Source organism: Halodesulfovibrio sp., from assembly GCF_015482765.1.
Taxonomy (GTDB): Bacteria; Desulfobacterota; Desulfovibrionia; order Desulfovibrionales; family Desulfovibrionaceae; genus Halodesulfovibrio.
In genome coordinates this window covers 115,343-156,399 of sequence record NZ_JADMLB010000050.1, presented here as the reverse complement: position 1 = coordinate 156,399, position 41,057 = coordinate 115,343, and the positions used below count along the sequence as shown (strand labels likewise).

At 44.4% G+C, this 41,057-nt stretch carries 34 protein-coding genes (1 of these 34 cut by a window edge); 27 read left to right on the top strand and 7 right to left on the bottom strand.

Annotated elements, in window-relative coordinates; translation table 11 throughout:
- Positions 1-651 (top strand): hypothetical protein (locus tag QZY95_RS08240; RefSeq protein ID WP_290921960.1); only part of this gene is annotated, 651 nt, incomplete at its 5' end.
- Between the two features lie 567 nt (positions 652-1,218).
- Here the strand turns inward: QZY95_RS08240 and QZY95_RS08235 are convergent.
- Both QZY95_RS08235 and QZY95_RS08230 read right to left on the bottom strand, forming a co-directional pair.
- On the bottom strand, positions 1,219-2,118 hold the full coding sequence (locus tag QZY95_RS08235; protein ID WP_290921957.1) for a hypothetical protein: 900 nt from the start codon (positions 2,116-2,118) through the stop codon (positions 1,219-1,221).
- Positions 2,119-2,186: 68 nt separating this feature from the next.
- A complete protein-coding gene (locus tag QZY95_RS08230) occupies positions 2,187-2,954 on the bottom strand; it encodes a hypothetical protein (RefSeq protein WP_290921954.1) in 768 nt (255 codons plus the stop codon).
- 2,553 nt (positions 2,955-5,507) lie between these two features.
- On the opposite strand from QZY95_RS08230, the gene fdhF reads away from it, so the two are divergent.
- The 8 genes from fdhF to QZY95_RS08185 all read left to right on the top strand — a co-directional run bounded on the left by fdhF (position 5,508) and on the right by QZY95_RS08185 (position 16,325).
- A complete protein-coding gene (gene fdhF, locus QZY95_RS08225) occupies positions 5,508-7,607 on the top strand; it encodes a formate dehydrogenase subunit alpha (protein ID WP_290921952.1) in 2,100 nt (699 codons plus the stop codon).
- On the top strand, positions 7,592-8,182 hold the full coding sequence (locus QZY95_RS08220) for a 4Fe-4S dicluster domain-containing protein (RefSeq protein WP_290921949.1): 591 nt from the start codon (positions 7,592-7,594) through the stop codon (positions 8,180-8,182). Before fdhF ends, QZY95_RS08220 begins: the two co-directional genes overlap by 16 nt.
- Positions 8,182-9,573 (top strand): [Fe-Fe] hydrogenase large subunit C-terminal domain-containing protein, encoded by a 1,392-nt coding sequence (locus QZY95_RS08215; RefSeq protein WP_365971096.1) that lies wholly within the window; start codon positions 8,182-8,184, stop codon positions 9,571-9,573. The genes QZY95_RS08220 and QZY95_RS08215 overlap by 1 nt, the downstream gene beginning before the upstream one ends.
- A complete protein-coding gene (locus QZY95_RS08205; RefSeq protein WP_290921946.1) occupies positions 9,573-10,085 on the top strand; it encodes a 4Fe-4S dicluster domain-containing protein in 513 nt (170 codons plus the stop codon). The genes QZY95_RS08215 and QZY95_RS08205 overlap by 1 nt, the downstream gene beginning before the upstream one ends.
- A 13-nt stretch (positions 10,086-10,098) precedes the next feature.
- Positions 10,099-11,205, top strand: a complete 1,107-nt coding sequence (locus QZY95_RS08200; protein WP_290921943.1) for an ATP-binding protein — start codon at positions 10,099-10,101, stop codon at positions 11,203-11,205.
- A 16-nt stretch (positions 11,206-11,221) separates the two neighbouring features.
- Positions 11,222-12,682: a sigma-54 dependent transcriptional regulator gene (locus QZY95_RS08195; RefSeq protein ID WP_290921940.1), complete on the top strand. Its 1,461-nt coding sequence runs from the start codon at positions 11,222-11,224 to the stop codon at positions 12,680-12,682.
- A 138-nt stretch (positions 12,683-12,820) separates the two neighbouring features.
- Entirely contained in the window at positions 12,821-14,230 is a 1,410-nt protein-coding gene (gene hydG / locus QZY95_RS08190; RefSeq protein ID WP_290921937.1) for a [FeFe] hydrogenase H-cluster radical SAM maturase HydG, read from the top strand.
- A gap of 460 nt (positions 14,231-14,690) precedes the next feature.
- Complete coding sequence (locus tag QZY95_RS08185) at positions 14,691-16,325, top strand: L-serine ammonia-lyase, iron-sulfur-dependent, subunit alpha (RefSeq protein ID WP_290921934.1); 1,635 nt, start codon at positions 14,691-14,693, stop codon at positions 16,323-16,325.
- A gap of 182 nt (positions 16,326-16,507) precedes the next feature.
- Here the strand turns inward: QZY95_RS08185 and QZY95_RS08180 are convergent, their stop codons facing one another.
- Complete coding sequence (locus QZY95_RS08180) at positions 16,508-16,894, bottom strand: DUF4345 domain-containing protein (protein ID WP_290921931.1); 387 nt, start codon at positions 16,892-16,894, stop codon at positions 16,508-16,510.
- 216 nt (positions 16,895-17,110) lie between these two features.
- Here QZY95_RS08180 and QZY95_RS08175 point away from each other — a divergent pair, with 216 nt between their 5' ends.
- The 9 genes from QZY95_RS08175 (at position 17,111) to QZY95_RS08135 (ending at position 23,763) form a co-directional block, all read left to right on the top strand.
- On the top strand, positions 17,111-18,232 hold the full coding sequence (locus QZY95_RS08175) for a sensor domain-containing diguanylate cyclase (protein ID WP_290921928.1): 1,122 nt from the start codon (positions 17,111-17,113) through the stop codon (positions 18,230-18,232).
- Positions 18,232-18,615 (top strand): DUF1987 domain-containing protein, encoded by a 384-nt coding sequence (locus QZY95_RS08170; RefSeq protein WP_290921926.1) that lies wholly within the window; start codon positions 18,232-18,234, stop codon positions 18,613-18,615. The genes QZY95_RS08175 and QZY95_RS08170 overlap by 1 nt, the downstream gene beginning before the upstream one ends.
- A 50-nt stretch (positions 18,616-18,665) precedes the next feature.
- Complete coding sequence (locus QZY95_RS08165) at positions 18,666-19,352, top strand: HD-GYP domain-containing protein (RefSeq protein ID WP_290921923.1); 687 nt, start codon at positions 18,666-18,668, stop codon at positions 19,350-19,352.
- A 185-nt stretch (positions 19,353-19,537) separates the two neighbouring features.
- Positions 19,538-20,116, top strand: a complete 579-nt coding sequence (locus tag QZY95_RS08160; RefSeq protein ID WP_290921920.1) for a hypothetical protein — start codon at positions 19,538-19,540, stop codon at positions 20,114-20,116.
- Positions 20,117-20,172: 56 nt separating this feature from the next.
- Positions 20,173-20,484: an HMA2 domain-containing protein gene (locus tag QZY95_RS08155; protein ID WP_290921917.1), complete on the top strand. Its 312-nt coding sequence runs from the start codon at positions 20,173-20,175 to the stop codon at positions 20,482-20,484.
- 119 nt (positions 20,485-20,603) lie between these two features.
- Entirely contained in the window at positions 20,604-20,879 is a 276-nt protein-coding gene (locus tag QZY95_RS08150; protein WP_290921913.1) for a hypothetical protein, read from the top strand.
- Between the two features lie 111 nt (positions 20,880-20,990).
- Positions 20,991-21,197, top strand: a complete 207-nt coding sequence (locus tag QZY95_RS08145) for a hypothetical protein (protein WP_290921911.1) — start codon at positions 20,991-20,993, stop codon at positions 21,195-21,197.
- Positions 21,197-21,547, top strand: a complete 351-nt coding sequence (locus tag QZY95_RS08140; RefSeq protein WP_290921908.1) for a hypothetical protein — start codon at positions 21,197-21,199, stop codon at positions 21,545-21,547. The genes QZY95_RS08145 and QZY95_RS08140 overlap by 1 nt, the downstream gene beginning before the upstream one ends.
- Positions 21,548-21,609: 62 nt before the next feature.
- Complete coding sequence (locus QZY95_RS08135) at positions 21,610-23,763, top strand: heavy metal translocating P-type ATPase (protein ID WP_290921905.1); 2,154 nt, start codon at positions 21,610-21,612, stop codon at positions 23,761-23,763.
- A gap of 57 nt (positions 23,764-23,820) precedes the next feature.
- On the opposite strand, the gene QZY95_RS08130 is transcribed toward QZY95_RS08135, so the two are convergent.
- Positions 23,821-24,255 (bottom strand): HMA2 domain-containing protein, encoded by a 435-nt coding sequence (locus QZY95_RS08130; RefSeq protein WP_290921902.1) that lies wholly within the window; start codon positions 24,253-24,255, stop codon positions 23,821-23,823.
- 205 nt (positions 24,256-24,460) lie between these two features.
- Positions 24,461-26,263 (bottom strand): SulP family inorganic anion transporter, encoded by a 1,803-nt coding sequence (locus QZY95_RS08125; protein ID WP_290921899.1) that lies wholly within the window; start codon positions 26,261-26,263, stop codon positions 24,461-24,463.
- A 412-nt stretch (positions 26,264-26,675) separates the two neighbouring features.
- Here QZY95_RS08125 and QZY95_RS08120 point away from each other — a divergent pair, with 412 nt between their 5' ends.
- Positions 26,676-27,758, top strand: a complete 1,083-nt coding sequence (locus QZY95_RS08120) for a class I SAM-dependent methyltransferase (RefSeq protein WP_290921896.1) — start codon at positions 26,676-26,678, stop codon at positions 27,756-27,758.
- Between the two features lie 264 nt (positions 27,759-28,022).
- On the opposite strand, the gene QZY95_RS08115 is transcribed toward QZY95_RS08120, so the two are convergent.
- A complete protein-coding gene (locus QZY95_RS08115) occupies positions 28,023-28,781 on the bottom strand; it encodes an A24 family peptidase (protein WP_290921893.1) in 759 nt (252 codons plus the stop codon).
- Between the two features lie 267 nt (positions 28,782-29,048).
- On the opposite strand from QZY95_RS08115, the gene QZY95_RS08110 reads away from it, so the two are divergent.
- The 8 genes from QZY95_RS08110 to adiA all read left to right on the top strand — a co-directional run bounded on the left by QZY95_RS08110 (position 29,049) and on the right by adiA (position 40,765).
- The gene (locus QZY95_RS08110) at positions 29,049-29,795 is read left to right on the top strand and encodes a sulfite exporter TauE/SafE family protein (protein WP_290921890.1); all 747 of its coding nucleotides are present in this window, start codon (positions 29,049-29,051) and stop codon (positions 29,793-29,795) included.
- A 334-nt stretch (positions 29,796-30,129) separates the two neighbouring features.
- On the top strand, positions 30,130-31,242 hold the full coding sequence (locus QZY95_RS08105) for an acyltransferase family protein (RefSeq protein ID WP_290921887.1): 1,113 nt from the start codon (positions 30,130-30,132) through the stop codon (positions 31,240-31,242).
- Positions 31,243-31,288: 46 nt separating this feature from the next.
- Positions 31,289-32,146, top strand: a complete 858-nt coding sequence (locus QZY95_RS08100) for a DMT family transporter (protein WP_365971088.1) — start codon at positions 31,289-31,291, stop codon at positions 32,144-32,146.
- 159 nt (positions 32,147-32,305) lie between these two features.
- On the top strand, positions 32,306-33,412 hold the full coding sequence (dhaK, locus tag QZY95_RS08095) for a dihydroxyacetone kinase subunit DhaK (RefSeq protein ID WP_290921878.1): 1,107 nt from the start codon (positions 32,306-32,308) through the stop codon (positions 33,410-33,412).
- Positions 33,402-34,031, top strand: coding sequence for a dihydroxyacetone kinase subunit DhaL (gene dhaL / locus QZY95_RS08090; protein ID WP_290921873.1), 630 nt, complete (start codon positions 33,402-33,404; stop codon positions 34,029-34,031). Before dhaK ends, dhaL begins: the two co-directional genes overlap by 11 nt.
- Before the next feature lie 4 nt (positions 34,032-34,035).
- Positions 34,036-36,519, top strand: coding sequence for a phosphoenolpyruvate--protein phosphotransferase (gene ptsP / locus QZY95_RS08085; RefSeq protein ID WP_290921867.1), 2,484 nt, complete (start codon positions 34,036-34,038; stop codon positions 36,517-36,519).
- Between the two features lie 475 nt (positions 36,520-36,994).
- Positions 36,995-38,413 (top strand): basic amino acid/polyamine antiporter, encoded by a 1,419-nt coding sequence (locus QZY95_RS08080; protein ID WP_290921860.1) that lies wholly within the window; start codon positions 36,995-36,997, stop codon positions 38,411-38,413.
- 27 nt (positions 38,414-38,440) lie between these two features.
- Positions 38,441-40,765 carry an arginine decarboxylase gene (gene adiA, locus QZY95_RS08075; protein ID WP_290921855.1) on the top strand — a complete coding sequence of 775 codons (2,325 nt, stop codon included), beginning with the start codon at positions 38,441-38,443 and terminating at the stop codon, positions 40,763-40,765.
- Between the two features lie 54 nt (positions 40,766-40,819).
- Here the strand turns inward: adiA and QZY95_RS08070 are convergent, their stop codons facing one another.
- On the bottom strand, positions 40,820-41,057 hold the end of the coding sequence (locus QZY95_RS08070) for an acetate--CoA ligase family protein (protein WP_290921850.1). Its footprint extends 2,165 nt past the window's final position; 238 of the gene's 2,403 nt are visible here — the last part of the coding sequence; the start codon falls outside the window, past its right edge — the gene reads right to left on this strand; its stop codon occupies positions 40,820-40,822.

Sequence of the window (41,057 nt, the reverse complement as noted above, 5' to 3'; positions counted from 1 at the left end):
CCGAAGCCTCGTACCGAAGCTAGTGCTTTAAGATCCAACTTGGAAGGATTGAAGGGAACTGCGCAGAGTAATTCGCATACCTCAGTTCAAGAAAGCAGTATTTCCAAAGTGTCAACAGGAAAAACATCGCCAAAGACTCAAGCGGCTAATACGAACGGCAAAAGTACTCCAGAAGTAGCGTCGAAAGATGGCGCCCACCAGAAAGCGCCTGTAAAGAATAGTGCAGCCCCGCAACAGAAATCAGGCAACTCAGACTCTCCGAAGATTCGTATCGAAGCTAGTGCTTCAAAAGCAAATTTGGACGGTTTGAAGGCTGGCGCTAGAAAAGGTGATTCACAAATAGGTCATCAAGCTGAGGGCAAGGGAAAGAAACATGCTGTGACTGCAAATGATTCACCAAAAAAAACAGATGGTAAAGTCCATGACAACAATCATCCTCAATCTGGCCTTGCTGGTTTAAAAAAATATGCTTCTAAAGATAATAAAGCATCCCATACTAGTAAGGGGCATGAGGCAAATGTAAGCGCTAGCGCGGAAGGAATCTCTAAATTAAAAGGTTCGAGTAAAATAACTGGTCATCAAGCGAATTCTTCAGGGAAAAGCAAGAGTTCTGGGATTAGTAAGAAGGTAGATGGTGGGATGTCGATGTAACATTTTGAATAGTTGTGGTTGATTTTGTGATTAGTGCCAAGTTTCGAAAAATGTTGTGTTGTTCTGTTATTTGCCATTAGTGGAGTAACTATCGCTGCAGCAGGAATTACCCAGCATACTTATTCAAGTTTGTTATGAAGCGGTGGGCAATAAGTTTGGTGAGTTAGATCTTTATTTTCAAAATAACTTTTTCTTTTTTGTCAGTAACTCGCAAGATCTGGTTGCGCGGTTGAAAAGTTGGCTAGAAAATGATGTACAATTTCTTTTTGAAGTAGATCGTTTTTTAGACGGTGAGGTATGACTTAAAAAAGGAACTGGATGAAAAACCATGTCCATTAACGTGTAAGCTTCCTGCGAACAGAATTTATGGCAGTACTGCCAGGGCATGGACTTATTTCCCCAGGTAAACATCTGCTCCAGCCAAAGGTGTCATTAACGGTTTGCGAACTTACGGAAGCGGGGTGCATAATAGTAGGCCGTTTATTAGCAGCTTATAGCACTACAGGAAATGCGTTTAGCGCCATCTGCATTATTTTGCAGGGGGCACTGCACTGATCTCACCATTTATTACCTATTCATAATATCGGTTAATTGTGTTTCTATCTTGAACTGAATGTTGTCATCTAACGTATTACCACCGTCATCGGTAAAAATGTAAGTGTATATAAAGCTATATTCCATTTTAGATACGGTTTTATATGGATAAATTGTAAAAGAGGCTTCTAGCCCGTTGATTTGCACCGTACCGCTTTTTTCTATCTCATTTTTATTGTTTGTTGAAACACAAGCATCTTTTAAGATCCTTTTAACATTAGCAAATGCAGTCTCGTCATCATTTGTTAATGTTACCTCACCACAATACAGAATTGTTCTTGGTACTGAGATTCTAATGTCCTGAATTCGTTCTTGTAGATCGTGTTCAACTGCCAGTATTGGATAGCTCGGTACACTTTCTATAACCCATATCTCATCCTTCCATGTCACTTCAGGTAAGGTTGTAATCGTATAAACGACACTGCAATCGGTTGGAAAGATCGTAATGGTAAGATGGGCTTTGTTGTATGCAAAAAGTTCCCAATCAGAGTATAAAGCTGGATACTCTGAGCTTCTAGGGTCAACAACTTTGTATCCTCGCTTGTATTTTAGCGTTACATCATATTCTGCGTTGCTATTACCTGTAACAAACCTGCTTACGTAAACGCCCTGGGTGTGAAAAGAAGGCTGATAAGAAGAGTTCTCTCCGTAGTAGATCTCGTGATAGCCAGGAATAACTGATGTGTCCCGCTCCAATTGCTCTTTTATTTTTTCTAACACAACTTGTTTGCTTACAGACGAGTCAATAATGATTGTCTTTGTGTATACTTGGCTAAAACATGAATGTTGAACTATTGGATCCTTAAATAACGTCGCACAACCACTTAAGAAGCACAGGGTTAACACTAGAAGACTTATGTTAGCCTTTTTCATTCATCCTCTCCTTTGAGCAACTTTGCAAAAGGGTCGTACGCATATTGTGTCAGCAGGGCTAAAAGAAGCTAAATTGGCAACCAAATTTTCAACCGATCTTTAACATATTGCGCTGCTGTTGCTTCGTTTGGTTGTCTTGAAATCTTTTTCCATGAAGGCAGTACCAGCCAGTAAAACGGTCGTGTGGAATTCGCACGTTCTTCACTCCGCAGTCCTTTGTCTATTGAATAGAAGTCAACGGTTACAGAAAGAACCAATGCGGTACTTGTGATACCTACGCTTCCAGTTCCGGCTTGATGGATAGGATAGTAAGGGGCATTTGTGGGAAACTCATCACCAGCAAGAAGGAACATCCAATAAAAACTTTTTCCGGGGTAACGTCCATTTGGTCGGGCATTTGGCCAATGCGTGTTAAAGCGTCGCGTATAATATTTATCGGTCTCACCAAAAGGCACTTGCTCGTGTTGTGTTGAGCTATATTTTATTCCGTTAATATCTTTTATCCGTTTGTTATGTCGAAATCGCCATTCTTTCTTTGCATATTCCCCTGCAATGTTTTGTAAGGCGTGCACAAATTGGCGATCAACTAAAAATCTATCAATTTCAAAATGTAACTGTTCATCATTTTCAAGCCAGCTTTTTAAACGAGCAACTAAATCTGGTGAATAGCGCACATCAAACAAAAAATTATTTCGGAAGTACTTATTTAGTGATCCAAACTTACTACCGACCGCCCTATAAAAACTTCTATACGAGTGTTGGCTTGTATATGCGTATCCACAATTGGGGAGGGCCAACAGGGCTATCATGCATACCGTAATGATTCGTTTTTTCATACTTCCTCTTTGTTCTTGCTCTGCAATACTGTCTAATTGCTTTTTCCTTATCGCTAATAACTGGTTATAACAATTAGTTAAAGGTGTGCAGGGGGGGCGTATGGATCTGGGAAATTCATGGCTATCTAAAAAAAGCAAATTGATTACTACTTGCGCGTTATTCATAGCTGCAGGTGTATCGTACTATGCATCACCACTAATTTTTCCTGCTGATGCTACTTCAGCGAACACTTACTTAACGGCTTACTTGGAAGAGTAACAACTTTAAGCAGCAGGGGCTTTTGTCATAGCTAAAGGATTAAATGCTGCTATTTCTTTATTGTAGAGCATTGATGTTGGTTTCTCATTAGGGGCATCGTTTTCCATTTCACCTGCTGAAGTTCTTGATCCTGCAAATACGTTATAGAGAAAATATCCGACTGGTTGTTGATTGCTTCAGGTGCAATTCTTCTCGAAAGGCTGCTTCTTTCCATTAATGGGGCTATCACGCTAAAATTCTTGCTACCTGTTTCATGTTTAGCATTAGCATGTTCAGTCTGGCTCCCTGCCAACTTGCAACATCGCATAGGGGCTGCCGGCAGACAGGGAGTCGCATTAAGTATAATCATCTTGCTTCTCGTTCCAGCCTCGATTCAGTTTTCAATATTTCTAGAAAATAATATTCTTGAGCACATCATTATATATACACAGGACTCACTGCAAAAAAATAGTAAAGCAATTGATGCCATCAGTAGTGAGCTACTCTTTCTGACAGATTGATCCTAACCAAGAATCAATAGGTGTAGTTCCCCCAAATGCTGCTCCTAAGGTGAAACCCGAAAAGTCGTCTTCGTTACCTCCTTCTGTGGGAGTGTTGCAACGAGCAGTTGGTAGCGCGAAAAACTACTTAGCAAAATTTACCCAGCTACCACACTTGCAAGCAAGTTCGGCTGAAGAATCATTTTTAGGCAAAGCAAAACGTAAGTGGAGTGAAGCGACGAGTAGCTATTCTTACTCTGAGCTAAAAAAGAAAGTTCGTAACCTGACAACGCAATTAAAAGAAAAGACAGTCGTTATGACAAAAAGTTTTTTAACGCTTCTCACAATCATTTTGCTGAATACTGTGATCTTGCCAATTATGACTCTTGTAATTCTGTGGCTAGTTATCCGATCACTTTTTAAATCTAATGAAGTGACTAGCTACATGGGGCGAAGTCTACCTGAGTCGCATTAACAATGAATGAAGATGACTCAATACGAATTATTCCAAAAGGCTCAAACATTAAGTATGTATTTTTAATGAGAGAGATGCCTCTTTCTTCTAAAAAGATATGCAATACTCCCAAGTACCGAGGGCGAAACTGAAAAAATGAACTAGTGGGAGAAGTTGAAGAGTTGTTGGATACAGGCCTACAATACCCTGTTCAATATACTGACAGAAAAAAGTTAATTGGGAAGATCTTCAAAAATAGAACAATTAGATTTAGCAAGTAATATTGTTGAACAAGTATTTGAGAATAAAAACAAAAAATGAAACGTCGTTAGTTTGTAGGCTCTTTTGAGCAACATGGCTTAGCTGGATGTTTATAAAATTTTAGCATGATCATAGATTGGTTGAAGATAAAAATGAATGGCTTTTAGAATTAACATGAAGGTGTAAGTTAGGTGTAAATTTTCCTGCTTTTCTTGTCGCTAATGTCGTTAGTATTTCTTTCTACCCTTTGCAAATAAAGGAATAAGCAGTTTTCGTTAGATATGACACCTGCCTTTCACGCAGGCGACGGGGGTTCAAATCCCCCTGGGGACGCCAAGCAATTTAAGCTCTTACACGAAAGTGTAAGAGCTTTTTTTGTATTTTGTTTTTTTAAGTAAAAAGAGTGTTTTACGCGACAAGAACCTTTTGGATCAACAGACAGGGCAGCACGCTGATGTATTTGGGGTAAAGGAACAATATGTGTTCTTACTACACTGAGGTTCCATAAAAATGCTCCCTGTTCCGTATCGCATTCGGAACAGGGAGCATTTTTATTTTATGAGCTTTAGGGGGTATATAGTTTGGTTGTTGTATAACGTGTTTAAAAAGAAGAATATTCAAAGAGGACTGCTTAAGGTTACAGTGAGTTATAATCTCTTCATGATCTTAGCGCATTCAGTAGGTATTTCATGCCATTTAATTTGCTTTTCCCAATCTAATTGCTTTTATTTGGACTTTTGTAGTGTGGAAGGACTGGTTGTAAACTTTATCTGCTCATTGTTATCAATGTTAGATAGTCAGAGTGTTTATCTCGCACAGATTTTTGAGATTCGTCTTATTAAAAAAACGAGAAACCGGCTTGGGCATGTTTTGATGAGCTTCCGTGTCGTATGAGGTTGGCAGCAACTCACGACTAATATCTTTTTCCTGTCTTTAAATCTTCTTGACATTATTGCATGCAATTTGTTCCTTTGCAGAGCATTTTTTGCATGCAATTTTAATATAAGCTGCATGTGTGCATCTTTTTTTTATTTATCTAGCTGATATTACAACGTTAAAAAAACATTACTCTGTGGCATGAATAATGCTCACTACTGAATATGCAACATACTACTACCACCTGTCCTTATTGCGGCGTTGGCTGCTCATTGTCTCTTGCAGTAGACAATGATCGGATTGTTAGTGTTTCTCCAGGACCGGAACCTTCTGTAAATAAAGGTGCTCTTTGTTCAAAAGGGCGCTTTGGTTTTGATTTTGTTCATCACAAAGATCGGTTAACAACACCGCTTATACGTAAGGACGGTGTCCTTGTGCCTGCATCTTGGGATGAAGCCCTTGGGCTTATTGCCAGCAAGTTTTCGGAAATTGCTTCTTTGTACGGTGCTGATGCGTTAGGTGGCTTCAGCAGCGCCCGTTGCTCCAATGAAGAAAACTATCTTTTCCAAAAGTTGTTTCGTGCCGGAATAGGGACGAATAATGTCGATCACTGTGCGCGACTCTGACACGCCCCGACTGTAGCCGGTCTGGCTACATCACTTGGCAGCGGCTCCATGACCAACTCCATTCGTGAGTTATGGGATATGGGGGCAGGAGATTGTGTTTGTATTATCGGTACAAATACTACGGCCTGTCATCCCGTTATCGGGCTTGGAATGATGCAGGCAAAGCGCAATGGCGCTCAGCTTATTGTTATTGATCCCCGTGAAATAGATTTAGCACGTGAGGCTGATGTTTGGCTCCGGTTAAGACCGGGGACTGATACTCCTCTTCTTTCTGCAATCGCAGGGGAAATTTACAATGCCGGTATGGTGGATGTTGAGTCTGTTGCAGCATCAACAGAAGGGTTTAAAGAATTTTGTGAAGGGCTTGCAAAGTTTGATGCTGAATCTGTTGCAGCTCTTTCAGAAGTGGCCGCGGATGATATCCGCAGAGCAGCCCGCTGTATCGGGCGGGCTAGAAACACAGCTTTCTATTATACAATGGGGGTTACTCAGCACACTACAGGAACTAACAACGTGCTGGCTGTATCTAACCTTGCATTGCTTACGGGTAACATCGGACGTCCAAAAACCGGCGTAAATCCACTTCGTGGACAGAATAATGTTCAAGGCTCTTGCGACATGGGGGCGCTGCCGAATGTTCTTACCGGTTATCGTTCTGTAACAAACGATGATGTTCGGGGCAGCTTCGAGGAAGCATGGAACGTTACCATTCCGGCTGAAAAAGGGCGAACTATTCCTGAGATGCTCAACGCAATTGAAGAAGACAAAATGAAAGGGCTGTTTGTTTTTGGGGAAAACCCGATGCGAAGCGATCCTGACATTAATCACGTAGAGCACTGCCTGCATCATGTTGAATTTCTGGTTGTACAGGATCTGTTTTTGACCGAAACCGCTGAGCTTGCTGATGTAGTTCTTCCGGGAGCAAGCTTTGCAGAAAAAGACGGAACATTTACCAGCACTGAACGTAGAGTTCAGCGAATCCGCGCAGCTGTTTCTCCTGTTGGAGATAGCAAACCGGACTGGAAGATTCTTGCAGAGTTGCTTGAGCGTTTAGGCCGGCCTGAAAGGTATGCTGATGTGAAGGATGTTTTTGATGAAATGCGCATGCTTACCCCGACACACACAGGTATTACCTATGAACGGCTCGAAGCAGGGGGTATCCAGTGGCCTTGCCCTGATGAATCTCATGCAGGGACTCCGATTTTGCATGTTGGAAACTGTATGCGAGGGGCAGGCAAGTTTGTTCCGCTGGAGCATAGAGAACCTGCGGAATTGCCGGATGCAGAGTATCCTCTCACTCTTACAACAGGACGTGTCGTTGCGCATTATCATACAGCGACTATGACACGGCGCTGTTTTGGGCTTGCGGGAACATGGCCAGAAGAACTGGTAGAAGTGCATCCTGCCGATGCTGCTGAGTATGGTATTGCTGACGGCGACTTAATTGAACTGCGTTCCCGTCGAGGCGTTGCAACAGGACGGGCATGGGTAACTCGAAGAGTTCCTCGCGGTTTGGTGTTCATGACATTCCACTTTTCTGAAAGTCCGGCAAATATTTTAACAACCTCTGCGGCAGATCCGGTAACGGGTACTCCTCAATTAAAAGTCTGTGCTGTCGCAATTCGTAAACTTACTGAAGAGTCCACCTCTGTGGAATCTTTATCTATAGAGGAACATGCATCATGCCACATCGCTTAAATCCTTTTATTCTTGCTACTGCTTCAAAATGTATCGGTTGCAGGGCATGTGAACTTGCCTGTGCAGCTGCACATATTGAAGGCGGTGTTTCCGTAGGAAGTCTTCAAGCGCCGCTTTCCCCACGTTTATATTTGACTTGTGTTGGCGAAATGCGTGTTCCGGTAGGGTGTAGGCACTGTGAAGATGCTCCATGTGCAGCAGTATGTCCGAATGCGGCAATTTATAGAACAGACCGTGGTGTTCAGGTGGATGAAAGCCGTTGTGTAGGCTGTAAAACCTGTATTGTGACTTGTCCTGTCGGAGCAATGGAAATGGGGCAGATCTGGGAAAACGGGAAACCAGTGATGCGTCGTGTGGCTAATGATAATTCACCTGAAGGTTCTGAAATGGAACCAGCACTGTTAGCGAGCAAATGCGATCTTTGTAAAGATCGTGCAGGCGGACCGGCCTGTGTTGAAGCGTGCCCTGAACAGGCACTTGCCTTGATTTATCCTGATGCAATTAAACGACGCCGTAATATTCAAGCTGCACTTGCCTTAAAAGGCACCGGAGCAAGAGCCGGAGAGGTTTTGTAATGTCTGTTTCATCCCCCATTGTTTCTATTGACCCTCTGTTATGCACGGGCTGTCGTCGTTGTGCTGAAGTTTGCCCTGTAGATGCTATTGTCGGTACGTTGCATCAGCCGCAATCTATTGACACAGAACGATGTGTCATGTGTGGGCAGTGCGTATTACGGTGTTCTGCATTTGCTTCTCCTTTTGATGAAACAATTTCCGATATTCCGGCAATTCGTAAAGAACGCGGACTGCCTGAAGATGACTCCTCAACCTTATTTGCAGCGCACTTTAGAGTGGATAAAGGCTCTGTTTCAAGCATGCTTGAGGATACAGATAAAATTTCAATGGTTCAGTGTGCACCTGCGGTTCGGTCTTCTATTGCAGAAGAATTCGGCTTGGCACCTGGTACACTTACTCCGGGACAGCTTGCAGCTGCATTACGAAGATTGGGATTTGATTTAGTATACGACACAATTTTTGCTGCAGACGTAACAATTATGGAAGAGGCTTCTGAGCTTTTAGAACGTCTGGAATCTGGAGAAAATCTTCCAATGTTTACCTCCTGTTGTCCGGGGTGGGTGAGATATATGGAAACAGCATGGGATGATCAGTTATCCCATCTTTCCAGCTGTAAATCACCGCAGCAGATGGCTGGTGCACTTTTTAAAAGTTACGGTGCTGAGATTGCAGGAAAGCAGCCGGAACAGATTGCAAGCGTTGCAGTGATGCCGTGCACCGCTAAGAAATTTGAAGCAGGACGCCCCGAAATGCAGGCGGACAGTGTGCCGGATGTTGATGCGGTATTAACTGTTACCGAACTTGCTGATATGCTGAAGCGTAAAGGCATTCAGCTGACAAGCCTTCAGGAAGAAGAGTTTGATGCTCCGCTTGGATTATACTCCGGTGCCGGAACTATCTTTGGTGCATCCGGCGGTGTTATGGAAGCTGCATTACGTACAGCTATTGCCGTTACAACAGGCAAAGAAGTAGACGAAAGCGGCGTAACATTTACGAAGACTGAAGAAGGCATTTCCCGGGCAACAATTAACGTTGCAGGAAAGACCGTACGTGCTGTGATTGTTTCCGGTTTAGCCCATGCGGCAAAACTGCTGGAAGATGTGCGTGCAGGCAAAGCTGACTTTGATTTTATGGAAGTGATGTGCTGTACCGGAGGCTGTGTTGCAGGTGGCGGACAGCCAAAATTGTTGCCGCATGTAGATTTGCAGGATGCCATTCAACGCCGTCGTGAGAGTCTGCATGTGCATGATAAAGCATTACCTGTGCGTGCTTCGCATAGAAACCCTTCAGTTACAGCGTTGTATGAAAATTATCTGGAGAAACCGTTGGGGCACCGCTCTCACACGTTACTCCACACCACGTATGGTGAAGCCGCAGGGGGACACGAGTAATGCATCCGTTTGTATTATCTGATCCGTCCCGTTGCATTGGATGTCGGGCTTGCGAAATCGCTTGTGTGGACGCTCATATGGATGAAGATATGGTTGAAGCTGGGAACAAAGAGCTTCCCTTTTCTCCACGAATCAGCATTGTCCATGAAGCAGAAGTGACTGCTCCGGTTCAATGCCGTCAGTGTGAAGAAGCGCCGTGTGTGGCGGCGTGTCCTGCTGGAGCAGTAGTTTCAGAAGGCGATACTGTGCGGGTCGAAACAGAGCGTTGTTGTGGTTGCAAGGCGTGCATGGCTGCTTGTCCGGTGGGGGCAATGCAGGTTGCGGTAATCCCCGGAAAAATAAAAACGCCTGTCGCTCATAAATGTGATCTTTGCACAGGGCGTGAAAAAGGGCCGGCGTGTGTTGAAGTGTGTCCAGCTGGGGCATTAAGAGTCTTCGGTAGAGAAGACCTTCAGCGTATTCCGGTTTCGAAAAGGCGACAGAGCGCTTCTCAATTGGCTGGATATAACTAAAGGAGTCTACGACATGACCTCTTCAAACTCAATTTATCAGGCTGTTGTTGAGGAGCAGACTGAGTTCATAAGACGTTTTCGACCGGACGGGCGATTGACGTTTGTAAACAGCGCATTGTGCCGTTTTTATGGAAAAACTGCTGAAGAGCTGCTTCAATATAATTTTGTGGATTTATTGAGTGAAGAGGAACGGGACTCCATTGTTGAGCAGGTGTATTCAATATCACCTGATAATCCTGAAATAATAACAGAGCCGAGTTATCGTGGCGCTGACGGGCGCATGCATTTTGTTCAGTACGTAACAAAAGGCATCTTTGATGAACACGGCAACGTAATAGAGTATCAGTCTGTCGGGCGGGATATGACAGCGCAGCGGCAGGCTGAGGCAACGCTTGCTGAAGCGAGAATAGCAATGGAAAAAGCCAGCAGAGTGACAACTCTTGCTGTGATCGGTGGTGGCATTGCACATGAGATTAATCAGCCGTTAAATGCGATCCGAATCCTTACAGCTTCTGCTCAGTTGCTGGCAGAGCGATCCAAAACTGTGGATGCTGATTTGAATAGGGTATTGAAGGATATTGCAGCGCAGGTAGATCGGATTGATTCAATCGTGAACCATCTCCGGGAGCATTTGCGCCAAAATCAAAGCACCGCGTCGGGGCGGTGCGATTTAGGGAGTGCTGTGCAATCTGCACTTTCTTTGATTAACGCGCAAATTGCAGCAAAAGGAATCCGGCTTGAGGTAAAGATTGCTTCGGAGCTTCCAAAAGTCAGCGGTACTGCTATTCGTTTTGAAGAACTTGTAGCGAACCTTGTAGCAAATGCTATGCAGGCGTTGGAAGGCTCCGGCAGAGAGCAAAAAACAATTTGGATTGATGTGACCGCAAGCGGTAATGATGAGGTTACGCTTACTGTTTTAGATAATGGAACAGGGTTTAAGCAGGAACTTGCAGAGAAAGTTTTTGAACCGTTCTTCTCCACCAAACCTTCAGGCAGTTCAATGGGATTGGGCTTATCCATTGTACAGACAATTGTGCAGGCTGCCGGAGGATCAATAACTGCATCAAATCATGAGCAGGGTGGAGCGTTGATAACGGTAACCTTGCCTGCGGCGGGATAAAAATAAGGATGAGGACATGCGTATTCTTCTTGTAGACGATGATACGGCTACCAGACATTCTCTTGCTGAGTATCTGACTCTGCTTGGGAATGCTGTTACCTCGTGTCCAGATGCAGAAAGCGCACTTGAAGTATTCCGCACCCATGAGTTTGAGATGGTGCTTTCGGATATTCAAATGCCGGGTAAAACGGGCATTGAATTGGTTCGGGATATAAAAAAGCTGTCCGGTTCAGTCCGTTCTGATGTTGTTTTGTACACAGGACATTCTGATTTGGAACTAGCAATTGGTGCGCTACGTGCTGGCGCGTATGACTACATGACCAAGCCGATAAATTTGGAAGAGCTAAGAGCTATTTTGAATAGAGTCGCAGAGCATCAGTCTTTATTGATTGAAAATGATCGACTGACAAGAAAGTTCGACGAGGTTGTTGCAGAGGCAACCAGTGATTTCAGAGCTGAGCTTTCCCGTTTGCAGGAACAGTTGGCAAAGCAGGCTGGGCTGGATGATATAGGTATTTTTTCAGAGCCTATGTGGCAGGTGGTTTCACAGGCAAAACGCTACCATGAGGACAGGGAGCTTCCTGTTCTTATTCAGGGTGAAACCGGCGTCGGTAAAGATATTGTCGCAAAGATTATTCATTATGGAGCGGAGAAATCTCCTCTTCCATTTGTAGCAATTAACTGCGCTGCACTGCCTCCTTCTTTGTTCGAAAGTGAATTGTTCGGATACACGGCAGGCGCTTTTACCGGAGGTTCTTCACGCGGAGCTAAAGGGAAAATCGATCTTGCTAAGGGTGGAACACTGTTTTTGGACGAAATTGGGGAAATTCCCGTTGAGCTTCAGGCTAAGCTTTTGAGAGTTATCGAAGATAACAGTTTTTACAGAGTCGGTGGACTTGAGAAAATAGAGACCGATATTAGAATAATTGCTGCCACGAACCTTGATCTAGGTGAACGCATGAAGCAGGGGCTTTTTAGAAAGGACCTGTATTACAGATTGCGGGTTGGTTCTATTGTTGTTCCACCGTTGCGGGAACGTCCTGAAGATATAGTTCCGATGGCAAAGCTGTTCATTACTAAGTTTGCTAAAAAACGCGGAAAGCAGTTTGCAGGCATTTCCGCGGATGCTGCCCGTCTGTTGCTGGCACATACTTGGCCGGGTAATGTTCGTGAATTGAAAAATACCTTGGAATGGGTGTCAGTTATGCATGATGCTCCGGAACTTGCTGTCGAACATCTGGAAGCTATATTGGCAGACTCCGCGGAAACAGCTTCTTCTGTCCAGCCTGTTCCTGTTTCCGTACAGAAAGCGGCAGCAGTGAAGAAAAAGCGTAACCGTCCGACGGATGAAGATATTACCAATGCGCTACTGACAACATCCGGTAACAAAACAAAGGCTGCCGCTATGCTCGGTATATCAATTCGTATGCTGTATTACAGATTGGCAGAACATAAAAAAACTTCATCTGAGCAATAAAGTGTCTGTCGAATTCAAGACCCTTTGATTGAAGTCTATCGCTAGTAACAGACTCTAGCAGCTCAGAAATTAGATTATATAAGAAGAGTTAACGACTTTTGTTTCAGCAAAGCCGTGGCGTTTTCTTTTGGAGAAAAAATGAAAACCGACATAAACGGACTTGAGAATTTTATTGAGACTCAGAAAGTGTGGGATATCGTTCACCGTAACGCCCATGCAGATTCTGCACGCGTTTGCGATATCCTCGCTAAAGCTGAGGAAGCAAAAGGGCTGACGCTTGATGAAACCGCGTGTCTCTTGCAGGTAGATGATCCTGAGCTTAATGAAAAAATCTTTGAAACAGCCGCAAAGGTGAAGCAGGCCATTTACGGAAACCGTGTGGTCTTGTTTGCACCGCTTTATATTACGAACGAGTGTAGTAACCGATGCGCATATTGCGGATTTAAAGATACGAATACTGATCTTGTTCGCAGAACTCTGTCTCCCGAAGAAATTCGTCAGGAAGTAAGCATTCTGGAAGGTATCGGACATAAACGTCTTCTTCTGGTGTATGGCGAGCATCCTAAATTCGGCGCGGATTGGATCGCAGAGACAGTTAAAACAGTCTATGAAACTGTTACAGAAAAAAGTGGCGAGATAAGACGGGTAAATATTAACTGCGCCCCCTTGGATGTCGAAGGCTTTCGTACGCTCCATGATGTTGGTATCGGCACATACCAATGTTTTCAGGAGACGTATCATCCCCAGACATATACAAAGCTCCATCCAAGGGGGCACAAAAAACATTTTCTGTGGCGCCTTCATGCAATGCACCGGGCCATGGAAGCAGGTATCGATGACGTAGGAATGGGCACATTGCTCGGGCTGTATGATTATCGTTTTGATACTATTGCGTTATTGACTCATGCGCAAGAGTTGGAAAAACGCTTCGGTGTCGGTCCCCATACGTTGTCTTTCCCAAGACTTGAGCCGGCCTTGAATTCTGATATTGCCTTCAACCCTCCATACCCGATTTCTGACAGTCAGTTTAAGCGGCTTGTGGCTGTATTGCGTTTGGCAGTTCCTTTTACGGGGTTGATTTTGAGCACCCGTGAGAATGAAGAAATGCGCCGTCAGCTTCTTGATGTGGGAGTTTCACAGTTAAGTGCCGGTTCCCGAACCTATCCGGGAGCGTATTCTGATCCGAATTTTGATCGACCTGAAGTGCAGCAGTTTTGCGTAGGCGATAACCGCAGCTTGGATGAAGTTATCCAAGAGATAGTAGGTCATGGGTATGTACCGTCATGGTGTACGGCGTGTTACCGTGAGGGGCGGACAGGTGAAGAATTTATGAAGCTTGCAAAAAATGGATTTATACAAAAATTCTGTAGTCCTAATGCGCTACTTACTTTCAGTGAGTACCTTCAGGATTACGCAAGTGAAAAGACTTGCGTAGCAGGACATGCCTTTATCCAAAAAGAGATAGGGAAAGGTTCTGATGCCAATCGTAAATTGCTTGTAGAGCGCTTAACGCGAATCGAACAAGGAGAGCGAGATTTGTATCTCTAACTAAAGTAATGAGAAGGGAGCTGATAAACAGCTCCCTTTTTTTATGTGCTATCAGTAAGAGTAAGGATGGCAAAGATAGGACGCCTCGTTTACCCTATGTTAGAAAAAGTACACCTTCTCTTATAATTATTCATGTATTCAGCATGGTTGTTGTTGTGGTAAACGGGTGCGAATCAGGTCTTATACTGTTGATATTTCCTACGGTCATGCAAATAAGCCTGATAATTTCAGTGCAATTTTGCTACTCTCCTGCGTTTCTAGAGCGTGTAGACAAGTCTTCCGTATGTATTTGGGTTCGTTAGCGAAGTAAAACGGGACCTGATAGTGCGGAAACAGTTTATGTAGTCTCCTTTTCTACTCGAAGATCGAATAATATATTTTCCATATATTGCACTGTATGTACGATCTTGTTTTTCTCGAAATCACATATCAGTATGACAACGCAACATAAGGAACTTGTATGAGTAAACTCCCATCCAGTATCTTCAATGAGGTTATTGGACCGGTAATGACCGGTCCGTCCAGCTCACATACTGCTGCTCCATGCCGTATCGGAAATCTTTCAGGTCAGCTTGCAGGCGGAAAGTTGTCGAAGGTTACAATTACTTTTGAAACAATGGGGTCTTTTGCAACCACGTACAGAGGACAAAAGTCCGATCAAGGACTTGCAGCCGGTCTTCTGGGGATGTTTCCTCCAGATCCTCGTTTGTCAGATGCCTTAGAGCTGGTGAAGCGTGAAGGTATTGATCTGAAGTTTGTGGTGGAAGATTTTAACGTTGATCATCCAAACGTTGTTCTTCTGGATATTACAAACGAACATGAAGAGCGCGTTTTAGTCAAAGCGCTGTCTACAGGTGGCGGAAGAATTGAGTTGGCGGAGATCAATGGCTGTCCGGTCTACATGGCCGGCGATTACCACGAACTGGTGATTATGCTCTCTGAACAACCAGCCATCGGAATTGAACAGCTTTGCAGTAAAATAAAAACGATGTTGAGTAGCAATGGTGTTTATGTTCATGGCACGATTGTTAGTGATAATGGACAAACAGATCGTTCGTGGCGCGGTGTGATTGTTCTTCACACTCGTGATACCTTGTCTGAAAAATTTTTACAGACCATCCAGTCGCAATGCGGTGATGCGTTACTCCGTGAAGTCGCTCCTGTGATGCCTGTTCTGGCTTCTGATTCATGTTCTGTTCCCTTTACTCGTGCTGAAGGTATGCTGAAATGGTGCGCTGAACATGATAATGCTCCGTTGTGGAAAGCCGCTGTTGCGTATGAAGCAGCGCGTGGCAACGTCGATGAAGATGCCGTTCTGGAAATGATGAAAGATATTGCTGCACGTATGCAGAATGCTATTGAGGTCGGTATGACCGGCAAGTTTATGATGCGTGGATTTTTGACTCCGACTGCTGAAAAATTGCAGCATGCTGTTGATACACACAAATTTATTCCTACAGGTATGCTTGATTTGGCGACAGTAATGGCCGTTGCCGTCATGGAGCTGAATTCTTCCATGGGGTGTGTTGTAGCTGCGCCTACTGCCGGATCGTGTGGAGTACTTCCTGCGGCAGTGTTCAGTGCTCTTCTTTCATTAAATATTCCGGAAGAATCTCGAATGGAAGTCGCCGCAAAGGGGTTAATGGCAGCGGGACTTATTGGCGTCTTTATTAGTGAGCAATCCACATTTGCAACTGAGGTATGCGGGTGTCAGGCTGAGTGTGGTTCGGCTTCAAGTATGGCTGCTGGAGCTCTGGTTGATATGGCAGGAGGTACGGCGCAGGCTGCAAGTGATGCGGCGGCTCTGGCAATGCAGAACTCATTGGGGCTGACTTGCGATCCGGTTGCCGAACAGGTTGAAGTTCCCTGCATAGGAAGAAATGTTGGAGCGGTAAGTAATGCTGTTACGTCAGCTAATTTGTCCATGCATGGATTTAAAGGAAATTTACCGCTGGATGATGTTATCTGCGCAATGTGGGAAGTTGGGAATACTATGCCCGATACATTACGCTGCACAGGTAAGGGTGGTTTGTGTACTACTCCATCGGGTATGCGTATTAAAGAGGAAGTAGATCGAATTCGGTTTGCTTCCTGATAGCAAGATTGCGTCTGTGGCTGACGATTGTTTGTCTGCCCGGTAAGATAATGAGATACGTAATAAGAAAGGCTCTCGCATGGTATGCTGAGCCTTTTTTGTTTTTTATCAAAGAAACAAGATGAGTACGATTGGAATTCACATAAACACAATATAGTTTTTAACGTCTCCGTACTGTATGACTATGCCGTGGTAAGGGTAAGGAAAAGTCCCGTGCATCCAAGAAAGATTTCTAGAAAAAGGTACAGAACGAGCAACGCGTTAGCTTTTCCGTCCACACACCAGCTGACAGTTCGCCCAACTGCAAGTCCGAGCATAAATACTGTGAGGGAGCCGAGTGCGGCTTTAGTGTCGACAAAACCCCAGAAGGCAAGCATCCAGTACACAATAAATGCAAGGTAAAGACACATGACCGCACGAAAAATATTCAGCATATTTATGGTGCGAACTTCGAGCTTGTAGAGCCGTTTTAAGGTTGTTCTTGGGTATAATCCATAGCAGAGCGCAATCGGGAACAGCCCGATTGAACTTATAAGCAAGAGCATTTCAGCAGAAGACAAGTCGGACATCACTACCTCCCGACAAAGCAAGTTGAGATTGTTATTCATTGTCTGCCATTATTGTCGGCAGGGAACAGAAGATACTTTTTTACGTTTTCATTCTGTCAGGGCATTGCTGTTCCCGCATTTATTACCGCAATCTAATAATCAGAAACGATTAACAACTTGACTCTGATAATGGATTTCAATATCAAAAAAGGCGATATAAAAAGGTAGGAACGGTCTGTGAAAGAAAATGTTTTTAACCGTGAAGCCAAAGTAATTCGCAAAGCGCGTTCAGCGTTGTCGGACGGGACAATGCAGGGGGAAGGCGCGGAGCAGGCATACAGTGACCTGCTGAGTGAATACGAAAAGGTGGTTCGGCAGAGTAAGCGGTTATTGAAAATGGGGGATCGGATGCAAAACGCACTTTCTTCTCTTAACGAGGAGTTATTACTGCGTGAGCAGACGTTCAGGGGAATTTTTGAAAATGCTACAGAAGGAATTTATCGCACTGACGGCGAGGGACTTATTCTCGAGGCGAACTCGGCCTTAGCCCAGATGCTGGGATATTCATGCACAGACACGTTGCTGTGTCGTATTCCGGAGATTGCATCCATTTTTAGTAATCCGCATATGTTGGCACAATACCGAACGTCATTAATGAATAAGCGTGTTGTGCGGGGGATGCAGGCAAAGCTCCGTTGTGCAGATGGTGAAACCGTCTGGGCAGAAATCAATGCAGGAGCAATTGAAACACAATCCGCGGAAGAAAAACAGGCTCCGGGCGTTGTAGGCGTTATCGCAGATATTACTGAACGCAAAAGAATGATGCGCGAAATGTGCCGACTGGCGAGAACAGATTGCCTTACCGGTTTATGGAACAGGGGATACTTTGTTGAGCTCGCTGCACAGGAAATAGTTCGTTGCAGGCGGTTCGGGAGCAAGCTTTCGTTATTGCTGGTCGATGTCGACTACTTTAAGCGTGTGAATGACCAGTTTGGACATGATATCGGTGACAAGGTGCTTATTGGCGTAGCGGAAACACTCCGGAGTACATTGCGTGAAGTAGATGTTGTGGCTCGATTTGGTGGTGAAGAATTTGTTGTTATGTTGCCGGACACAGAGCTTAAAGCAGCGTGTAAAGCTGCCGAACGAGTTTGTCAGGTCATGCGTGAGCAGGATTTTGCAGATAAAGGGGATACCCCTTTACCTGTGACAGTCAGCATTGGCGTTACAGCCTATCAAGGTTCTGAAACCACATTGGACATTTTATTAAAACAAGCTGACCTTGCTATGTATTCTGCAAAGCACAAAGGGCGCGATAGGGTAGAATGTTGTTCTTTGGAGCAGGCAGGTAATTTTTGATGGAAGAGTTCATAGTCACGCAAACAAAGTCTTCACCACGGATTCATTTTAATCCGATTACGCATCGACATGTGATTACCGGAGAATCTTATCCGGAAAATTGTATTGAGTTTTATAAGCCTATGTTTGCGTGGCTGGCAGTATACCTTGGAAGTGTCTATAGCGTCACGGTCGAGGTGTCTTTTGACGTTTTGTATATCAACAGCTCAAGTTCCAGAGTGTTCGTAGAATTATTTGATCTTTTAGAAGATGCAGCATCACTGACAACTGAAGTTGTTGTTAACTGGCATTATCATGAAGATAACGAATTGGCGTTGGAGTGCGGTGAAGATTTTATGGAAGATGTTCAGAACATCCAATTTAATCTGGTAAGTTACCAGTAGGCGGGGGATCTTTTGTTTCTGCTCTCTAACCACACGTTTTGTGGTGATCTATGACAATCATGGATGTTTCTCCAGTACCTTCGGGGAGTGCAATGCAAACGGACAGCCGTGTGCAGCGCGAAGTATTGCGTTCACTTCATTTGTTTGCAGAATCGTTGGGTAATGCCATTGATGCTAAGGATCACTGCACATGTATGCATTCAGAGGAAGTTGCCATTATTGCTCAGGCAATCGGAATGCAACTTGAATTGTCGCAAATGGAAACGCGTTTGCTTCATATTGCAGGGCATCTGCATGATATTGGGAAGATCGGAATTCCAGATTCTATTTTGAAAAAAGATAGCGCACTTACAGATGAAGAATATGAGGAAATAAAAAAGCATCCGGAGTTAGGTGCTGAAATCGTAACGCCTGTGATGGGGGCTGTCGGGAATGGTGAAATAGTTAAAATTATTCTTCACCATCATGAGCGTTTTGATGGAAAAGGATATCCTGAGGGAATAAGTGGATACGATATTCCATTAGGTGCAAGAATAATAGCTGTTGCAGACAGTTTGTCTGCGATGTTGCAGGATCGGCCATACAGAGATGCTATGGCTTACAGCGATGCGGTGGCGGAGATTGTTCGCTGCTCTGGGACGCAATTTGATCCTGAAATTGTTGCTGCCTTTGTAGAAATAAAAGAGAGTGTGAATGAGCTTATTCAGTCGATTCGTGGTGTTGATTTGGCAGTATAGTTTACTATTTTAGTATATTACGTATTGATTTGTATGCTGTGCCTATGTACGGATGGTTGAACAGTTTGTTTATATGGTTGCTTTTGTAATTTCTTTTGCGCTGTAGTGTGCGTAGATAGAAGTAGTCTTATTGAGAGTGTAACGGGAACAGATGTTCGCGTATTTTTATTTAGGGGTAGTTTAGTATGGTTAAAAATCTTCTTCCAAAGTCTCCTGTTGCAGCTGCGGGGCTGGGACTTCTTCTTGGTGCAGGTATTGGCGGTGTAAAAGGTTGGTTGAGCGTTAAACGCGGTGAAACAACACAGAAAGAAGCAGTTGCGGGTGCAATTAAGCAAGGTATCATGTTTGGCGGTGTTGCAGCAGTCTCAACCATGGCTTCAGGAAGCAAAGGCGGCGGTGCAGGCTTGGCAACTATGGCTGTAATGGGACTCAGCGGTGGCAGCGATGCTCTTCCTTCTATGCTGATGGGACTTTCCGGTGGAGGAGGTCGCGGCGGCGGTGGAGGTATGGGTAAAGGTGGCGGTCGTGGTGGCCAAGGTCAGCAAGGTGGCATGAAAGGCGGCTCCAACCAGTCTTCCGAATCTGTTCTGGATTCATTATCCAATGCCGTAGCAGATATGATTCTTCCTCAGAAGGCAAAAACGTTGCCTGTAGCAGAGCAAGGTGTCTTGACTCAAAATTCTGTTGAGCAGCCTGCCGTAGCGGTTGAAAGCGTTGATGAGGATACAACTCGTTCTGCGTCTTCATTGCCTGACGTACAATAATACAAAGTAGTTTTCAGCTACCATGTTTTGGCGGCGCACAAAGACTGGGGGAAAGTATGGATTTTAAGACAGTTGCTGCATTACGAAAATATCTTTCTGTAAAACATCATATTCCGGGTAGAATTCGTATAGTCTTCGACAGGTCAATCATGACAGATCCAAAGGCATTGGCGTTGGTAAAATCAGCTCCGGAAATGCCTGACGCTGTAAAGAAAACAAGCGTGAATATTTTTTCTAAGTCAGTCGTTATTGAGTATGATGCAAATCGAATTCCGCCTTCGTTACTTGAAGACCTGGTGAACGCACCAACTGATGATGCTGCCACTGAAATTGTAGAAAAATTGTATGCTCTTCTCTATGACGAATAAGCGTAGCGAAAAGTTTTTAGCCCCTGTTTTTGACAGGGGTTTTTTTATAGGAAAATATTATGTTGACGATGATAATCGTTTTCACTAAAAGGAGGGTACGAATAAACAGGAGGCACATCATGGATAGACATATTCAAGAAAAAGCAAAACGGTTTGCTGCACAGTGTGACAAAATGAATTTTGACCCTGCTGCACCTGCTTGTTCCGTTTGCGATGTGAAAAAACGCTCTCGATGTCGGGATTATGGACTGCTGCTGTCTCTTTGTGGGGTGATGGTTTGTAATCAGTTTAATCTAGGGGTCGGTCAGGCAATCTGTCATGGTGTGCTGAATGTGTTTATGAAAAATATGAATGCTAACACGTATGGAAAGAAACCTATATCGTATAGTTGTTAGTAGTAGAGTATAATGATAGAGTTTTTTTATTGATAAGCTTTTGACTGAAAGGTCTTTGCGGTAACATGTACTGCAAAGACTCTTTTTTTACCGTTGTTGGAGGTACACAGCATGAAAGAACTTTCAGAAAAATTGTTGCTGGTAGCCGCAGGCGCCGCAGTTGGCGCTGTTGGGTATCTGGCTTGGAAAAACAGGGATGAACTTCATGAACTACTCGATCTTGCTCTTGATAAGGGAAAAGAGCTTATTGAGCAGCAGGTCGAAGATTTAGGAGATCTTGTCCCCGCTGCAAATACTCCAGAGGAGGATGTTAAGTAATGGCTGTGAATAGATTGGCTTACTTTTTTGCAGGTGCAGTGCTAGGTGCTGCCGGTCTTGCAATGGTTAAGAGTGGAAAAGGACAACAGCTTGTTTCCGGCGTGATCAACGGTGGGTGTGGCTTGGCTGAAAATGTTCTTGCCCGTGTTGAGACCGTAAAGGAAGACATCGAAGATTACATGGCAGAAGTTAAGTATAAAGCAGAGCAGGCAAAAGAAAATGCGCCTGAAGCCGAAGACATAGCGGAAGAAGCAGTAATCGAAGCTCAGGAAACTGAGGAAGAAGTGGAAGTCACTCCGGAAGCTGAAGAAGAAAGCACAACTGATTCTTCAGAAAAGAAAGGTGAGTAGGGTTACTCAGTTAGACCATTGTGCGGGCTTGGTGCACAAGCACAACGAGTGGCGGAGAATACATGACGGTTATACGAAGTTTTCCGGGGCGCATCCGGTTTTCAGCGCGAACTCCTGCGGCTGTCCAGCTTTTACAACAGCAGGCAGAGTTAGCGCTTGATCAGATAGATACACAAGTCGCGGTTGAGTACAACCCTCGCACAAAACGCGGGCTGCTTACATTTGAGAAAAATAACGATCTGACACAACTTCTTATCGATGTTGTTGAAGGAATGGCGCAAACGCTGGCTGCATCCAGAATTGCAACTCAGGTGAATGATGAGACCGGAGCGTTGGTTCCTGTGGTTGTACAGGAAGACGAACCGGAAGATGAAATAGAAAATCCGGTTTGGATCATTTCTAAAAAAGTCATGAACCATTACATGACGCGTATGTTTATGCCTTTGACACTGCGTCCGTACTGGACAGCATTTAATGTTGCTCCATTGCTGTGGGAAGGTGTGAAATCGTTGCGTCAGCGTAAGCTTGACGTCAACGTGCTTGATGCTGCTGCAATTGGTGCAGCTCTTGCCATGCGCGATTTTAATACTGCTGGAACCATCAATTTGTTACTCGACATCAGTGAAACGCTGGAAGAGTGGACAAAGGAAAAATCACGTAGTGATATCGCTGCATTGTTCAGTGGTGATAAGAAACCGGTATGGGTTATGCGTGATGATGAGCCGGTAGCTATTTCATCGGATGAACTTGTTACCGGCGATCTGGTTGTTGTCCGATCAGGTTCAAGGATTCCTGTTGATGGCATTGTTGCGGACGGGACAGCATTAGTGAACCAGTCTTCAATGACTGGGGAACCGCTTGCCGTTGAGAAGAGTGTTGAAGCGGAAGTCTATGCGGGAACAGTTGTCGAGGAAGGGCGTATTATTGTGTACGCACAGTCTGTCGGCAATGATACTCGCTTTGCTAAGATTGCCCGTATCTTGACGGAATCAGACGAACGCAAAGCGGATATCCACAGTCAGGCCGTGCAGATGGCTGATAAGATTGTGCCGTTCTCCTTCATCCTCTCAGGGATAGTGTATGCCGTTACCCGAAATGTAACGCAGGCTGCGGCCGTTCTGCTTGCAGATTACTCATGCGCAATTAAGCTTGCTACTCCGTTGGCAGTCCGTTCTGCCATGCTTGAGGCAGCACATAATGGTGCTGTTATCAAGGGCGGAAAGTATCTTGAGCAGCTTGCAGGGTTAGACGCTATTGTTCTTGATAAAACAGGCACGTTAACGGAAGCGCGGCCAGAAGTTGTTCGTATCTGTGCTTTGAATGGGTACTCAGAAGAGTTTGTATTGCAACAGGCGGCATGCATGGAAGAACATTTTCCGCATCCGGTTGCAGATGCAATTGTTCGAAAAGCGGACGAAGCAGGGCTTGTACATTCTGAAGATCACGCTGAAGTAGAATACATCCTTGCACACGGTATTGCTACAACACTGGATGGGCATCGAACCATTCTTGGCAGTAAGCATTTTGTGAATGAGGATGAAGGCATTTCGTTTGAAAATGCTGAAGATGTGATTGCAGAGTGTTCAGGTGCCGGACTTTCTTTGTTGTATTTTGCATGCGGGAATGAGCTTGCCGGTGTTATTGCAATCAAAGACCCTGTACGAGACGATGCCGCTGAGTTTATCCGTAAACTGGAAGACATGGACGTAGAACGCATTATCATGCTTACAGGTGACGGAGAAGAAACAGCTGCTTCAGTTGCGGCGGATCTTGATATCCAAGAGTACTATGCACAGGCTCTTCCGGATGAAAAAACGTCTTTAATAAACAACTTGCGTGAGCAGGGGTACACTGTCGCGATGGTTGGCGACGGAATTAATGATTCTGCTGCATTAACTACAGCGGATGTCGGTGTTTCCATGAAGCACGGTGCAGATATTGCCCGTGAAGCGTGTGATGTAATGTTGACAGGTGAAAGGCTCGATAGTCTGACTGATGCAATGGACATATCAAAGCGTACCATGCGCCGCATTAAACGGAACTTTATGTTTATTGTGGCAAGTAACACGTTGTTTATCGGACTTGGTGTTACCGGCATTATCACTCCGGCGTTAATGGCGCTGCTGCATAACTCAGGTACTGTTTTAACATGTGTTCATTCAATGCGGCCAATGTTACCGGAGCGTCGTGCTCCTCAGTTGGCTATATCTGAATAGATGCAACTACGAAGTTAAAAAGAAAGAGCCATGCGTTTTCGCATGGCTCTTTTGTTATTATGAAAAGAGTGTTCGCTTGTTCTGGTACAAATGAGCTGCAAGTAAGGTTAGCCAAACGCCACCCGCTATTGCATGTCCCTTTTCTGAAATGGTCAGCATACCTAACGTTACCAGTCCTGCTCCCATAAGACCGCGTTTGATGATGCGTCGTCCCTTTCGTCCGGAAACTGCACGATTTAGTTCGCGAAGTTTCTCTTTCACCTCTTCAGGATCAAGTCCTAATGACGTGACAATAGTAGAGAAGAGTTGTTCTGCCTGAACTTTTGCACGGTCAAACAGTACAAGAACGCTCCCGACGCGCTTGTTAATAGCTACTTTTGCAACCCCTTTTGTTTTTGCTAATGCGCTTTTTACTGCGTCTGCACGCTCATCAAGCTTAAGGGATTCGCATCGAAATCGGAATCGTGCGTGGTGTACGGCTGTTGTGCTCATAGTAGTAACTCCTTGTGCTACCGATACAGTACGTGAAATTTATTTGTCACAAAGTATTATATACTAACTCGGTTCTCTCTTTGCATGCATATAGCATTTTTTGCTTTCATTGCAAGACGATAAGATAATAGCAGTGCGAACGATATTTGTTTTCAGTTTCAAGGGTACTTGCTGATTCATGTACGTACTTTATTCTGTACAGTGGTTAATTGAATTCAGAGCACGGAGTAAATTTGTGTAATTGTGGCGATACCTTTGTCATACGAGTAGGGCATTCATCAAAGATGCGTGCAGTACAATTAACACACTTACTGGTGTCCACAGCTGCGGCAAGTTTTTTGATGGCTACACGCTTATTAGGGAAGAGATGATCCGGCCCGAACTGCTTGAGCACTCCGGCACGTTTAAGCATTCCGCGTACTTCTTTATTAAGCGAGCAGAGGTACATTTCACATCCTTTTTCACGAAAAGCATCCCGTTCTGCTGCAAACATTTCACACCCTGCAATGTCGATGAAGGTTACAGCCTTGAGTACGACCAACAGTTTGGTTTGAGTCGGGCATTCATCAATTTCTTTGTGAAGGCTCTCAACAATGTTGTTTGTTGCGCCAAAGAAAATTTCTCCGCGTAATCGAACAATTTTAATTTGTGGGCATTCTCGAATTTTTTCACTTGTCACTTCAACAAAAGAGGAAATTCCTGCTTCATCACGTTGAAGAGTAATTGATGCCAGCTCTGGATGTGATGTCTTGTTGATATAGAGTAACAAGGAAAGAACAACACCGACGTAAATTGCAAATTCAAGGTGCAGAAAAAGCGTCGCTAAAAGCGTTACGATCATAACGCCGAATTCTTGGCGGCTTGTCTTCATGATGCTTTTAATGTGGTGGAAATCGATTAGCTTGAAAGCAACAACCATCAGTACTCCAGCCATTGCAGGAATCGGAAGGTAGGCTGTTACAGGAGCGATAAGCAGCAATATGCCTGTAAGGAAGCACGCTGCAAATACCGCTGCAGCGGGGGTACGAGCACCGGCTGTATAGTTTACACCGGTTCGGGTGAAGGAACCGGAAGCAGCATAGCAAGAGAAAAAGCTGCCGATAATATTTGAGAGTCCCTGTCCGATGAATTCCTGATTTGTATCGATATGTTGTTTGGACTGCATTGCAACTGATCGGGCAATGGAAACAGCTTCTGTTAATCCTAAGATGGCAATGGCAAGAGCGCTGGAGCCAAGAAGGTGTACAGTATCCATGGAAAGGTGAGGAACCACAAATTGTGGAAGCTGAGACGGGAGTGCGCCGACAAGTTTGATGCCTGCATCAGCTCCACCAAAAACAAGCGCCGCAATACTGCCGGAGATAAGAGCAATAAGCATACCGGGGAGCTTAGGTGCAACTTTTTGTAGGAGAACAGAAACAAGCAGTGCGATAAGAGCAATAGCAAGGGCTGGGGTGCTTATTTCACCCAAGTTGTTAAGAAGATACGGAACCTTTTCGTAAAATGCTGAGCCTGAAGGAAATGTGACGCCGGTTAAGTTACCAAGTTGGCTGAAGCCGATAAGTACGGCGGCTCCTGCTGTGAAGCCGACCACAACGGAATGCGAGACAAAATTGACCAGTGTTCCCAATTTCACCAGACCAAACAGGAACTGGATAATCCCTGTCAGAAGAGTAAGAGAAAAGGCAGCCCCGATATATTCTTCGGAAAACGGAGAATAAAACTGGCTCAAATTTTCATAGATAACAAGAGAGATAGCCGTCGTCGGGCCGGAAATAAGGTGGCGCGATGAGCCATACAAAGCGGCAACAATAGCTGGAACAATGGCAGAGTATAGCCCGAATTCCGGTGGCAGCCCTGCAATAGCTGCAAAGGCGACACCTTGAGGGAGTACGATAATAGCCCCACTCAGCCCTGCGTTTAAGTCCAGTTTAAGCGTTTCTTTGGTAAACGTTTGTATCCAGCTGAGAAATGGAAATAATTTTGTGTAGATTGAAGCTGTAACCACCGGAGTATCCTTCTTAACGCTTAAGTTACTTTAACAGAGGGTGACTAAGACAAAAATTCGTATCAACGATCTGTCAAAACAGTGTAATAAAAGACGGTTGCTAGGGCAGAGTTTCAACATACTGTGTGTTCAAATGAAAATCAGAAGAGAAAGTTTTCATTTTGTAATCAGTTCAAACAGGAAAGCCGTTGAGTTGTATGCGGTACAAGTGTCGCCCTTCTTCATGAATATATAGTTAATAAGCGATTCAAACTATTTCAAAATTCTTATCGTATTCATGAGAAAAATTGAGGAGTAGGCTGCTCTGTTTTTTTGCTTGTAACTATAGTGTGTTGAGTCATTGTAAGAGAGGTGGTACTTCCATTGTTCCGAATATTTTTACGTACTTTCTGCAATGTTGAGGAGAGGACTAATGGAAGCTTCTGCAAAGAAAACCGAACAGTTTAGTCAAAAACTGAGTGATATCCTGAATTACGGAGCATTAAACACAGCAATGGGCATCGGTTATGCCTGTGGTGCATTTGAAGCTCTTTCAAAATTTGATGAACCTGCCCCGTGTGAATCAATTGCCATGCAAGGCGGTTTAGACGAGCGTTATCTCAAAGAATGGCTGGGAGTCATGGTCACAGGAGGAATAGTCGAAGTTTTTGAAGAAGATGATGACGAGTTCTACATGTTGCCAAAGGAATATGTACCGCTTCTAACCCGGGGCGGAGGCAATTCCAATATGGGCGTATATACTCAGGAGATTCCTCTTCTCACTCATTGTGCTTTTAATGAAATTCAGTCTGGAATGCGTACTGGTGATGGGGTTGGATATGAACAGTATCAGCCCTTTTATGCCTTTATGGAAGAGCTAGCGAATGCAAAACATGAGCAGGTGTTGATTGATACCTTTCTGCCGTCTGTTCAGGGTGGAGCTATCGTAGAGCGACTGCATCAGGGGATTACTGTTTGTGATATAGGTTGTGCTGACGGATTGGTTTTGAACCTGATGGCTCAGGCATTTCCTCATTCAAAATTTGTCGGATTTGATATTGATGAGAAAAGTATTCGCAAAGCTGAACAACGCGCTGCTGCTTCAGGTCTCACCAATGTGATATTTACGCTTCAGGATGCCGGTGCAGAAGTGGTTGAGGCGGAACAGTTTGACTATATTATGGCTTTTGATGCAATCCATGATCAAACAAGACCTTTTGAAGCATTGAAAAATATTCAATTAATGCTCAAGTCTGGAGGTGTGTTTTCTATGGTAGACATCAAAGCAAGTTCATCTGTCATGCAGAATAAGAATCATCCTATGGGCGCCTTTTTGTATACCGTGAGTTTAATGCATTGCATGCCAGTTGGCTTGGTGAATGATGGGATGGGGCTGGGAATGATGTGGGGAAAAGAACAGGCATTGGCATTATGTGAGGCCGCTGGGTTTAGTTCTGTCGAGGTTACTGATATTCCAGAAGATGGCTTTAATAGTCACTACTTATGCCATAAATAAACAGACCGCAGGCATAACGGGAAGGTATGCCCACGGCCTTTGAATCCCCCAATGGGAATTCAAAAACAACGGAAAAGACAGAGGTGCAGATAATCTATTCCGTTGTTGTCAATCTGGTTGGATTACTTGATGAAAATTTGTGAAGTGAACATAATCCGTATCATAGAGTCGAAACGGAATATAGACCATGTTCCTCGATAATATGTTTAATTCTAATAAAAAATGTAAGGAAACGCTGACGGACTGAAGGTTCATCAGCGTTTTTTAATGGCGTAGAAAGAACGTTATCTGTTCTCCGTACAAGTACGTAATACCGGCTCCTACGGCGAGGAATGGGCCAAATGGTATGTATCGTGTAGAAATATTGGAAGATCCTTTCGTCGTGATGAGTGTGAAGAGAAGGGCGCAGATACTGGCGATGAGGATGAATGTTGAAAGTTGATGTATCCCTGTCATTGCTCCGAGCATTAACATAAATTTTACATCGCCAAGTCCCAGCCCGTCACGTTTGCGTATTAATTTGTAGAGTGCGGCTATTGCCCACATGGAAAAGGCTCCAATAGAGCCGCCTAGAAGTGCTTGTCGAAAATCGACATGAAGGATGCCGGTGTAGCTTGCAGCAAGAACGATAATAGCACCGGAATAGGTTAGTACATCTGGAAGAATAAATGTCCGTAAGTCAATAGCAGAAGCAACGATACAGATGCCCCCGATAAGTAGCAAAAGAAGCCATTCAGCATAGCTGGAAGCACCTGATATTGCCAGAATACTCCATACCATAGATATGAGTTCCAGTGACGGATAGAACAGTGAAATTTTAGTGTGGCAATGTTTGCAGTGCCCTTTTTGTATCAGAAAACTAACGAGGGGAATATTTTCAGAAATACCTAACGGTACCTTGCAGTTTGGACATTGAGATCGGACGGGATAAAAAATGGAAGCTTCTGTCCCGTAACGACTTACGCAAACAGAGTAAAAACTTCCTAAAATGAGACCAGTGATTGCTGCAAATAATACGTACATTGTTTAATGCCTTTATTTTTATGAAATAGTATGTGTGCTTTGGCATGATGAAGGGGCGTTGTCCACCCTTGCAGGGCATCTCTTTATAGCATCTTGGCAGCATTAGATAAAAATCTGAGCTCTTGTTTTGTTACGTTCAGATGATACGTATCCATAGTTTTAAGCTATGACAAATCTCATAAATTAGTATTTAACATTTTACCTTTTTTATCCCAAAGTGCTCGCAGTTATTAACGGCCTGATGAAGTTCAGGCGACGGAGTATATAATGGAACATTTGCTTTTTGTAGCACTGTGCTGGGGCATCGGTGGTTTTATTAATGGTATCGCCGGATTTGGTGCTGCACTTATTGCTATGCCGCTTGTAACCTCAATGGTTCCTTTGCGACTTGCTGTGCCGAGTTGTACTATTTTAGGTGTGGCTTTATGTATTCAAATGGTGTGGACGTACCGTAAGCATATTGATTTTGACCGTCTCAAGCCGATTTATGTGGGAACTGTACCCGGAGCATTCGTAGGGATTTCCATGATGCAGGAGTTGCCTGCTCATTATCTTAAGCTTGGAATGGGAGTCTTTTTGCTTATCTATGCCTTGTGGGGACTTTTCTTTGAAGGAAAGCAGCAGAAGGTTATTCATAAAGGGTGGGGCGTTGTTGCTGGGTTTTGTTCCACAGCAATCAGTTCTTCAATTGGTATGGGCGGGCCGCCGACCATCGTCTATACGTCACTTGCAGGCTGGGCAAAAGACACTGTAAAAGCAGGAATTGCCAGTTATTTCATTGTGTCCGGTATTCTCGTAATTTCTTTACAAACATATGCTGGAATTCAGACTAAAGAAACTGTCCTGATGTTTGCTGCTGCGGCTCCTTCGGTTTTGATAGGAGTGCGACTTGGCGTGCTCTTTTCTAGGAGAATAGGTGAATTTACATACAGAAAGGTGCTTTTCGGTATGCTTGCGTTTATGGCCTGCATTATTTTGAAGAGTGCTGTTACACAATTTGCTGCGCTTGCGTAACATCTTAAAATTAATAAAATTTACGTCGTATATGTTGATGAATAAAAGTAATTATCCGTCTAGCTACGGTGATTGCTGCTGATCGTAGTTTTTTTCGTCCGCGATATGAGCTTTATTCTTAGCGTGCTTTGTTTCCTAGCAAACAAAGCACGCTTTTTTGTTTTTGTGTAACGACACGTTATTTTTGTAACAAACTGAAAAAACAGTGAAAAATAAAAAATAACTTGCTCGTGAGTCTTTTATTCTTTTATAGCAAGTAGGTGTGTAAGGAGGGGCACTTTCTCTTTTGTGGTGGAAGAGGTGCAAAAATAGATGTGAGACAAGGAGGTGTTTTATGAAGAGCAGTCGTTTATATTTTTTAGATAATTTTCGTGCGACTGTTATTTTTATCGTTGTTTTGATGCATGTATCACTGTCCTATATGATGTATGCTCCTTCATGGTGGTACGTGGTAGATCCAGAGCGCAGTATCTTTTTTACCATGATTGTTGCATTGTCTGACGTGCCGATTATGCACGTGATGTTCTTCATTGCAGGGTATTTTGCGCTGCCGTCGCTTAACAGGCACGGTCTGAATGTTTTTCTGGAACAAAAAATATGGCGTATTTTCCTACCATGGTTAATTGCCATTGTCTTTATTGTCCCACATACAGCATTTATGATTCCGTTTACGAGGAATGTTCCGGTAGATTTCTTTACCTTCTACACAAAAACTTTTTGGACAGAAGCGTTTCAGCACTCAGTTTACTGGTTCCTTTCAACGTTGTTCTGGATGTTTGTCGGTCTGGCTCTCGTTTGGAAATGTGTGCCGGCATTGCGCAACAGCAAGCGGGTAACCAAAAAGGTGCCGTTATGGCTCTTCCCGATGTTTATCGTTGTGACAGGAACAACGTTTTTTATTGCGTTACAGTTTTATCCTCTTGATGGCTGGTTTTTTACCTACCTCATTTCGTTCCAACAGGAACGTATTGTCATGCAGATACTGTACTTCAGCTTAGGAATCTGGGCGTGGAAGTCTAATTGGTTTATTGAGGGCGGATATTCTCCCCGTAAACGTTTCTGGGTTCCTCTTCTGCTCGTAGCAATGGTTATCTACATCAATGTGAAATTAGCTTTTGCAACTTCACAAGTGCCGCTGATGGAACGTCAGTTCTATTTGGCGTGTATCTTTTCGGTGTACTGCTTTGCTTTCCTTATGGCAGGGTTGGCTGTCTTTAAAACATGGATTAACGGAAACGGACGGTTCTGGAGCTCAGCAGCAAGGAATTCCTACGGGATTTATTACCTGCACGGACTGATAGCGTATTGGTCTGTTTACGCGCTTATTCCGGTTGGATGGTCAATTTATACAAAGGCTGCTTTGATCTTTACTGTAACCATGGCTGGTTGCTGGTTCCTTACTGCAAATGTTTTGCGTAAGGCTCCGGGGTTAAAGCGCATGTTTTAACATTTGAGGGAGAGAAACAGAAATGATGGTGTATGGAAAGTTAATCATGACCGCGTTTTTTTGGGGAGGCACATTCGTAGCAGGTCGTATGCTTGCAGGTGGAATGGGGGCATTCTCCGCTGCGTTCTTGCGCTTTTTAACAGCATCAATCTGTCTTGTTTGGTTTATGTACTCACGAGCCGGTGGATTGCCTGTTCTGGATAAAAAAGGATGGGTCGGCGTCTGCCTTTTAGGGGCAACCGGCGTCTTCGCCTATAACGCATTCTTTTTTACTGGATTGCAGACAGTACCTGCCGGCAGGGCTGCAGTTATTGTTTCAACAAATCCGATCTTCATAACCTTGCTTGCAGCGCTCTTTTTTGGAGAAAAGTTGACGCCGCGTAAGGGGGTGGGGATATGCCTTTCTGTAACTGGAGCTACTATTGCAATTTCTCGTGGAGATCCGGTTTCATTATTTTCCGGAGGGCTCAGCAGCGGGGATTTAGCGATTTTTGGTGGTGTAGCCAGTTGGATTGCCTATTCTTTGTTAGGAAAACGTATGATGGGCTTTTTAACACCGCATGCTGCAATTACCTATTCTTGCATTACAGGGACAATCATGTTGTTTCCCTTTGCCTTATATGAAGGCTTGGTAGGAGACTTTGCCAGTTATACAGTTTCTCATTTTATGTGCATTCTTTATCTGGGTGTGTTGGGAACTGTGGTTGGTTTTACATGGTTTTATGAGGCAATTAACGAGATAGGTGCATCTAGAGCTTCTGTTTTCATTAACTTTGTTCCGGTTGCAGCTATTCTTTCGGGATGGTTCTTTCTTGGAGAACCGTTGTCGATATCCTTGCTTGCAGGGGTATCGCTGGTTGTTACAGGTGTATATTTAACCAACTCAGCCAACAACAAAGCATAGTGTGCTTTAGAAACAATTGGGCTGTCCGTTCCGCGGGCAGCCCTTTTTTGTGGATTATTTCTAGAAAAGGAGCAGATAATCCACGATTTCGTGTGAACATCCATGGTAGTATAGCTGTCTCTTGTAAAGATGCACCTTCAGTTAACTCCGGAGATTCTCATGAAAAAGCTTATTAATAATCCCTCTGATGTGGTGAATGAACAATTGCTTGGGCTGGCAGCAGCACATCCGGAGCTTCATTTAAGCTTGGCGCCACGGTATGTATGTCGAAAGGATATTCCTCAAGGCAAGGTTGCGGTGGTCTCAGGTGGAGGAAGTGGACATGATCCGCTTCATTGCGGGTACGTCGGGTTCGGTATGTTGGATGGTGCCTGCCCTGGAGAAATTTTCACATCGCCCACCCCAGATCAGATGTATGAGTGTGCAAAGCATGTTGATAGAGGTGCCGGCGTGTTGTTTATTGTTAAGAATTATACAGGAGATGTGCTTAATTTTGAAACATCTGCCGAGCTGTGCAAAATGGACGGTATTCAGGTTCAATGCATTTTGATTGATGATGATGTGGCCGTGAAAGGCGGTGGGCACACCTCAGGGAGACGTGGGGTAGGTCTTACAGTACTTGCGGAAAAAATTGTAGGCGCAGCGGCTCAGGCAGGGTATTCTTTAGGAGCATGCGCTGATCTTTGCAGGCGGATAAATCAAAATGGTCGTTCCATGGGGGTCGCACTGAGTTCATGCATTATACCAGAAGCAGGTGAGACAACGTTTTTGCTGGATAATGATGAGATCGAACTGGGTATTGGGATTCATGGTGAGCAGGGCGTAGAGCGTAGGTGCATGGCGTCAGTAGATATCCTTGTCGAGTTGATGGTTGAACATATTTTTTCAGATCCAGAATATGTACGTGTTGCTCGTGAAATGAATTCAGCTTCCGGTGAATGGGAGGACGTACAGTTGGTAAGCACACCGTTTTCCCGTGGTGAGTCGTTTATTGTGCTTGTAAATGGAATGGGCGGTACACCGCCTGGCGAACTGTATGGTGTATACCGAAAATTCGCAGAGCTGTGTGATGAAAAAGGTGTGAGTATTAAACGGAATCTGGTTGGGACGTACATATCATCATTGGAGATGCAGGGGTGCTCAATAACTATGCTGCGTGCTGATGATGAGATGGTAAGATTATGGGATGCCCGTGCGGTTACACCGGGACTGTGTTTTCCTTCTTGTGATGATGTAACATCATGTGGAACGAGCAATGCTGACTAAAAAGAATGTGTTGATCTGGTTTGAAAAATCCGCAGATGCCATGGCGGAACATAAGCAGGAGCTGCATCTTTTAGATGCAGCAATTGGTGATGGGGATCATGGTATTAATATGAACAGAGGGTTTGGAAAATTAGCTCTTGAATTACCGGTGATGGGTGCCATGACCTTGCAGGAAATATTTAAACATGCGGGCATGGTGCTGCTTTCGACTGTAGGGGGAGCGAGCGGGCCCTTATACGGAACGCTTTTTTTGAAAGGCGCAGCAACCGTTGGAACCTCAGAAGCTCTTGATGCTTCGGCTGTTCTGACTTTTTTTGATGCAGGAGTGGAAGGGCTTGTTGCCCGAGGAAGAACAGAAGAAAATGATAAGACTATGTATGATGTTTGGGCGCCCGTTTTGCGGGAGTACGAATTGTGTCTGGAAGCTGAAATGGAATTTGTTGAGATTTTGGCTGCCTGCGTCTGTGCTGCGGAGGTAGGTATGAAAGCAACAATTCCTATGCTGGCTCGAAAAGGTCGTGCCAGCTATCTTGGCGAACGAAGTATCGGGCATCAGGACCCCGGCGCGACATCATCCTATTATCTGATTAATGCGTTGTATGAGAGTATAAGAGAGTAATACTATGGTTGGTTTAGTCTTAGTTTCCCATAGCAAGCGCCTTGTCTCCGGTATTCTTGATGTTGTTGAACAAATGACACAGGGCACTGTTCCGGTTGTTGTGGCTGCAGGTTCGGGCGATGACGATAACCCAATTGGAACGAATCCGCTTGTCGTGTTGAGTGCGATAGAAACAGCACAGCAGGGTGATGGCGTGATCGTTCTTATGGATTTCGGCAGCGCTGTGATCACTGCGGAGACTGCCGTTGATTTACTTCCCGATGATGAGCAAAAAAATGTATTTTTAAGTCCTGCACCATTCGTGGAGGGCTCTCTTGCTGCAGCCGTTCAAATTTCTTTGGGGGAAAATATAGAAACAATTTTAAAAGAAATTGCTTCAATTATTCCTACAAAAGCCAAGCGGCTAGGCATAGATTCTGATGGTTTGTATGCTGCAACAAAAAACAAAGAAATGCCGCCTCCACGGGATAAAAGCGAAGAAATTTCTATTGTTATTCCTAATCAGCTGGGGCTTCATGCTCGTCCCGCAGCACGTATAGCCGGAACATTGGGCGGGTATGTTGCAGATGTTTGGCTTATTCGTGGATCGGAAAGCGCGAATGCTCGCTCGTTGAACCAAGTCACCATGCTTACGGTACAACAGGGGGAGACAGTTCAATTCAGGGCGCAAGGGGCTGATTCTAAAGATGCCCTTTCTGCTTTGCTGGCATTGGCAAGTGAGAACTTTGGTGATGTAGATAAACCGGACTTTCGACTGCGTGGTGCAAGTATGTCTCAAGGTGGCATTGCGGCCGCTCCCGGGAGCGCATTGGGGCCTATTGTCTGGTACAGACCAACGCTACCGGAAATTGAACGGACAACTGTTGCGGATTCTGAAGGCGAAATGGTGCGCTTAGCTGAAGCAATTGCTATGGCACGGATTGAATTGGCAGAGCTTGAACATAAAGCTTCTGGCAGTGCAGATTCCGCAGAGGAGGCAGAGTTTTTTGCGTTACACAGTATGTTGCTTGATGACCCGTATATCACGTGCTCAGCTCACGATTTGATGACCAAGTCTAAATACAATGCAGAGTCTGCATGGGCAGAGACCATTGAAAAGACAATGGAACGATATCGTACTCTTCAGAATGAGTATGTACGTGGAAGAGCAGCAGATGTTCTGGATGTAGGCGCTCGGGTGTTACGCGCTCTTACAGGAGAAGAATTTCATGGGCCGGAGATAACAGAGCCATCTATTCTTGTTGCGAGCGACCTTGGTCCATCCGACATGGTTGATCTTGATAAAGAGAAGGTGCTTGGCATTGTGACGCAGGAAGGCGGCGCAACATCTCATGTTGCCGTGTTTGCGCGTGCTCTTAAGATTCCGGCAGTAGCCGGTGTAAAAGCATTGGTGGAATCATTGTTAAACGGAGATATTGTCGGATTGAATGGCTCGACCGGCGAGGTGTGGATTTCTCCGGATTCAAGACAGCGAGAGAAAATTGCACAGTTGCGTGCTCAATGGGACGAGCATTTACAGGAAATTCGTTCAAAGGCCGTTGAGCCTGCTGTTACTCGTGACGGAAAGAGTGTGCGCGTTGAGGTTAACGTTAACTCTGCTGATACCATACAGGATTCTCTAATAGCCGGTGCGGATGGTATTGGCATTTTGCGTACTGAATATTTGTATTTGAACAGAGACAGTGCACCCTCAGAAGAAGAACAGTACCGTGTTTATTCTACAGCGGCTGGGCTGCTGGAAGGAGAGCCGCTTGTTATTGCAACGGCAGACTTAGGTGGAGAAAATGCGTTGCCGTATCTGGAGAGTGATTCGACAGAGCGTAACATTTGTTTTGATAAACGAGGCGTACGATACAGTCTTGCCCATAAGAGTATGTTCTTAGAACAGGTTAAGGCTCTTTTGCGTACAGCTGCCGCGTACCCCATCAAAATGCTGATCCCCATGGTTTCTCAATTGACAGAGTTACGCGAAGTTTATGGAATCATAAATGAAGCGCGGGCGATGCTGAAAAAGGAAGGCGTACCTTGTGCTGCTAATGTGGAGGTCGGTGTTGTTATTGAAGTGCCGTCATCAGTATTTTTGGCTGATCAATTAGCGCGTGAAGCAGATTTCTTTGTTTTAGGCGGAGATGATCTCGCTCGGTATGTCATGGTGTATGACGCAAAAAATTCTGTTCTTGGTACTGAGTATACAGAATTACATCCCGCGATACTTAGAATTGTTCGTGACATAATCCGCATTGCTCATGATGCAGAAATTCCGGTGAGCGTTGGTGGTGAGATTACAAGTAATTTGCAAGCTGTGTTTGTGCTTGTAGGCTTGGGAGTGGATTCGCTTGCGGTATCGGCGACCTCATTGGAGCAGACAAAGGATTTGATTCGGACAATTGTGACTGCTGATGCCAGAGAGGTTGCATTGGAAGCGATGGAGCTACCGGATGCTAATAGCGTAAAGACTTTGATATCAATGCATTGCTGCATGTTGTGATGGATGCATATTTTATGAGTGTGCGGCTCTATGGGGCGTATGCTTGTGTCGTGTATTTACCAATAGAAAAAACCCACTTGCTGCCAGGTGGGTTTTTCTGTCTTGGTTGTCTCTAAAATGCGTGGGGTAAGTTCCGGAATTTTTTTAGGGATGAATTACACTTAATCTAAAAGAATCCATCTCTGGGAGGTACCATCGCCGGGTTAGTGCGACTGTGACCGGAACAACGCTAAGACATTCATTGCGAATATCTTTCACAGGTTATGACTTATCTCCAGAAAAAAAAACTCCACCACTGTTTGACACTAAATTGTTGCAATAAAGACACACAGTTATTGGTTGGTCGTTCAAATTATATTCAAGGAATAGAAATATTTTTCGATGGTTGCGATAAATCATTTCTTTGTAACGGACTGTGTTGCTGAATAGTAATGTTATGCGTTGAATAATCTTCACAGCTTAGCGGAGAAAGTGGATGCCTGAGCGACAAAAAAAACTTGGATTAATAGGCCTTACAGCCATTGTGGTAAGTGCCATGATCGGAGGCGGCATCTATAATTTGCCGTCGAATATGTCGGAAGGCGCAGCCGCTGGTGCCGTGCTGCTCGCATGGGTACTCACCGGACTTGGAATGTACTTTCTCGCGACATCTTTCAGGGCACTGTCGGATGCACGTCCAGACCTTGATTCTGGAATATATGCCTATGCACGTGAAGGGTTTGGAGACTTTGTAGGTTTTGAAATGGCTTGGGGATATTGGTTGAGCGCTGTTTTTGGCAATGTAGGTTATGCAGTGCTGACAATGGACGCGGCAGCGTATTTTTTCCCTCCTGAAATTATGAGCGCCCAGCTCCAAGCCTTTATCGGGGGCTCATTTCTTATCTGGAGTATGTGCATCATTTGTTTGTTCGGTGTGTCCGCAGCAAATATTCTGAATATTATAACAACGGTGGCTAAGTTGCTGCCGTTGTTTTTATTTGTAGGCATAGTTGCATTGTTTTTTTCCGCAGAGCATTTTTCTATGAACTTTTGGGGAGAGGCATCTGCTGGGCTTGGCGGGTTAGGAAAGCAGTTAAAAAGTACGATGCTTGTCACGCTGTGGGCATTTATCGGCATAGAAGGGGCTGTTGTTGTTTCAGGCAGGGCTCGAAATGCAGATGATGTAGGCAGGGCAACCATTTTAAGTCTTATTTTATGTCTTATTTTGTATACGCTTATTTCCCTCCTTCCTTACGGTTTTTTGACTCAGGCTGAGCTTGCTAAGCTCCCAAATCCTTCCGCGGCATATGTGCTGGAGCACTTGGTGGGAAAATGGGGGGCATCACTTATTAATGCAGGAGTCATTATAGCTCTGTTGGGCAGTTGGCTTTCATGGACAATAATGGTTGCAGAAGTTCCGCATGTGGCGGCTAAAGATGGTGTTTTTCCGAAAGTTTTTGCTAAAGAAAATAGGCACGAATCACCGTATGTCTCCTTGATTGTAACAAGTCTTTGTATGCAGCTGACAATGCTTGTCGTGTTGTTTGCAAATGATGCGTGGCTGTTCTTGTTGGATATTACGGGCGTTATGATTTTGTATCCGTATTTTGTGAGTACAATCTATTTGAGTAAGTTATGTATTCAGGGGCGTTATCCCTTGGATCAGCCCGTTTCTAGAAATATGGCTCTTTTTGCAGGTGGGTTTGCTGCTGTGTATGCGGTTTGGTTGTTGTATGCGGCTACTCCAAAATTCCTTCTTCTTTCCAGTATCTTTTTTGCTTTGGGCATTAGTGTGTTTTGGAAAGCAAAAAGAGAAGAGGGAAAGCAGCTTTTTATTGGTTGGGAAAAAGCAGGCGCAATTGTGCTTGTAGGTATAGCCGTTGCGGCGGCAATCTTTTTTGGTCTCGGTAAGTAATGATGTAACAGCAGTAAGGAGTATTGCATGTCTGTAACAGACTTCCATGTGTTAGTGGCAGAGGATGAAACAACACAAGCTGAGACCTATGTGAGTAATGCTGTGCAACGGCTTATGCATGAACTAGAGGCGCAGAATGTGCGTATTACCAGATCATATAGTTTTTGTGATGCACGAATTATTTTACAGGCCAATACTCCGGTTGATTGTTTGTTGTTAAGTGCCAATATGCATAATGAAAATGATGAGGAGTATCGTCAGGCAGAGCGCTTAATCCGAAAACTCCATACAAGGCAAGCCGGAGTTCCGGTGTTTCTGATTGCTGAGCGGGAGAAGACAACCCGTGCAATGTCGAGTCATTTAATGGAGATGGTAGATGAGTTTGTATGGATTGTAGAAGATACAGCTGACTTTATTGCGGGTCGAATTGAAGCTGCTATACGTCGGTATCGTAAACAGATGCTTCCTCCATTAATGGATGCATTGATGCGGTATAGTGCTGTTAAAGAGTATTCATGGGCTGCACCGGGACATCAGGGTGGTATTGGGTTCACTAAATCTGCGGTGGGACGTGTTTTTTTTGATTACTACGGAGAAAATCTTTTTCGGACAGATATGGGAATTGAGAGAGCGTCACTCGGGTCTCTTTTGGATCATACTGGTGCATTTGGTGACAGCGAAAAATATGCGGCGGGAGTTTTCGGGGCACATCAAACATACAATGTTGTAGTAGGAAGTTCAGGATCAAACAGAACCATTATGCAATCCTGTATTGCGCATGATGACATCGTGTTGATTGATCGTAATTGTCATAAGTCTATTGAGCAGGGTTTGATTCTGACGGGTGCCGTTCCTGTGTATATGGTTCCGACGAGAAATAGATACGGCATCATTGGGCCTATTCATGCTTCTTCAATGAAGCCTGAAGCATTAGCCGCAGCGGTGGAGGAGTCTTCCCTTGTGAAGCAGATGCACGCAAGGTGTCATAAATGTGAGCCGGTATACGCCGTTGTAACAAACTGTACGTATGATGGATTGTGTTACAATGCCAAGAAAGCCAAAGAGTTGTTGGAAGAGTCAACAGACATCGTTCATTTTGATGAGGCTTGGTACGGGTATGCCCGATTTAATGGTATGTACGAAGAGCATTTTGCCATGCATGGCGATCCGGCAGAACATGAAGGTGCTACCGTTTTTGCGACCCATTCAACGCATAAGCTTTTGAACGGACTTTCACAGTCCTCTTATATTCATGTGCGGGAAGGGCGTAAGAATGTTAACCCTTCGATGTTTAATCAGGCGTATATGATGCACACAACAACATCACCGCTGTATTCAATTGTTGCTTCAAACGATATTACGGCAGCAATGATGTCTGGTGAAAGCGGTGAGTCCCTTACGCAGGAAGTTATTCAGGAAGCAGTTGACTTCCGTAGGGCTGTGGCGCGTATTTGGCGGGAGCATGCCAATCATAAAGACTGGTTTTTTAAGCCGTGGAACCCTGAATATGTACAGGTGACTGAGCAGGGCGAAAAAGAGTGGGTACTTTTTGAAGATGCTCCAGTAGATGTGCTGACCAAAGATCAGAACTGCTGGCGTTTAAAGCCGGAGGATACATGGCATGGCTTTGATCTGGATGAAGAAAATTGGTGCATGCTTGATCCTATTAAAGTCAGCTTGCTTGCTCCTGGAATGGGAGATGACGGTAACTTGTTGGAAAGCGGTGTTCCGGCTGCATTAGTTACACAGTATCTTACTCGTTTTGGTATTGTTCCTACCCGTACCACAGACTTCCAAATAATGTTTTTGTTCTCCATGGGAATAACCCGAGGTAAATGGGGAACGCTTTTGAATACGTTAATTCGTTTTAAGGAGCATTATGATTCAGGAGATACTGTTCGTGAAGTCTTGCCGGACTTGTATCAGGCGTATCCTGAAAAATATGAAAATATGACGCTAAAAGCATTAGGTGATGAGATGTTTGCATTTTTGAAATCATCGCAAATGCATGTGGCGTTAGATAAAGCGTATACCGGAACTTTTTCTGCGCTAATGAAGCCACGTGATGCATATGAAAAGATAGTACAGCAGGAAGTTGAATTGATCCCTTCTGACAAACTTGGAAACAGGATAGCTGCAAATTCATTGCTTCCGTATCCTCCTGGTATCCCGATGATAATGTCAGGCGAAGCTTTCGGTGCTCAGAAAGAATGTCCGGCAATTCAATATTTGGCGCATCTTGAAGATTGGGACAGAGCTTTCCCCGGATTTGAACATGTGACGGAAGGAGCCGAAGTTAAGGACGGTAAGTATCATGTCCTTTGTGTGAATAACCGGAGGCGTCGTAAGTAAGAATGTAAGCAAAATGCCCCTGAAGCACTTCGTGTTTCAGGGGCATTTTATTTTTTAAAAGTGTTCGTTAGTGGCTCGGATTTCTTCAACACGAAGACGTGCTTCGGAATAGAGTGCCAGCGCTGTTACAGCACGGTCACATACAGGGAACACAGGAACATTGTTCTGAAGAAAATGATCTCGAAGTGGATCATACAGTCTGCCACCATCAATAACTCCGACGATCGGTTTAGTTGAATTGTTGGCAACATCAACTAAGAGTTGAGCAATAGAGTTTGCATCGTTCATGGAA

Bases quoted from the DNA above. Each gene is read 5' to 3' on its own strand.
- QZY95_RS08200 (WP_290921943.1), top strand. From the start codon at position 10,099: ATGACCTCTTCAAACTCAATTTATCAGGCTGTTGTTGAGGAGCAGACT.
- QZY95_RS08160 (WP_290921920.1), top strand. From the start codon at position 19,538: ATGGTTAAAAATCTTCTTCCAAAGTCTCCTGTTGCAGCTGCGGGGCTG.
- QZY95_RS08205 (WP_290921946.1), top strand. From the start codon at position 9,573: ATGCATCCGTTTGTATTATCTGATCCGTCCCGTTGCATTGGATGTCGG.
- QZY95_RS08135 (WP_290921905.1), top strand. From the start codon at position 21,610: ATGACGGTTATACGAAGTTTTCCGGGGCGCATCCGGTTTTCAGCGCGA.
- adiA (WP_290921855.1), top strand. From the start codon at position 38,441: ATGTCTGTAACAGACTTCCATGTGTTAGTGGCAGAGGATGAAACAACA.
- QZY95_RS08170 (WP_290921926.1), top strand. From the start codon at position 18,232: ATGGAAGAGTTCATAGTCACGCAAACAAAGTCTTCACCACGGATTCAT.
- QZY95_RS08115 (WP_290921893.1), bottom strand. From the start codon at position 28,781: ATGTACGTATTATTTGCAGCAATCACTGGTCTCATTTTAGGAAGTTTT.
- QZY95_RS08140 (WP_290921908.1), top strand. From the start codon at position 21,197: ATGGCTGTGAATAGATTGGCTTACTTTTTTGCAGGTGCAGTGCTAGGT.
- QZY95_RS08235 (WP_290921957.1), bottom strand. From the start codon at position 2,118: ATGAAAAAGGCTAACATAAGTCTTCTAGTGTTAACCCTGTGCTTCTTA.
- QZY95_RS08105 (WP_290921887.1), top strand. From the start codon at position 30,130: ATGAAGAGCAGTCGTTTATATTTTTTAGATAATTTTCGTGCGACTGTT.
- dhaL (WP_290921873.1), top strand. From the start codon at position 33,402: ATGCTGACTAAAAAGAATGTGTTGATCTGGTTTGAAAAATCCGCAGAT.
- QZY95_RS08185 (WP_290921934.1), top strand. From the start codon at position 14,691: ATGAGTAAACTCCCATCCAGTATCTTCAATGAGGTTATTGGACCGGTA.
- QZY95_RS08080 (WP_290921860.1), top strand. From the start codon at position 36,995: ATGCCTGAGCGACAAAAAAAACTTGGATTAATAGGCCTTACAGCCATT.
- QZY95_RS08145 (WP_290921911.1), top strand. From the start codon at position 20,991: ATGAAAGAACTTTCAGAAAAATTGTTGCTGGTAGCCGCAGGCGCCGCA.
- ptsP (WP_290921867.1), top strand. From the start codon at position 34,036: ATGGTTGGTTTAGTCTTAGTTTCCCATAGCAAGCGCCTTGTCTCCGGT.
- QZY95_RS08180 (WP_290921931.1), bottom strand. From the start codon at position 16,894: ATGTCCGACTTGTCTTCTGCTGAAATGCTCTTGCTTATAAGTTCAATC.
- QZY95_RS08130 (WP_290921902.1), bottom strand. From the start codon at position 24,255: ATGAGCACAACAGCCGTACACCACGCACGATTCCGATTTCGATGCGAA.
- QZY95_RS08120 (WP_290921896.1), top strand. From the start codon at position 26,676: ATGGAAGCTTCTGCAAAGAAAACCGAACAGTTTAGTCAAAAACTGAGT.
- hydG (WP_290921937.1), top strand. From the start codon at position 12,821: ATGAAAACCGACATAAACGGACTTGAGAATTTTATTGAGACTCAGAAA.
- QZY95_RS08100 (WP_365971088.1), top strand. From the start codon at position 31,289: ATGACCGCGTTTTTTTGGGGAGGCACATTCGTAGCAGGTCGTATGCTT.
- QZY95_RS08220 (WP_290921949.1), top strand. From the start codon at position 7,592: ATGCCACATCGCTTAAATCCTTTTATTCTTGCTACTGCTTCAAAATGT.
- QZY95_RS08165 (WP_290921923.1), top strand. From the start codon at position 18,666: ATGACAATCATGGATGTTTCTCCAGTACCTTCGGGGAGTGCAATGCAA.
- QZY95_RS08215 (WP_365971096.1), top strand. From the start codon at position 8,182: ATGTCTGTTTCATCCCCCATTGTTTCTATTGACCCTCTGTTATGCACG.
- QZY95_RS08110 (WP_290921890.1), top strand. From the start codon at position 29,049: ATGGAACATTTGCTTTTTGTAGCACTGTGCTGGGGCATCGGTGGTTTT.
- dhaK (WP_290921878.1), top strand. From the start codon at position 32,306: ATGAAAAAGCTTATTAATAATCCCTCTGATGTGGTGAATGAACAATTG.
- QZY95_RS08195 (WP_290921940.1), top strand. From the start codon at position 11,222: ATGCGTATTCTTCTTGTAGACGATGATACGGCTACCAGACATTCTCTT.
- QZY95_RS08230 (WP_290921954.1), bottom strand. From the start codon at position 2,954: ATGAAAAAACGAATCATTACGGTATGCATGATAGCCCTGTTGGCCCTC.
- QZY95_RS08155 (WP_290921917.1), top strand. From the start codon at position 20,173: ATGGATTTTAAGACAGTTGCTGCATTACGAAAATATCTTTCTGTAAAA.
- QZY95_RS08150 (WP_290921913.1), top strand. From the start codon at position 20,604: ATGGATAGACATATTCAAGAAAAAGCAAAACGGTTTGCTGCACAGTGT.